The sequence below is a fragment of the Nostoc sp. genome, assembly GCF_036917935.1.
Taxonomy (GTDB): Bacteria; Cyanobacteriota; Cyanobacteriia; order Cyanobacteriales; family Nostocaceae; genus Nostoc.
Genome location: NZ_JBALEL010000028.1, coordinates 230,686 through 276,946, shown reverse-complemented (window position 1 = coordinate 276,946; position 46,261 = coordinate 230,686). Strand labels below are relative to the sequence as shown.

The following is a 46,261-nucleotide window of genomic DNA, read 5'->3' as shown; positions in this document are numbered from 1 at the left end:
TCCCCCAATTTATCGGGGGATTTAGGGGTATCTAAAACGTTTTGCTACTAAGAAAAGGACTTTTCAAACATCCTCTAAGAGAGCGAGCGCAAGAAGTTGCATAAATAGAACAGTAGTATTCGAGTGATTTTCTATCCGAAAGAATGTAATTTTACGAGAGATGAGTATAAAAATATTAAGACTTATCGCTGGGTTTGCGAAAGCGAAGTTAAATAGTTAACAGCCTGATAGTAAGAAGATATTATGATCCCTGACAACTTCATCGTCCGCAAAATGAACAGGTCGGAAATTGATTTGGCGATTACTTGGGCAGCAAGCGAAGGTTGGAATCCAGGAAGGTATGATGCTGAATCTTTTTATCAAACTGACAAGAACAGTTTTTTATTGGGCGAGTTGAATGGTGAGCCAGTCGGGTGCATTTCTGCTGTTGCTTACGATCAACACTTCGCCATTCTAGGTTTTTACATTGTGAAACCCCAGTTTCGTGGGCAGGGGTTGGGTATGAAAATTTGGAAGACAGCAATTGACTATCTAGGTGCTGACCGTAACATCGGCTTGGATGGTGTAGTAGCTCAACAAGATAACTACAAAAAGTCTGGCTTCCAAATCGCTTATAACCATATTCGTTATCAAGGGGTGGGTGGCGGTGGCGGTGTTGTGCCTGCTGGTATCATCGAACTGAAAACAGTGCCTTTTGAAGAATTGGTAGCTTACGATTGCCAACTTTTTCCTTCTAAGCGATCGCTATTTCTGCGACATTGGATTGAACAGCCAGAAAGTACTGCTTTCGGGTTTATCAAAAATGGATATCTTGTTGGTTACGGAGTTATCCGGTCTGCTCATACAGGTTTTCGGATTGGGCCACTGTTTGCTAATGACGAACAGATTGCTGAAGCATTATTTCAAGCCTTGCTTGCAGAAAATCCTCATGCTCCAGTGTTTTTTGATGTGCCAGATGCAAATGTACAAGCGATTAACCTAGTTCAACGTTACCAATTGCAGCCAGTCTCTCAAACGGCTCGGATGTACACTAAAGAAATTCCTAATTTACCTATTGATCGCGTCTTTGCTGTGACAAGTTTGGAACTAGGTTAGAAACAGACAAACAATCTGTTTAGACCCCTAATATACAATCACACTGTGAGCGCGTGAGTTTTTCTATTAGTCTATGGTAATAGAACAGTAGTATTTTTGTACCTCACGTTGGCGTAGCCTCTCGTAGAGAAGTTGAAATCTGCTGTATATACAAACAAAGTCCGCGTAGGCGGACTTTAAAATAGTTATTTCCAGAATTGCCATAGCTGTTTTAATTAGCTGAAACGACTTCTGTCTTATCTTTCGATTCATTTCTAATGTTAAAGTAGTAATAAAGATTAGCAACAGTTAGGTCTGATGCCTGTTGTAAATTAGATGCAACTAATGTTTTATGACCAGTAATTACAGCTTGCTCACTAATATAAAATTCGTATTCTCGACGTAGTTCAGGCTCGAATATAAATAACAACTGGTCACGAAGCGAATAGAAATGAGACTTTTCGGTTAAACTCTCATATACTAATTGTTCTGGCGGTTCTGCTAAATTGATTGCGGAGTGATGAGCATCTGCATTAGTAGTGAGTTGTGAACTATTAAAATCAGTACTACTTAAAAGTTTCAATTCTGATGAAGGAAGCGATCGCATCCAATCAACATGATTTTGCCACGATTCCAATACTGCTAAATCATGATTTTTAATGCGGATAATTTCAGGAAAGAGAAAATCAAGCTCATCATGTGATTCACAGCGATTAATCACAGTGAGAGCATCTTTACAGATTTTATCTTGGAGATGAGACAGGCGATCGCTCACTGCTGAAACCTCATTCTGCACTTGATAAGTTGCAACAATCACCTGTTCAATTGCCCAAGCACATTCGAGTCTACGTAATTGGCCAGCTGCACAGGTTTCTTCGAGTAGATGCGGATTGCTGTAATCTGCTAAAGCCGTAAATAACATTCCCCTCACACCATCAATTTCGGCGTTTCTCCGGCTAAAATCTTGCACTTGCATCGCTGAACGGAAGCGGTTCATCGCCTGGATAAACACCCCATACGCCCTCACTAAAACTGTACGGTGTTGTTCAAATTTGATATCTTGGGCTACTTGCTCGATTATTTGCCTAATTTCTACTCCTTGGTCTTTTAAGGCTTGTTTTAAGTCAATAAAGCCGTTTTTGACTTCCAGCCTCATTTGCTCTACTTCTTTTCTTAATTTCAGTGTCTGGTGCAGGTTTACTGCTGTCAGTGCTACACCTGCTACTGTTCCCACCCCAATTAAGGCTGTAGTTGCTTGTAGCACACCCAAGCTAGTCTGTATAGTTTGCAAGCCATTTAATACAGATGTAAAGCCTTGCTGAGTTTGATACATCTGCGCTCCACTCATCACTAGATTAGAAGCTACTATCAGTGGAGATAAAGGGCTGTTGTTCACAGTAGCACCAATAGCATGGGCAATAAACTGCCCGCTAACTGCATCTCTAGCCATACTTAAAGGTACTCCATCGCTGAAGACCTGTAGATATTTACCAGCATCAATAGCAGCTTGAATTGCAGGCGCAAATTGGAACAGCATATTTTTAGGTTGCTAAAAGCTAATTCTCTTGAGCCTAACTGGTATAAAAAAGTAAAGATAACCGTATTTATTCGGTATATTAATTAATTTTGTCTAAATATGGGCATACTAAGCTTGAAAAACTCTATCACCTCACAATTTTTATGGATACTTCGCTCAAAATAACTAAACCGCACAGAAATGTATCTTACGGAGAATTGAGAAAATTCCAAGAATATCGTAAACAATTAGACAATTGTTGTTATCAGCTATTTCAGATAATTCAAGACTGTACGAATCGTGGCTTCTTCCCTCACAATTTGATAGAAGAGGTAAAGGAAATATCTCAAAAAATACAATCCGAGCGCTTTCGGATATCAGTTTTAGGCGAATTTAGTCAAGGTAAATCAACCTTACTTAATGCCTTACTAGGTGAAGAAATTCAACCTGTAAGAGAGATTCCTTGTACTGGTATGGTAACAGTTTTAAAATATGGAACCGAAAAGCGGGTTATCTGTCGTTATAAAGATGGACGGGAAGAAGAAATTCCTTTTGAGCAATATCAACTAAAAGTAACAATTTCAGAAGATGCAGCACTTGGATGTCTGAGTGATGAATTAGTAGATGATGAAATTGATGAAATTATTTTTGAGCATCCTGATTTAGAGTTATGCAATAGTGGAGTAGAAATTGTAGATTCTCCAGGATTAAACGAACACCCTAACCGCACCGCCATTACTCAAAAACTGCTGAAGAATACGGATGCAGTGATATTCCTAACTAATGCCTCACATCCTCTAACTCAGGTAGAACGGGGCTTACTCCAGGATGTGAAAACTCAATTAAATCATGGTAAAGAAAATGAACCTGCTACCAATCTTTTTGTAGTAGGAAATTTTATAGATTTAGTGCGTAGCAAAAAAGGACGTGAGCTAGTGCAACGGAGGATCAAAATAATTGTACAAGGTCAAAATCCTATAGTTGCAGGTGAAAACCGCGTTCATTTTATTTCTGCTCAAGCTGCGCTGGATGCAATTTTACAGGGAACTGAAGATGACTATTTGAAAGCCTTCCAACATTTTACCCAGTCTCTTGAGAAGTTTTTGACATTTGATAGTGGAAGAATAAAAATTAAGCACTCTATTAGTCAAATAAATAGAGTTATCGAAAAAGGTTTAGATGGGCTATATCAACCAGTGGATACTTTAGATGGAAAAATTAAAATTTATGAAATAGAAAAGTATAACCTATTAGAACAAATTGGTGAAGCAAGCGGTTATGATATAAAAATTAGACATATAGCAAATAACTTAAAGAAAGAAGCAAGTGTTCCAGCTAAAAATACCTATAATGAGTGGCGTAAAACATTGCATATCTCCATGAAAGAAAAAAGTGAGAAATGGTTTTCTAAACACAGCCCTGTTTTTAATCAAGAGAAACTCATACAAGATTATGTGAATCAATTTAGTATAGATTTATCGCAAGAGATAGATGACCAGGTAAACAAGACACTGACATCAGGTATTTTAAAGGAATATATTGAGAAATTAGATTCGGAGATTGCTAGAATATTAAAAGTAATAGAAGCTAAATTTAATAAGCTTAATCAGCAAATACCAACTCATTGGAGTGACCCGCTATACTTAGCAATTAGTGGAATAAAAAATAATTTTATTGGTGATCGAGCTTTGTGGGGTGGCATTGGGATAGGTGGTGCTACAGCTATTGCATTAATAGTATTTGCTGGACTTGGTTTAACTCCTGTTGTAATTTTAGCAGCATTAGCTGCTGGTATGGTTGGAGAAATTGGTTCTGGGATGATAGGATTTAATGGAATTAATGACCAAATAAAACGCAAAGTTTGTGAGATAGGAATACAAAATTTAGATAACTTAAAAATTGACCAGGAATTAGATGAAATTGTTGGCTTAGTCTTTAATAGCCGAGTTGAATCAGCCAGTCGAGTCATAGCAGAAGCGATCGCACTTTACGAAAACCTCCTAGAACAGCAGGAAAAGGCTCACAGTGAAACTCTGGAACAACGTGAGGCTGAAAAGACGTGGATTTACCAAAAGCGTGAAGAACTTGAACAGGTACAGAATGGGTTGGAAGTCATTCTCAGTAAATGCACGATTGTTTAATCACATTCCTTTTGTAGCTAATCTCGCCTCATAATAAAGAAAGATTAAGCAGATTCTCAGAAAACTCTCAATGAGCCAAACTAGCCTAAATTTAGTTGCAATATCTATCTTTCTCATGACCCTATCGGTACTGCTCGGGCCATTCTTAAACTTATCGCCCGCAGTACCAGCGATCGCTACTTTCACCATTTTAGGCATAGCTACGTTAGATAGTTTTAGCTTGCAAGGCAAGGGTGGTACTATCTTTGTAGATTGGATTGCTGGTTTTTCAAAAGAACACCGCGATCGCATCGTCCACCACGAAGCAGGACATTTCTTGATTGCTTACCTGTTGGGTATTCCTGTTACTGGCTACACACTCAGCGCTTGGGAAGCCTGGAAACAGGGGCAACCTGGACAAGGCGGCGTTAGCTTTGATGATGGCGAATTAGCATCTCAACTAGAAGCAGGTAAAATCAGCGCCCAAATGCTAGACCGTTACTGCACTGTTTGGATGGCGGGTATTGCTGCTGAAACCCTGGTTTTTAATAATGCTGAGGGTGGAACTGATGATAAAAGCAAGCTGATAGGAGTCTTGACAATGTTAGGCTTTTCTGAGTCAGTTTATCAGCAAAAACTGCGTTTTCATGCTCTCCAAGCAAAAACTCTACTACAAGAAAATTGGTCTAGCTACGAGGCTTTAGTTAGTGCCATGCGACAACGTACTTCGGTAGAAGATTGTCATACTGAGTTAGGAGTAGGGAGTGGGAAGTAAGAAGTTATATTAAGTTAGTATTGAGAGTTTGTAGTAAGCACTTTAGTGCTTAAAAAATAAGGACTAAAGTCCTTACTACGAACTCATTAATATGAGCTTAAACAGAAAAGTTATTCAGCTCTGGCGCGGAGTGCGGGAGATGGAAAGAGAGTTTCAAATCCAGCTTGTCGCTCGTTTAAAGATTCTAGGGCATCGTTCCAAAGACTTTCATAATAAAAGAAGGTGACGCCTAAACCGCGTTCTTGGGCAGCCCGCACCTGAGACTTAATTTGCTGCATAGGAACTGGGTTATTTCGTAACCCTGTCATAATGCCAATTCCAGTTGGAATTATTTGTTGCGCTTCTTGAATTTCTGGGCGGGAAATATTTGCCACAAAACTTTGCAGATCCGGACGATAAATTTGCACAATTAACTCGTCCACAATATTTTGTCGCATCCAACCTAGCCAATCTTGCAGGTGAAACTTGTAAGCAAAATCATAGTAATTAGGAGCAACGGAGAAAATCGCCTGGGGTTTTCTCTGCTTTACCGCTTGGTTAAGTTGTACCATGAACGCCGTAATTTTATCTGCCCGCCACTTTACCCATGCCTGATCTTGGGGATTAGTTGGGGGAGCATTTTTAGTTTCTTTGGTATACAAGGCAACTGTATATTGATCGTAGCCAAATTCGTAGGGCAAACTCGTATGATCGTCAAACTGAATGCCATCGGCATCATATTGGGTAATAGTTTCCAGCACTAGATTGGTGATGAACTGTTGCACTTGTGGATGGAACGGATTGAGCCACATCACCTCACCAGCCGCACTGTTTGAAGTTTGGCTACCATCCCGCTTTTGTGTGAACCAATCCGGGTAATTTAGTGCCAATTCTGAGGTTGGGGGAGCCATGAAACCAAACTCAAACCAGGGAATTACTAGCAATCCTTTGCGATGGGCTTGAGTAATGAGGTCTGTAAGAATATCATGTCCATCTGAACCTTTGTAAACAAAAGGTTGAATACCTGCGCGTTGTGCTAGGGCACTGGGATACATCACATATCCAGAATTCCACACCACAGGATAGATTGTGTTGAAGTTCATCCGTTGCAGTTGACTCACTGCATCCTGCACTTTGTCCCGATTCTTGAGGGTGTCAAAATCATTCGTGGTCATCCAAACCCCCCGAATTTCCTGACGGGGTATCTGTGCGATCGCACTGAAGCGCCCACCTTCAACGATCGCAGGGATGAAACTGTCTACCAGTAATACCGTAACAAAGGATATTAAAATGAGAATCGGAAAAAGATATTTGAGCGATGTCTGACGACAAGCTGCTGTGCATCTACGCCGCCAACTTTGAACAATAAAAGGTGATTTCATAGATTTAAATGATGCATTATCTACCCACACACGCCATTACTAGTTTTTATAATTGAATCTACTAACCATATAGTTTACAAGTATTTATGCTTACTACAGGATTAATGAGTTGGTAGTTGTTCGTTCCCTGCTTATAGAACTTTTGCACCAGAAAAACTAAAGCAGAACTAGCATAAGTTATAAAGTGCTTGACGCAGCTAGTAGCCATTAGTGCCGCCCAGTAGACATTGGGCATTGGGCATTGGGCACAAGAGACAGAGGTGCAAAGGGGCAGAGGGGAAAAACTTACTGCAACTTCTCCCCTGCTCCCCTGCTTCTCCTCCTTTCTCATTCCCCCCACGCCCTACCTGTGTCACAATAAATAACTGTAATAAGAAAAATATTGTTAAGGTAATTTAGTGAGTCCAACTGCTCAATCCACGGCAAGTGCGCGTCGCGTAGTATTTCCTTTTACGGCAATTGTGGGCCAAGAAGAAATGAAACTGGCGCTGCTATTGAACGTGATTGACCCCAAAATTGGGGGTGTAATGATTATGGGCGATCGCGGCACCGGAAAATCCACAACTATCCGGGCGCTGGCGGATCTGCTGCCAGAAATTTCTGTGGTTGCTAATGACCCCTTCAGTAGTGATCCGAGCGACCCCGACTTAATGAGCGATGAAGTCCGCCAACTGTTAGAACAAGGGGCGGAAATTCCTGTAGCTCAGAAAAAAGTCCAAATGGTAGACCTGCCGCTAGGAGCTACAGAAGACCGAGTTTGTGGCACAATCGACATCGAGAAAGCTTTATCTGAAGGTGTCAAAGCTTTTGAACCAGGACTGCTGGCAAAGGCTAACCGAGGCATTCTTTATGTGGATGAAGTCAACTTACTAGATGACCACCTCGTAGACGTATTACTCGACTCCGCTGCCAGTGGATGGAACACTGTAGAACGGGAAGGTATTTCTATCCGTCACCCAGCGCGTTTTGTGCTTGTGGGTTCTGGAAACCCAGAAGAAGGCGAACTACGCCCCCAATTACTCGATCGCTTTGGGATGCACGCAGAAATTCACACAGTCAAAGAACCAGCCTTGCGGGTGCAAATCGTGGAACAACGGGCGGATTTTGACCAAAATCCGCCAGTATTTCTCGAAAACTACAAACCCCAGCAAGAAGCATTGCAAGAGCAAATTGTCAATGCTCAACAGCTTTTGCCAGAAGTGAAAATTGACTATGATTTGCGGGTGAAAATTTCTGAAGTCTGTTCAGAACTGGATGTAGATGGTTTACGGGGTGACATTGTTAGTAACCGCGCCGCCAAAGCCTTAACAGCTTATGAAGGACGCACTGAAGTTACAGTTGATGATATCCATCGCGTAATTACGCTATGCTTGCGTCACAGACTGCGGAAAGACCCCTTAGAATCGATTGATTCTGGCTACAAAGTCGCCAAAGTTTTTAGCCGCATTTTTGGTGTCGAACTACCAGAAAGTGATACTGCACAAAAAAATGGCACAGGTCAAAAGTTAGGGGCTAGGGGTTAATTAATTTTAGATTTTAGATTTTGGATTTTGGATTGAAGAAAAATCCAAAATTCCAAATCTAAAATTGCCAGAGTCTAACTCAGCCCTCTTAACTCAGCACTCAATACTTAACACTGACTATGAGATTTTGGTCTTTTTGGTTCAACAGCTTTGTTTTATCTAGCCAATACAACCCGCCCAGGTTTGTAGAATTATTGATGCTCTTATTAGCGATCGCAATGCTGGCAATAGCCAGTATTTTACCCGACATGCCCTATTTAATCTTAGGCTTGAGCTTAGTCGTTGGAGCATCTATTTCTATCTTAGTGCGGGAAGCGATCGCACCCTCACCCCAGACGCGAATTACCCAACTAACGGCATCCCTATTACTCATCATCAGCCTCTACGGTTTTGCTGACTTAATGCACAGTATTTAATGTGGACTGGGGAGTGAAGAAGGAAATAGGATACAGATTATTCCCTATCACCTGTAACCTATCACCTCTCCCCTAATCCCAATGCCCAATCACCAATTCTGCATTTCCACCAATTCCATACACAACTCATTAATTTGCTCCAAATCAGGTTTCTGAGGTAGCGCAGATTGTTCGCAAACAATTTCCATTTCGGCGACCAAATCTTCCGCCGTTTTCATCACCTGCTCATAAGAATACTCACCTTTTAAAATAGCTTTTAAATCCTCAACATCACCAGCTATTCTCCTATCTACAATCACTTCACCTCGCCGCAATATTTCTACTCCACTGCGTAACAATCTAATGCAGTGCATTCCATGTTTGAGGTCAAAACCCGACTTTCTTTCCATTTCTGCTCTAGCCGGATTTCTATTCTCCTGCCAAGATAAGTAAGCCTTCCATTCTCTTAAAGCTATTTGATAGCTTTGGCTTTTCTGAAGCAGACGGATAAAATCTTTACGGCTATTGGTTAACTTTTGGGTATATTCCAAAGTTTCATCGGGTAAAGTATATTGTTTTAAAACTCCTTTAAAATCAATATCTGCTGTCAGCAATTGATATAATTGTTCTGCTTCTTCCAAAAACTCAATCCGTCCTCTGATTAAGTTATAAAGATACTCCAGAAAAGCATTTAGCTCATCTTTACTTAGGGGTGCTTCGTCTTCTATAGCGAAGTCAGATGGTATCGGTTTTTTTTGCGGTGGCTTTAACAACCACTTACGATGAGTTTCCATCTTTTTGATTTGGGCAAAAGCATAACCAGTGTAAGTATGTTTTACCTTTGTACTTAGAAATAGCTGTTTATGATCGATTAAATGCTGTCCGACTGCGCTTAAAAAAGGATAGTTATTTAACCAGAGCAATTCTAAAACATTGGGATTCGCGCCCGCTAATAACTGGAGGATTTTTCTTAATTCATATATAACTGTGTCTTTATTACCATCCACAAATGGAAATATTCCTGGTTCATCCCAACCAGTATCTTTTTGTTCTATGCGATCAAATCCCAAATAATACCTTTTGGGTGCGATAAATACTCCCCGATAATCAAAGTCAGAATCAGGACGATTTAAACCATAGCCGTAGCTACCTGCCAAACCAATTAAAATAGTTCTTTGCTCAACTTCTATTCTTTTCATATCATCTGATTAAAATATAGTCATCCTAACTCATGAGTTAAGCAGGTGGCGAGATGGAGATTAGAGAAAGGGTTTTTAACTATCTTCAGATATTGCATAAAAAATACTGTCACAGCAGACAGCCGAGGTTCGGTACATAACAGCCCTACTTAATAATTCCCGAACAATAAGATCCCCGACTTCTTAGAGGTTGTTTGAAAAGTGGTTGGCTGTGATGTTAGAGGATGTTTGAAAAGTATTTGGCTGTGATTTTAGGCACTTTGATCCCCCCTAACCCCCCTTATAAAAGGGGGAAACCGGAATCAAAGTCCCCCTTTTTAAGGGGATTTAGGGGGATCTAAAACTATTTGATACCGACAATAGGACTTTTCAAACATCCTCTTAGGCACTAACTGATCCCCCCTAGCCCCCATTAAAAAGCAGGGTGGTTTCATACCAAAAAAGAAAAATACATAAGCCTTGATTTCTTGTTTTGTAGCATGGCTTTTTACCCCTCTCCAAAGCTCTCTCCATTTCGGGGAGAGGCTTTGAAACTCAGTTTGAGTTTTTTTTCTCTGGTTGTATGAAACCACCCTGCCTAGCCCCCCTTAAAAAGGGGGGAACCGGAATCAAAGTCCCCCAATTTATCGGGGGATTTAGGGGGATCTAGAACGTTTTGTTACCGAGAAGAAAACTTTTCAAACATCCTCTTAGAGAAGTCAGGGATCTTAGCCTTGCGTTTAACAGAAATGCCCCTAAAGGAGATGATGCAACGGTATCCCCTAGAGGAGCAAAACTTGTCAATTCAGTTGTTTTTATACTTTCGGTTTCCTAGAACAAGAATTATCTAGGATAAATGTGGCGTCTAGTCCCCCATCCTGGATTGACAATAGCGGCTAAATCTTCTTCAGATAATTTGCTAATCTCACTATCCAGTTCTCTAGCGGTGAAATCATAGCCACGCTCTTGAGCAATTTTGATGAAGGCTTCTGGATCATCTGTTGCTTTGAGTCTTTCCTGTAATGCTTGATCTTGTTTTACGGCTTGAAAAAGTCGGGCAGCATTTTGCTGTGTCATGACAATCAATCTCCTGTTTGAAATATCAGGTTTGAATGTGATAGTTTAACTCTTGAGGATTCACTAACTTTTGTAAAGGATTTATAGATGAGACACCTTATATTTCATCTTAAAACAAAGAAGAAAAATGTGTTGATTTTGATAAAAAAATATAACTTTTAAGCTAATATTAACTAATGTTAATTTTTGATAGATTCAGCCCTAAGATAGTAGCAATTTTTATCTAAAAAGTATTTTTTCTGACTTCTTGTAAATACAATTTACATTCGTGCGGGTGGGCGATGTCTACGACGGACTACACCTACGCCCATGACGACTGTTGACTAATTTCCTCCCCACTCTTAGAAAATGAGCGATCGCACAGAGTAATTAGCTGATTTTTCATCTTCAGGTTGACCAGACAGCAATGCCAAACCCAAAAATCCTATTAGAGCTTGACTTGACGCCTATTAATAAAATAGTATGTTAGATTGTCTGTCTAATTCCTGCTCGGATCAGGTAGACATATTACAAAGGCTGGCAAAAGCATCTCTACAGGAGATAAAAACCAGCTACCTGTACGGCAACCTCAAGGACAATTCCATGACCTACGCGATTATTGAAACTGGCGGCAAACAAATACGAGTAGAGCCAGGGCGGTTTTACGACATTGAACTGCTTGCGATCGAACCAGATGAAAAAGTTACAATAGATGCCGTATTGCTCGTGCAGCACGATGGTGAAGTCACCATTGGACAGCCATTAGTGACAGGTGCGACTGTAGAAGGGACTGTACTGCGACATTACAGAGGTCGTAAAGTCCTGGTATACAAAATGAAGCCGAAAAAGAAAACCCGCAAAAAACGGGGGCATCGTCAGGAAATTACCAGACTTATGATTGACTCCATCACCCTTAACGGTGCAGTGTTTGCTGTCCAAGGAGAACCGGAGAAAGAAACCCCCGCTGTAGATGAGACTCCTGCCGAAGAAGTTGAAACCGCTGCTGAATAATAAAAAGAAGTAGATACAAAAGAGGAAATCATGGCTCATAAGAAAGGAACAGGTAGTACACGTAACGGTCGTGATTCTAATGCCCAACGTCTGGGTGTTAAGCGTTATGGTGGTCAAGTTGTACGTGCAGGAAACATTCTCGTGCGTCAGCGTGGCACCAAATTCCACCCTGGAAACAATGTCGGTATTGGTAGCGATGACACTCTGTTTGCCTTAATCGACGGTGTTGTAATGTTTGAGAGAAAGGGCAAAACCCGTAAAAAAGTTAGTGTTTATTTACCCATAACTGCTGTTGAGGCAGCCCCTGCTGAGGCAGTAGCAAGTTAGGGTGTGAGGGTGGGCATATTCCCACCCTACTCGCTAGTTGAGCGTTGATGTGATCATCAGATTTGCATAAATATTCCCAGCAGTTGCTCAAAAGTCGCTTTGTTCCAGAAGTATTAAAGCGCAAAGGTTATTCATTAATAGAAATATTACACAAAGAAATTGGATTGCATAGTTTGCAGTCGTAGGCATCGCATATCAAGTCTTAGGCGTCAATTTATGCTAAGTTGCGTTCATTCACTTCAGAATGAGGTTTAGCTGAAAGAATACTTACAGCTATTTTCAGGTAAATAAACCACGCGGTAGGGGCACAGCATTGCTCATTGGTGTCAACTTAAGCTTAAACTCCTTTAAAACCTCGTTTCCAGCCAGAGGCTGGAAATGCTGCTCCTGGTGGCTCTGCCGCCAGCAAGGGAGGCAGAGCCTCTAGGACGGCATTCCCAGCCTCTGGCTGGGAACGAGACAATATCTAAAAGCTGGTTCTAGGCTGGCTTTCACGTTAAGTTGACACCAATGAGCATTGCTGTGCCCTTACGACAGATGTGGTTCAAATACATGAAAATTGCTGTAAATTAGGCTGTGGCTTTGATATAGCGGTTCTCGCTTGAGTGAGATACAAGAACCCCACCCCCAACCCCCTAAGAGCAAGCGATGAGGGGACTATAATGTACCTTATATGATTAGGAAACGCTATATACCATGAATAACTGAGAAAATGCTGAGAATTAACTAAGTTTTTTCAAGGGACAAATTTATGAAAATCATGGCTTCGTTTCAGATACGCTTCAGTCATAACAGAGATACTTTGGATGTTCGGGATAACTCAAACATCAGGAGTCATAAATTAAACTAGCCCCCTACTCATAAGTTTTACCTTGGTTCGTGGAGTACTTATAACTTAAGATTGCTGTCTATCGCCTTGTTTGTCTTGTTGAATATTCCCAAAGCTTTTGCTCATAAATGCTTTGACTTCCGCCATACCATAGGCTTGAGTATCAAAAATAACGGTTAACAAGAGTTGCGATCGCTTTTACTACTATTATTCTAAGTTATCTTAGAACCGAAAGCGTTATTTGATTGCAACGTAGATGCGATGCCTACGGCGGCAAGATACGCAGTAGCAAGAGTCTGATGGAATCCTCTACAAGAAGGCATCTTCTTTACCCCAATAGCCTTTATGAATCTGCTTGTAGCTTAGTTTGCTCTGATCAATACAAAAATAACTATCAAAGGACGAAAGAAGACTATGAACTGGAAAACACTTTCTTTAATAGCTGGTCTGATTTTAACTACCAGTCTCACTGCTTGCTCTAGCAGTCCTGCAAGTAATAATCAAATTGCTCCTGAAGCCTCTCCTGCTATGAGCAAAGACAAAGCCGGCGATGCAATGGGCAAAGATGCGATGGGTAAAGACAAAGCCGGCGGTGCAATGGGCAAAGATGCGATGGGTAAAGACAAAGCCGGTGGTGCAATGGGCAAAGATGCGATGGGTAAAGACAAAGCCGGTGGTGCAATGGGCAAAGATGCGATGGGTAAAGACAAAGCCGGCGGTGCGATGGGCAAAGATGCGATGGGTAAAGATAAAGCCGGTGATGCGATGAAGCAATCGCCTGCTTCCACCAAGCCCTAGCCACAACTAGCTTTGCATCTCACTTTTCTTGTACTGGGTACTAGGGACTGGTTAACCAGGAAAATCCTGATTCCAATTCCTATACTTTGGTGTTTTGGCCTCAACAGGAGAAATTCTGATGAATCACAACCTGCTTCGCCGGCGTCAGTTACTTTTTTATCTGGGGTTAGGGGTTGTTGGAATCGGTGCAGCTGCAACATTTTCCAACTTCAGAAAAGTGAATGCCCCTTCTATCTCTCCTGCTAATCGTAACAATACACAAGACTCGGAAACTATTGCAGTGAAACCTCCAGCAAGCAATAGTTTGCCAGAGTTTCAGGGTATTAGTCAGTGGCTTAATTCTACACCTTTGTCAATAGCTGACCTCAAAGGCAGTGTTGTTCTGATACAGTTTTGGACTTTTGCTTGTATTAACTGCCAGCGTACCCTGCCCTACATCACCAGATGGCATCGACAGTATGAGTCGCAGGGTCTTAAAGTAATTGGCATCCATACACCAGAGTTTGCCTTTGAGCGAGACGCGAACAATATAAAAAAGGCGCTACGACAACACCAGATTACCTATCCGGTTCCAGTTGATAACGAATATAAAACTTGGAACGCTTACGAAAATCAGTATTGGCCCCATCTATTTTTGGCTGACCGTCAGGGTTTGTTGCAGTATGACCATATTGGTGAAGGGGTATACGAAAAAATAGAGCAAACTATCGGTCAGCTATTGGGGTAGAAGGAATTATGACGACTTCTACTCTATCAATTGGTCTGGCGTTACTGGGGGGAGTTCTGAATGTGCTTTCACCCTGTGTTTTACCGATTTTGCCTGTGCTGTTGGGGCGATCGCTAACGACAAGTCACTCCACATCTACGCCCCAATCCCATACCTACGGCCCAGTAGCACTGGTAGGGGGATTAGTCGCTGGTTTTGCCCTAGCAGGTAGTTTATTAGGTATAACAGCAAGCTGGTTTACAGGCTTGGTTAATTTATTACGCAATGGAGCGATCGCACTCCTCTTATTTCTGGGATTACTGGCAATTTTCCCCACTTGGAGTTACCGAATATTTAGTTATATTCCAGTTGGCAAGTGGGTTAAAAAACCTGTACGAATGGGACTCATGGGAGAGTTTTGGCTAGGGACTCAGTTGGGACTTTTGTGGACTCCCTGTGCTGGGCCAGTTTTGGGCGGAATTTTAGTACTAGCAGCAGTTAATCATCAAGTCACCAGTGCATTTTGGCTACTAGTTGCTTATGGAATCGGAGCCGGTTTGCCTCTGTTGGCGATCGCTTATAGTGGGCGAGTACTCAGCCAAAAAATTCTCAATATCCGCTCCCATAGTGCAGCGTTGCAACGGATTGGTGGCGTAGCGATCGTGACCACAGCAATTGCTATTCTTCTGGGTTGGGATATCCAGATACAACTTTGGCTGGCTCCGTTTTTTCCGACTCAATCTTTGTGAAACGTGCCAATTTTAGACTTTCCTGCGGAACGCTACGCGTAGCTTGCTTCCCCCGAGGGGTAAGGCGATCGCTCAGTCGAACGATTTTGGATTAGAAGACCCAATCCGAAAGTCTAACTGGGAACAATCTAAAAATCCAAAATCCAAAATCCAAAATCCAAAATTGGTATGACCTCATCTAAACGTAAAGTTCGCTCAACACCAAGTCAGACTTTTTTATCAAAGACCTTTCACTGGATTAATATCATCAGTCTTGTTTTGATGATCGCTAGTGGACTGCAAATCTATAATGCCAATCCGGTATTTGGAGGGCGTGCAGGTTGGCGTTTTCCTGATTTTCTGTTGCTAGGAGGTTGGCTAGGAGGTGCTAGACACTGGCATTTTGCTGCTATGTGGCTATTTTCGCTGAACTTACTTTGGTATGGATTTTATATATTTATAACTCGTCGTTGGCAGCGTCGCTTTGCCGATCGCGGTGACTTAAAAGCGTTACAAGTCAGCCAGAACCCCAAGCGCAAGAATTACGCATGGCATCGGTTAGTTTATACTGCTATCATTCCAGTGCTACTGCTGGCAATTTTGAGTGGTCTGGCGATGTACAAACCTGCTCAACTGTATTGGCTTTCCGGGCTGTTTGGTAGTTGGCAGACTCTACGCACTGTTCACTTTATCACTGTTCCTACTGTCATACTGTTTACAATTGCTCATTCCTTACTTGCCCTGAAGGTAGGAAGCATCCGTTTAGTGAAATCTATGTTTCTGTAGAGGTTTTATGAGTCTGATTCTTCCCAAACGTACCCTATCTCGTCGCCGGTTACTGCAAGTATCTGGACTTTCAGGGGTAGGCTTTCTTCTAGGTGGCTGTGGAACAAATTTGTTCTCAGATAATCTCCGGCAAATATCTGAGCCACTAAACCAAAGTCTTGAAGCACTTCTGCTAACTCAAAAATCTATACCTGAATTTCCTGTCAGTGCCATAGAAACAGATAAATTGCTAGTTAATACCTTTGACTTCACCCCGCAAATTGATCCGGCACAGTTTCGCTTAATAATTGATGGTGAGGTCAATAATGCGATGCAATTGAGCATGGCAGATATTCAAAAACTTCCCTTGACTTCAATGGTGATTCGCCATGTCTGCGTTGAAGGCTGGGCTGCGATCGTTCAATGGGGAGGTGTGCGATTACGAGATTTAGTAGCGCTGGTACAGCCTAAGTCAAACGTCCGCTATGTCTACTTCAAATCTGCTGATGGCTACTATGAAAGCTGGGATCTTGCTTCTGCTATACATCCCCAAACTCTCATGGCTTATCAAAAGAATGGACAACCCTTATCAGTTGATAATGGTGCGCCCATGCGCCTAGCATCCCCAATCAAACTGGGCTACAAGCAAAGCAAGTGGGTAACTCAAATTACATTCGTCAGCAATTTGTTACCTACTAAAGGCTATTGGGAAGATCAGGGCTATGAGTGGTTTGCAGGGCTATAAAAGAGGCAAAAAGCTAATCTATATCGGGTTCAACGCCTAGCGATCGCAATTGTGCAATCAACCGTTCAGCCCGTTGTCTTTCTTGTTCAGCCCGTTGTCTTTCTTGTTCAGCCCGTTGTCTTTCTTGTTCTGTAGAAGTTAATACCCAATTGAGAGTGCCATCATACCATCGTAACCAGGGCTGTTCTACATCTTGATAGCGTCCCTGCCAGACACCCAAGCCTAATTCTAATTCTGGTATCCAGAAGCGTGACTCTGACAGTGCTATCTCAGCATAACGACCACCGTTTAACTTAAACACTCTTAATTTATATTTGTACCGATCAAATACTACATAATAAGGCACACGCAGAATCTGTTCATACACTTCCCATTTTCCCGGTGGTTGCTTAATATCCCGCAATGTCTGCCCCAAGTCTTCCTTTTCAGTGCCTGGGGACAGCAATTCTATCACAATAAAAGGATGAACTCCCTCTTGCCAAACGACATAACTTAAGCGTAAATCCTGTTGTTCGTAGAGACGGGAAACACCTAAAACAGCAAACCAATCTGGTCGCTTATACCACAGTGGATAGCGGGGGTCATAATAAAGATTCAGATCGCTAGCAACAAATATCTCGTCGCTAGGATAATTTGGTGGACGAAAGGTTTCGTCTAACAAACGAGGTTGCAATAAATGAAACTGATCGGGCAAACCAGGCTCCTCAGGATCTTCACTGGGAAGATCATACATGGTTGGCAGCACATCTTTTGGCGATCGCGGCGGGTCAGTTTGATACATCTTTTGGCAATCCTGATGATGAAACTCTCAGTTCTATTATGATTCAATTGTTTTTGAGTAACTCAACACCTTGCAGAACGCGGTAGCATAAATTTATTGGACATATCTGCGTTTAACCCAATATTTCTCAAGCCTGAGTCTCTTCAAATAAGACTAAGCCATACTTCTCGCCAGTAGGCAAAAAGCCAATTCCTCGATAAACTGCTTGGGCTGGTTTGTTATTATCACCTGTAAACAGGATGGCACGTTTTACTCCCTGCGATCGCTAACCTCAACTAAAGCAATCCTATCTGATTGAAAGGGACACAGTTATGTTATCTGTGTCCCTAAATTAAACTACTCAAGATGCTAGGACTGCCGATAGCAGGCAAACTCCATTGAAAAAGTAGCCATACCAGAAGTAAGCGATCGCAATTCTGTAGAATACCCAAACATTCGCGCCAGCCGTACTTCCGCTCGAATCACTGTGTATCCCTGCATTGTCTGGGAACCCAACAACAAACCCCGACGGGAGGATAAGTCACCTTGAACCCTTCCCATAAACTCGTGGGGTGTTTCCACCTCTACAAGCATAATCGGTTCGAGGATGTAGGGTTTTGCTTTAGCGATCGCCCCCTCAATTGCTTGATGGGATGCTGACCGGAAAGCCAATTCTGAAGAGTCAATTGGGTGATATGAACCACCATCCAGAACGACTTTCACCCCAGTTACGGGATAGCCTTCCAGCTTTCCTGATTGCATCGCCTCACGGAAACCTTTCTCACACGCCGGGATATATTCTTTAGGAATCGCACCCCCAACTACCCGATTCTCAAAGATAAACGGTTCGTCTGTGGGTTCAATCCACCCAGTAATATGGGCGTACTGGCCGGGGCCGCCTGACTGTTTCTTGAATCGGTAGTCAAAGGTAGCTTGTTGTCCAATGGTTTCCCGGTAGGCCACGGCGGGAGTACCGACGTAAACATCGGCATTATATTCCCGTTGGATGCGTTCCAGGTAGATTTCTAAGTGGAGTTCACCCATCCCAGAAATCAGAGTTGCGCCTGATTCGGGGTCGATACTCAACCGAAAGGTGGGATCTTCCTTTTGAAAGCGATTGAGTGCCTTGGAAAGGCGATCGCTATCTTCTTGTTTCTTGGGCGTAATTGCCAGCGTAATCACTGGTTCCGGTACGAACATCTTTTCTAGAGATACCAGTGGTTCCCCTGTACAGAATGTATCACCAGAAGCACAATCCACACCCAACAGAGCCACAATATCCCCTGCCACGGCAACTTGTACCTCTTCTCGCTTATTGGCGTGCATTCTCACCAAGCGACCGATTTGTACCCGCTGTTCAGTCCGTGAATTGTAAACGGTATCACCCGGCTTCAATGTCCCAGAGTAAATCCGAGTATAGGTCAACTGCCCAAAAGACTCAAGGGCGAGTTTAAATGCCAATGCCACCAAGGAAGCATCGGGATTGGGGTAAACACTTACCGACTCTACGGTTTTGACCACTTCTCTATCTATCGGAGATGGTAGATAGAGCGTAACTGCATCCAATAAGTTTTGCACTCCTTTATTTTTGAATGCCGAACCCAGCAGTACAGGGGTGAATTCTAGGCTCAAGGTTGCTTGTCGGATGGTTTGCCAAATTAATTCTTTGGGAATCTCCTCACCCGCCAGTAGCATCTCGGTCATCGGTTCTGAAAACAGCGATAAAGTATCTAGCAGTTTGTCGCGTGCCTGTTGTGCCTCATCCCTAAGAGATTCGGAAATTGCCTTTTTTACCCAGTTTTCCCCGTTCTCCCCCTCAAAGTAGTCGGCGGTCATTTCTACTAGGTCAATCACTCCCTGGAATTGGTCTTCACTGCCGATAGGATACTGGAGCAATATCGCATTTAGTTGCAAGCGATCGCGTATTCCCTGTACTACACGCAATGGATCTGCACCCGTCCGATCCATTTTGTTGATGAACGCCAAACGCGGCACACGATAGCGCTTCATTTGCCGATCCACTGTAATGGACTGGGACTGCACACCCGCTACAGCAGACAGCACCATCACTGCCCCATCCAATACTCGCAGGGCGCGTTCCACTTCAATGGTGAAATCTACGTGTCCAGGTGTATCAATCAGGTTAATTTGAGTATCGTGCCATTGACAGGTAGTAGCAGCGGAAGTGATGGTTATACCATGTAGTTTTTCCTCTGGCATAAAGTCCATCGTTGCACCCTTACCGCCTCCCCGCACCTCCTCTATAGCGTGAATTCTGCCCGTGTAGAAGAGAATTCGCTCTGATAGCGTAGTTTTACCAGAGTCGATGTGGGCAGAGATACCAATATTACGGATGCGTGTTCGGGGAATCATAAAATTTCCTTTTGTTCAAGCGACAAACAGTCACCATGTAAAGAGTAACATATTTTGTATTACATATATAATACAAAATATGTTCTGAACTTTTCCCGCTATCTGGAAAACCTCACTTCTATTTCTCTCTCCTAAAAGGAGAGAGACTTTGAATTTTCCCCCCGCCCGACGCGGGAAGGGGGTTAGGTTTTTCGTAGACCTTTCTAGATGACGTGAAAAGTCAGAAAAGCCGTTGATGCTTTAAAATAGGTATTCAAGCGGAGGAAATGAAAGCTTGAAACTGATATTGGTAGCTCCCGACACTTTGTTGTGTGCAGCCTTTCAACAGCGTTTTAATTACTTACCCAATGTCGAAATAGTGAATAACTATTTCGAGTGGTTGCCAGATTTTGATTGTATGGTCAGCCCTGCTAACTCTTTTGGAATGATGGATGGTGGCATAGATGCGGCAATTATCCGTTTTTTCGGTAATTCCTTAATGGCAAGAGTCCAGCAGCGCATTCTTGAGGATTATTTGGGTGAACAGCCTGTGGGAACATCAATGATTGTGGAAACAGGCCATTATAAGCATCCTTTTTTGGCTCATACACCCACTATGCGAGTTCCCATGATTATTGCTGGGACAGATATTCCTTATATCGCGATGTGGGCGATGCTGCTGGCAGTTCGACACCATAATCAACACGCTAGGCAAAAAATTAACACCATTGCCTGTCCTGGATTGGGTACAGGAATAGGACAAGTGCCATATACTGAAGCTGCTAGACAGATGGCATTAGCTTACGATCATTTTCTGTATCCACCCAAGCATCTCAATTGCATAGTTGCAGCCCAAAGACAACTTCAGATATGGGAAGGAGGAGATTTGCTCTAGGAAAATAAAAATCGCCCTAGCATAGTATTGTGTTAGGGCGATCGCTACTCTCAACTCTATGACTAGTAAACGCTTTTATCACATTGGCTTTGGGCAAGACGATTTAGGTTCATCGCCTCCCAGCATTGCTCTATTATCTGGCGATCCAGAGCGATCGCGTCTAATTGCCCAAACTTATTTACAAGATGTACGCGTGTTGTCAGAAAATCGCGGACTCAATAGCTATCTAGGATACTTACCCAATGGTCGCCCCATCTTATCAGCTACAAGTGGTATGGGTGCGCCTTCGTTAAGTATTGTTGTCAATGAGTTAGTACAAGTAGGAATCCGGCAAATTATTCGCATTGGAACTTGTGGTTCCATTCAATCCCATATACCAGTCGGTAGCGTTGTCATTAGTAGTGCAGCATTGTGTCGCCAAGGTGCAGCTAATGACATTGCACCTGTGGAGTATCCAGCCGCAGCCGATCCTTTTCTGACAGTCGCTTTAGTTAAAGCCGCACGAGAATTAGAGGTTGAACATTACATCGGAATTACGGCATCAGTTGATACTTTTTACGAAGGACAAGAACGCACTGATTCAGCCAATCCAAATTTAATGCGATCGCTGCATGGCATTACAGAAGAATATCGGCGCTTGAATATCTTGAATTACGAGATGGAATGCGGCACACTATTCAAAATGGCAGGAGTGTATAATTTTGCAGCCGCAGCTATTTGCGGTGTAGTTGCTGGGCGTACAGTTGGTGAAAATATCATCTTAGAACAAAGAGATGTTGCTGTTAAAAATGCGATCGCAACTGCTGTAAATGCAGCAGCAAGCTTTGAGTAAGCTAATAACTTTCTCTTATCCAACTTCTTAGTATGCCAGATTTAATCTGCTCTAAGAGGATGTTTTAAAAGTTCTCTGGTCGGTAGCAAAACGTTTTAGATCCCCCTAAATCCCCCGATAAATTGGGGGACTTTGATTCCGGTTCCCCCCTTAAAAAGGGGGGTTAGGGGGGATCTATAAGTGCCTAAAATTACAGCCGAACACTTTTCAAACATCCTCTAAGTGGTTTTATCATGTCTTTACCTAATCTTTAATTTATCAATCAGTAATTCTAGGTAAGATGTATTGGGTAAGATGCAATTTCATCTTTATTGAGACACATATATAGCAGGGAACAGGGAATAGGGAACTCTTAACAGGCTTAAAAGTCTCTTGGTGTCAGTGTTTTCTGATTAGCTGATGTCAACCGCTACCTGACAACTGCTATATAAAAAACTTCATCAGTTAACTGGAAATTCTAAAATTTGGGTGGACAAATTATCAAAAATATATAAATTTAAACAGAAAATGTTTGATTATTTTTTATTTATTGCTTAATAAATACTGCGTTTTTATATTAATATTCTGTGCTTTTAACACTATGTTTTACAGCCATTATGATGAGTTTAGTTATTAAGATCCATCAGACAAATTGGAGAGCAATATAACATGAAGAATGCTTGGAGGCGTTGGATTACGACCGTTAATCTAGCTGCAATTGCACTAATGCCGACGCTGATATTTTTAGCATTCTCTCATCGGGCAACAGCAGACGATCCCGGAGCGTGTTATATGATAACCTCCTCTGGTAAAACCGTTGGATTAGGAAGGATTTGTGGGAATATAATAGCCGCACCTTCAGATAACAGAGTTTTTCGAGTCTCAATCAAACGCCGCTTTGGTGGAACTCCTGTGATTGATGTCACTTTCAACGACAAAAAAACCTTTGAAATGATTGTAGATACAGGTGCTAGTGGAACCATTATCACTCAAGATATGGCGAATACACTTAAACTCCAGGCTACAGGTACAATGCAAGCCCAAATTGCCGATGGAAGTGAAGTAGAATTCCCAACCAGTAAGGTAAAATCTATTGCAGTAGGTGGAGTTACAGCCAATAATCTTCAGGTAGCGATCGCACCAAAAGCAAACATCGGCTTACTAGGGCACGATTTCTTTGGCAACTATGATATTAAAATTCTGGAAACAGAAGTTGAATTTCATCGCCGTTAAGTTGTAATACCATCCAGACAGATGTTTGCGACTTGTAAAGATTTTACTTGCGGCATAAAAGATTTCCAAAAACAGCCGATATGACATTGTAGCTAGCCAAGTATTTTTACATACAAGGACAGACAACCTATGTCAGTTGAAGGTATTGACGTTTCTGATTACAGCAAGCATCTGGTGTAACTTGCTACTACTGGTGGCCAAAAACAAGGACAGCTTAATTATAAGTGTTCATCCGAACTTGATATTACTGAATGTTCTTGCTAACTTCCTGACGAACTGGAATGCGGATTTGAAACTCCGCTCCTTCGCCGGGTTCTGAAGTGCAAGAGAGTGAACCACCATGTTTTTCGGTGACGATTTGGTAGCTAATCGACAAGCCCATACCTGTCCCTTTGCCCACAGGTTTTGTGGTGAAGAAAGGATCAAACAGGCGTCGCCGAATAGACTCTGGTATACTTAGACCATTGTCTGCAATCCGAATTTCGATTTGATCAGCATCAATTTGTTCAGTCTGAATAGTAATGGTTGGAGTTGTTATTTGTCCTTGATTGTCAATTAATGACTCTTCCAAAGCATCGATCGCATTACTCAACACATTCATAAACACTTGATTGAGCTGCCCTGCATAGCATTCGACTTGGGGCAGGTTGCCGTAATATTTCACAAGCTCAATACCGATACGATCTGACTTTGCTTTGAAGCGATGTTGCAGAATCATTATGGTACTGTCAATGCCCTCATGAATATTAACGGCTTTAATTTCGGCTTCGTCCATGCGTGAGAAAGTTCGCAGGGAAGCGACAATTTGGCGAATTCGGTCTGCGCCAACCCGCATGGAGGAAAGCAGCTTGGGTAAGTCTTCTAGCAAGAATTCCAAATCAATTGCCAGAGCTTCTTCCTGAATCTCTGGATGGGGCGATGGGTAATGTTTCTGGTAAAGTTCCAGAAGTCCCAGCACATCTTGGCTGTAGTTGTTGGCATGAGTTAGGTTGCCAAAGATAAAATTGACCGGATTGTTGATTTCGTGGGCAACGCCTGCCACCAATTGCCCTAAGCTTGACATTTTCTCGGTCTGCACAAGTTGAGCCTGGGTTTGTTGTAGTTTGTGCAGCGATTGTGCAAGTTCTTCAGCTTTTTCTCGCTCTCGTGTTTCGGATGCTTGGAAAGCTTCGTTTTTAGCTTCGAGTTCTTGTGATTTCACTTCCAGTTGTTGCGAGTAGGTTTGCAGATTGGTGTAGAGACGGGCGTTGTCGATCGCAATTGAAATTTGTGCTATCAACAGACTCAGCACATTCAGCCGTTCTGGGGTAAAAGCACCAGGAATGAGATTATTTTCCAGGTAAATAATCCCAGTAAATTTGCCAGAGTGAATCAGTGGTAGACACAAAATCGATTTAGATTGATAAGTGGTGATATAAGCATCAGCCGCAAAGCGGGAGTCTTTAACAGCATCGTCTAAAACCAAGTTCTCTCTAGTTCTTTCTACATAGTTGAGTAGAGCAACTGGGAGGAAAGCTGAATCAATTTCATCTTTCGAGTTAACAATAGCAGTAGATACACTAACATCCTGACCTTCAACAATTCCGGCTGCTTCTAGCAGCCACTGATTATCGTGTTTGGCAATAAAGTAACCTTGTTGAGCGCCAGCATTTTCGATGACAATCTTCATCAATTTTTGGAGCAGGTGAGTTAGCTCCATTTCTTCTGACAGTACTTGTGAAGCTTTCATCACTGTCATGAAGTCGAGAATGTGAGCGCTTCCAGTAGTCGTAGAGCTTGTTTGAATAGTTTGCAGGTAATTACTTTCGAGTTTTTCTGTATTTGATTGCACAATCAATTGTGGATAGCGTGCTTCTAAATGCTTGACTTTAGCAACAGCCCCCCAACGACTATAGGCGTAGTAGGCATTTGTCATGTAGGTTTTAGCAATCGTTTCTTTACCCCATGACAGATAAAATTTGGCCGCGAGTTCATGAGCGATCGCTTCTTCATTGATGTATTCGTTTTCTTGAGCAAGTGCGATCGCCTGATCGTACATCTCGATCGCTGCGATTTTTTCGCCGAAAACACGATGCCGTTCTGCCTCTACTAGATAGAATTTGTGTAAATAATTCATTGGGGCATGATCCGCCCATTTTTGCATTTTTTCTTGATTAGCTTGGACGCGATCGCTAATTTCCTGTTGCTCTGACTGTGGGCGATCGCCATACACCGCTAGCCGTACTAAAGAATCGTAAAAATGAAATAGAGGAACAAGGGGCAATCCTACCACTGCCTCCAAATACTTCTCTGCCATAGCGATATTCTCAATCGCTTCTGAGTAATTTTCAAACCAGTAATTAAGTAAAAATTTGTTCCAATATATGTAGTAAAGTCCCGTTTTGTCGTTCGCTTGCAGGTGTAATGGCAACCTGATTTGCTCATCGCAGCCTTCACCCTTTAGAAGGCAGGGATTTTCACTCTTTCCGAGCAGATTTAAGATAGCTTGCCAATAGATTTCTATATAATAAAGCGCTGTTTTTTGCTTCATTTTATGAATAACATCTCTGTAGGCTGCTATCTCTCTTTCAAGGACAGTCAGTTCTTTGCCGCTAAAGTAAGCGAAATAAGAGTACATTAATAGATTAAAGGCAGCAAATTCTAAATCACCTGTGTCCATGCCGATAGAGTAAGCTGACACTAAAGGTTCTAAGGTTTCTCTGAGATGCTCTTTCCAATGTCGAGTAAATATATTTACTATCAGGATTGTCTTGGCTTTGATTTCTTGAGCATTTAACTTTGACAATAGAGTTAAAGCCAATTGACCGAACTCATAACCGGAATCAATATCTCCGACAATGCCACAAAGAATAAGACCATAATTTGCATAACCAAAGGGAGAAATGGAAGCATTGCCATATTGGACGGATAAATCTACTTGTTTGCACAACGTCAAGAGCAACAGTTCTGGGGCTGCAATATATGCAGGGGCAAACAGACTTGATAATATTCTGATGGCTGCTAGTTTATAGCGATCGCTCATTTGAGGCAGATCAATTAAATCCTCAATTTGCATTCCATTCAAAATTGCCGCAGTTTCCCCTAGTGCTTGCCCAATATCTGACGAGTTTGGCTCTTGGGGAAACTCTACCCCCAATAGCTTTAAAACTTGTAGCCCCGTATTAACGGCTTCTAGCAGCCTATTCTGCCCGATGTAAGCTTGCATCTGGACTTCATAGACTTTAATTTTGTCCAGCAACGTTTTAGCGCAGTTTTGGACTATCTCAACAAATCTCTGCATTCCTTCAAAATCACCGCTCAAAAAAGCTGCTTCTGCTGCTTCTGAATGCAGTACTAATGTCAGTTGATATTGATTGTCCCAACTATCAGATGCTAACAGTCCCAAACCAACTTGCAAATATTTGATCGCGGAATCGTGCGCTGTAGCTGCTTTAGCTCTCTGACCGGCGATGAGATTGAGTTCTGCAAGTTCAGATTTTTCTGTTTGAGATGTTAATAAATCAGTCCCGTAATTGAGTTGATTAACTAAAGCAAATACATTTTCTTTGCGTTCTTCTGGTGTAGTATTTTGCAGCAGTAATTGACCAATTTTCAGATGCGTTGCTTTCTTATCTTCATCGGGAATCAGAGAATAGGCCGCTTGCTGTACTCGGTCATGTAAAAATTTGTAATCAACCTTGATATCTGTTAAGGTAACACCGCCAGATTCCTCCTGATTAAATACTAAAGGAATCTTGTAATCCTGATTTAACGGCAAAATTAATCCAGCTTGCAGTGCTGACCACAATTGCGCCGCAGTCGTCAGAGAAGATGCTTGATTAACGATCGCCAATACATCTAAGTTAAAAGTATTACCAATACAAGCAGCCAGTTTCAGGACTTTTTGTGTTTCTAATGTGAGTTTCCGAATATTTCTCGCCGTTAATTCAACAACATTCAGGTCGCTAATACCGATCGCTTGAATATGTTGGATATTCCATTGCCACACCCCAGACTCAAAGTTATATGTTAACAAGTCTTCTTGATGCAGGGTTTTCAGCAGTTGCGTTAAGAAGAAGGGATTGCCACCGGTTTTGGAAAATAGTAATTCTGCTAGTGGCTGACTTTGTTCTATGTGATTCAACGTATCGCCAATTAACGCTTCCACATCCGTTAACTGCAACGGTGCCAAGAGGATGTTATCCACCACCGCACCAGAGGATTGAATCTTGGACAAACTCATCATCAGTGGATGGGTGGGCGACACTTCATTATCGCGGTATGCCCCAATTAATAATAAATATTTGCGATCGCTATCCGTCATCAATAGCTCAATTAAGTTCAGCGATGCCGAATCTGCCCACTGTAAATCATCGAGAAACACAACTAAAGGATGGTCTTGGTTCGTGAATACGCCAATGAATTGCCCAAAGACGCGATTAAATCGATTTTGAGATTCTGTCGCTCCCAATTGTGTCACCGGTGGCTGAACACCAATAATTAGCTCGACTTCAGGAATCACATCAATAATGACTTGCCCATTTTCCCCCAACGCGCTTAACAGTTTCTCTTTCCACCCTTGGATTTGGGCAACGCTTTCGGTGAGTAATTGCTGAATTAAAGATTGGAACGCCTGAATCAACGACGTGTATGGAATATTGCGCTTGAACTGGTCAAACTTGCCTGCAATGAAATAACCCCTTGCACCCACAATCGGTTTATGAACTTCATTAACAACACTCGTTTTACCAATCCCTGAATAACCAGAAACTAGCATGAGTTCTACCCCCTTGAGTCCCCCCTTACCAAGGGGAGCCAGTGCGTTGGGCGGCGAGCCACTCTTGTTGCATCTGGCGTGGGATTCAGGGGGGTTAGCCACACGCTCAAATGCAGCCATCAATGTTGCTACTTCTGCTTCACGTCCGTATAGCTTTTGCGGAATCAAAAAATGCCCTGATTTGTCCTGTCTTCCTGGTACAAAGTTTTCAATCTTGCCAGTCACTTGAAGGTGAAACAAGCATTCCTCTAAATCCGCTTTCAGTCCCCAAGCGCTTTGATATCGCTCCTCTGCTGTTTTCGCTAACAGCTTCAAAATAATTGCACTAATCGCCTCTGGCACATCTTCCAGAACGCGACACACAGTTTCTTGACAGGGTACGGCTGGCATTTTGGCGATGTGACAGTGGATCAACTCCATCGGGTCAACAGCTTGAAACGGCAGCGTACCTGTCAACATTTCATACAAGGTGACACCCAACGAATAAAAGTCGGTGCGATAGTCGCACACCCGGTTCATTCTGCCTGTTTGCTCAGGTGACATATAGGCAAGGGTGCCTTCAAGCAAATTGGGATTGCTCAAGGTGGCATTTTCTTGATCAAGGCGCGAGGAGATACTGAAGTCAATCAGTTTGACTTCAAAAGATTCGGGATTAATTAGAATATTGTGCGGCTTAATATCTTTATGTATAATTTTTTGGGCGTGCAGTTCTCCTAAAATCTGTGCCAGATTAATCCCCACCTTCAGGAAAGCAATCAGGGTGGTTGTTTGAGTTGCAATCAGTTCTTTGAGCAAGCAACCCGGAATATCTTCCAAAACTAAAGCCAGACTATGTTGATAATTCTTTAACTCGTAGGCTTTAACAATGCCAGGAATTCGCAGCGGCTCAATGATTTGATATTCGTGGCGTAATCGAGCAATGTCTTCTAGGGGTGGATGTTCGCACAGGAGAGTTTTGACAATGACGGAGGCGTTATCAGTTTCTCGCCGTCCACGATAAATGACGGTTTTACTACCGGAGTGAAGCGTTTCGAGGAGTTGATAACCGGATAAAGTAGCTGTCATTATTTTTTCTTGCAATATAAGCATTCTTAATATGCCCATGCAAGGTTAGCTTTGTAACATTTGAGGCAAAAATAAGTATATTTTTACGAGATGTTACGATTATTAATTCCCTAAAAATGTGTATATTGATACTTTGTCGTTTCAGCTTTTACGTGCGATCGCTCTCTAGTGAAGGTAACGTTTATCTTATTATGGATGACTTTCTAGAGCAAATCCATGCCACTTTTTCGTTGTGGACTGAAGTTAGGAACGAAATAAGATCGGGAATCGCAAAACACCGTTTTCAGTATAAAATAAATCGAATGAAAAAACTAATCCTTAAATTTATGACCTGTATCATAGTTCAAAAGTCCAAAGCATAAATCGCGTTTTGCTTCTGCTTTTTTGTTACGCCCAAATAACGCTCTAAAGCTGCCAAAGTCCCATATCCTGATATTTCTAAATGTGGAACAACAGTATGCCGACATCGCTCATCCTGGTTAACGCAGTCCTCCTGAAACTGTGGGTACTAACGCCCTTAGCTTCCCTGAGATGGGGCGGCATTCGGCAGCAGGAAAGGCAATAGATTGCTTAGGAAACGCTACATATAGGATAGGTCAAGATGCAAAAGATGAGTATAAAAAGTTTTTAAAAGACAAATTTTGGGATACAACTTTAATACAAGTACTTACTAACAGTTTATCTGCTGTATGCCTACTGCGTAATTTCCATGAATATCTCCTTTTGGGAGTAACATAGTGAAACAGCAGCGCTGATTTGTACTACTTTAGTTAGTCAAGTTTTGTTTCACACGTTTTAGGAATATGAGTAAACTAATTCCAGCCATCAGAGTCAAAAACTTCAGCTTCTATTACGACACTCAAAAGATAGTTGAAGGCGTGTCGATGGATATTTACCAAAACCAAGTCACGGCAATTATTGGTTCTAGTGGTTGTGGGAAGTCTACTTTTCTTAAATCGTTAAATCGCATGAGTGAATTAGAAGCAGAAGTAAGGGTTGAAGGAAGAGTAGAATTTTTTGGGCAGAGTATTTATGAGCGTCGTGTCAACATCAATCGCTTACGTCGCCAAGTTAGTATGGTTTTTCCCAAACCAAATCTTTTTCCCATGAGTGTTTACGATAACGTTGCTTATGGGGTGAAATTAATTGGATGGCATCCGAAAGTAGAATTAGATGGGATTGTTGAATCTGCCATCAAAGCTGCGGAACTTTGGGATGAAGTAAAAAATAAGCTGCACAAATCTGCTTTAGAGCTTTCTGGTGGTCAACAACAAAGATTATGTATTGCCCGTGCTTTAGCAGTCAAACCGAATGTTCTTTTGATGGATGAGCCTTGTTCAGGTCTTGATCCTGTCGGGAGTACGAAAATCGAGAATTTGATCCATAACTTGCGTTCTGAGTTGACAATTGTGATTGTTACTCACAATATGCAGCAAGTTACTCGCCTATCTGATTTTACAGCTTTCTTTTGTAGTAATGAAAATCGTATTACTCAAATGATTGAATTTGGTACTACAAATAAAATCTTTACTAATCCCGTGGATTCTCGCACCCGCGACTACGTTTTTGCCCGCGTCAGTTGAAGTGTTTCTTAAATTCTAGCTATTCAAAGGGTTACTAGATAGTGCAAGCGGAAATTAGGGGTTAGATTTAATTTCCGCTGGCTTTGAGTTTTTCTTATGTTAGGCAATACGATCTGACGTTGACAGTAATTTTTTATACTATATACTTAAATAAAGGTATCTGCTATAGACCACCTAAATCACAAGATGAAATGTCCCCGGTGCGAATCTACTTCATATCGTAAAAACGGTTGTCGGAATGATAAGCAGAATTACCTCTGCAAAAATTGTGGTAAACAATTCCTTGAGCCTGCATTCCCTCATTCCTTGGAAAGTGACTTGCTTGCTAACAGCAACGGGCACAGTAAAGTATCTATACCTGAAGCTAGAGAACTTTTTTTAGTCAAAAACCTATCTGAAGAAAAAGTTACAGAGAAAAGTCTTAGCTCTTTTAGTTTTATATTAGCTGAAGAACTGCTACAAACTATATTATCACCTGATTGGCTAGAATCTGCTGTCTTCAGCCAATTTATCCAAAAATTGCAACAAAAAACTGAAATTAAACATCAATTAGAAACAGGAATCTCACTTCTGCTTTTGGATGCAGAAAACTTAAAGTTAGATGTTAATTCAGAATTATTTTTAGGCAGTGTCTGCAAGTATCCCCTCCAATTTAAAATGGCATTTGCTAACTGGAGAAATCCAAGTATTGGGAAGCTAGATATTGAACTATATAACCGTGGCTATCAACTTGTTCATGTGCCGGAGGGTAAGAATAGTGCTGATGCAAAAATGATCGCATTTGGTGCTTGTATTTTACGCTCTTATCCAACAGTTAAAGAAATCTTGGTCTGTTCTAGCGATGGAATTTTAATTCACCTCTGTAACGAACTCCAAAACCAGGGATTGATTGTCTATTGGGTACGTAGACAAGGGCAAACTTTACATATAGAAAACCGAAATACTGGCAAATTAACTCATTATTCCTTAGCAATGGCAACAGAAGTTCCATCCTTGGAAAAAGTGGTTGATACAATTCAAGATTTAATTAAAACTGAACAGGAATCAATCAATGCTCGACTAGACAGTTTAGTAGCTGTTGCAACTTTATTTCAAGAAAGATGCGAGATCAATATTAAAGATAATCCCAAAAAAACAGAAGCTGAGAAAATAATCCCTATTTTAAATAACTCATTTACAGAATCTATTCAAGAAGAAGAAAAAAAAGAAGATTCAGCGGAAAATCCTAATGGAAAAACATTAGATGAATTACTATTAAAAATTATTCAAGATATCCAAACCCAGTCTCCTAAAACTAAATTATCTGTGTCCCAATTAGGTACAGAGATACGGAAAATCACCGGAGAATCACCCAATTCAATTATTCAAGAATTAAACTTAGGTTCTAGTTTTCTTAAATATCTAAAATCGTCTCCCACATTTACATTAAAGGCAAATGGCAAGGAATATGAGGTAACAGCGCTACCCTGCGAGTAAATACTTTCTGGATATTTACGTACAACCTGAGCCTGTAATTCAGTATTATGTAAAAAGATGTAAATAAATGTAAATAAGTACAATGCACGATAAAGTCGTTGTTGTTGTCGGTGCGACTGGTGGTATTGGTTCAGCTTTGACACAGAAACTTGCGCCTACCGGAGTCAGATTGGTACTGGCTGCCAGAGATGCGGTTCGTTTAACAACACTGGCAAATGATTTACCAGGGGAAGTTTTGAGCGTTCCCACCGATATTACTGACCCCCAACAGGTAGATATTTTGATCGAAAAGACCATCGCTGAGTTTGGTCAAATCGATATTTTAGTGAATGCAGCTGGTGCTGGTATACTCAAGCCCTACAACAGCCTGGAACCCGCTGATTTAGACAAGATGTTAGATGTCAACTTAAAAGGCAGCTTCTACACCACTCAGGCGGCTGCTGAAGAGATGCAAAAGCGTAAGTCTGGTCACATATGTAATGTGGTTGGAATTCTGGGCAAGCATTCGATGGCGATGGCGGCGGCTTATTCGGCTTCTAAGTTTGGTGTTGTCGGTTTCAGCAAGTGCATGGCAGAGGAACTCAAGCGTTTTGGTATCAAGTTCACGCTATTCTACTTTGGTGGGGTAGATTCTCCTTTCTGGGATAACGTCAACCTAAAAGTAGACCGGAAAAAAATGCTCAGTCCTGAAACTGCTGCCAATGCGATTTTCTTTGCCCTTTCTGCCGAACCGCAAGCTGTGCCAATGGAAATTAATATTCAACCTGATAGTCATCTGTTCTTTTAAAGTGAGAGTACGCTTACATAATTCTTGCTTAGGAAAGACGTGAAAATCTAGCAAAAAAGGCAAAATTTACAGATATATAAACTGCTATGCTGGATTTTCAGTATTTATGAAAATTGATCACGTTCATTTCTATGTAGAAGACGCCAAAGTGTGGCAGGATTGGTTTGTACACCATCTTGGTTTTCAAGCAGTAACCGATCGCATCAGTTCATTTCACACTTGTACAGAAGTGGTAAAAAGTGGTGATGTCTGCTTTTTTCTGTCTTCACCACTGTTGCCTACAAGTCCAGTAGCCGAGTTTCTGCGTCAATATCCACCTGGTGTGGCAGATGTCGCTTTTGCTGTCGAAGATGTCGAAGACGCGATCGCACTAGCTCAAAAACACGGTGCTACAATCCTACAACCCACCCAGGAACGCCAGATAGGTACGGCATTCCTCAAATGTGGCAAAATTGCCGCCTGGGGTGGACTAACTCATACGTTGATAGAAAGGTCATTTGTAACTAACACAAATGACAACGGACAAATGACAAATGACAACACTATTACCGCCATAGATCACGTAGTGCTGAACGTGGCAGTTGGTGAATTAGAGCGTGCTGTCGCTTGGTATGAAAATATCTTAGATTTTCAGCCCCAGCAAGCATTTAAAATTAAAACCAATCGCTCTGCTTTACACAGTCAGGTGATGGTTTCGCGCAACGGTAGCGTCCAATTGCCAATTAATGAACCGGCTTCTATGAATTCTCAAATTCAGGAGTTTCTTGATGTCAATCGGGGGCCAGGAATTCAACATATTGCCTTGCGGACGACTAATCTTGTGAGTGCGATCGCTAAATTTCGTGCCAGTGGTTTATCCTTACTCTCGGTTCCCCAAAGCTACTACTCGCAGCTAAAACAGCGACCAGGACTTAGCTTATCACCTCTAGAACTGGAAGCGATCGCTCAACAAGAAATTCTGGTGGACTGGCAAGAATATACTTCCGTAGAGGCACAACAAACCGCGCCCCTACTACTGCAAATTTTCACCCAGCCCATTTTTGAACAACCGACATTTTTCTTTGAGTTTATTGAACGCCGTTTTCAAGCTCAAGGTTTTGGCGAAGGTAACTTTCGCGCCTTATTTGAAGCCATTGAAAGCGAACAAATCAAACGCGGTACCCTGCAATAAAATGCTGATACTAGATTTATCTCTCGAAAAATAGCCATACATCTGAGATAATTGTAATAAAAATTAACTTTTCCGCCGATGCTAAGACTGATTACTGACTTCGACGGCCCAATCATTGATGTTTCCGAAAGATATTACCGTGTTTATCAATTCTGCTTAGAGAAAACCCGTCGCCCAAGCCAAGTAGTGCAAGAACTTCCGAAAGCGGAATTTTGGCAGTTAAAGCGATCGCGCGTTCCCGAAAAACAAATCGCCTTAAATTCCGGGTTAGACGAAACCCAAGCCCAAGAATTCGCCCAATTACGGCGGCAAACTGTGCATACAGAACATTATTTCAACTATGACACCCTCGCGCCTGGTGCTGTGGATGCGCTGTTAAAAATTCAACAAGCTGGAATTGATTTAGCAGTTATGACCATGCGCCGAGTTCGAGAACTAGATTATGCCTTTAAAAAATACGATTTAGGGAGATTTTTCCCGGAAAATCGTTGTTATTGTCTGAGTAATGACTACGTTAAAACCCGTGATATTGAAGATAAGCCTTTGTTGATGGCTAGGGCATTAAAAGAACTGCCCCCGGCTGCTGATACCTGGATGGTGGGAGATACGGAAGCCGATATTACTGCTGCGAAAAATTATGGTATCAAGGTGATGGCTGTAGAATCTGGCATCCGCGATCGCACCCAATTGGAACTTTACCAGCCCGACTTAATCGTTAAAGATTTTAGCACTGCTGTAGATTTAGTCCTAGAACCTAAACGCCTTGTCTAGAAAGGCTCTGTAGGCTGCAACAGCTTGAATATAATATCTATATCCAGATAATTAGCGCTCTCCTTAATCCCCTCCTGGCTTGCTCTTAGGGGAGACAAAGCGTAGCTTTGGCGGGGTGGGGTTCTTGGGGTTTAATCAGTAATCAAGCGTAGTAGGTTATCAATAGGTATATGTTTATTGTCTTTTAATATACTGACATACTTACGGTAGGGGCACACAGATATGCACCCTTACCGCGTGTTACATCTAAATAAATAACACACATCAATCACGTCTTCTTTTTAGAAGCTTCTTTACGGCTATCGATTTAGCGTAAAAAGCTACTAACCAACCACAAAAATATAAACGTCAGTACACTAGAGAACTGATTCGATGACAAATTGAGGAATGGTATTTGTGGTAAAAGCCAGATAGCAACTAGTCCCCCAGCGATTAAGCCAATTATTAAACTGACTAGGGTGAACAAAACTGCTCGGCCAAATTTGCCTTCCTTGCGATTGAGAAAGTAAATACTAGTGCCTACCCCAACCACCAATGCTAACTGCAAAACCTGATCGCCTCCCTCTGGATAGAACAGGCTAATAGAACTCAAACCGAGAAACCAAGCTCCTGGTAAGAGTATATCCGCAGGGGTTGGCTGATCCAGCATCCGTTGCAGCCATGCAGGTGACTGCTCGCGAGGGGTTGGGCTTTCTTTAGGAGGCGATTGCACTCGCAACTCTGGAAACCGGATGCGCTCAGGGACTTTGATTTTACCTTCCTGGCGCATCCGTAAGCGATCCATTAAAATCGCATCGTAAGCTGCTTCAATTACTTCTAAATGCTTGGCATCGCCATTATGCTGCTCGAATAGGCGATTACGAGCATCCTGAATTTCATCGAAGCTAGCCTCTTCTGATACCCCAAGTTTTTCGTAGGGATTTTGATCGCTCATGGGAGTTTGTTACTTCAGCCTCAGTCAGCGGCAGTCTTTTGTCAAAGAAAAAACAGCTTTAGGTTTTATTTTGATCGAAACTAAAATCTCGACCTATTTCATGCCCTACCAGGATAGTAGCACGGGTTAGTTTGATCGACTTTGTAATTTCAACTATAGTCACTTTAACATATCCCTATAACTCCGTGTATACCCTCATGTCGTTGTCTATATTCTGGCTCTAATCTAGAATTTGAACGGAGAGTACCTAAAATGCATAATTTTTATGAAAAAATCAACTTTACTCTTTCAAATTTGGCAACTTACAGTGCCGTAATAGAGTTTTTTTAATTATACTGAATAATCGCTTGTGGTATATATCCGCATATCGATTTAAAATTGAAACGTTTTAAGTTACCACCTAACTGGGATCAAGAAGGTGTGTTGGTGTCAAGAACGGTTGCGGTTAAAGTCAGAGCGCTTATATACTGTGGCTAACAACCATCCTGATTAGAATATTTATTTTTGAACGATCAGGATTCTTACACCGTAGCCATGTAGATTCTTAGTTAGCCCCAAAGTGGCAACTGCGTTTTTACGCAACTCTCTTGTTAATCTTACGAATTTTTGTGCAAAGTAATGGTCATGGCTCCTGCCAAGATTCTTGTAGTAGACGACGACCCTGCGGTTCGGAATTTAATCCAACGCTTTTTGATTAAGCAGAACTATCAGGTGGAGGCTGCCGAAGATGGAAAGACAGCCTTAACTCTATTTGAGCAATTTAACCCTGATTTGGTGATTCTAGATGTGAATCTACCAGATGTCACAGGGTTTAACCTCTGCCAAGAGATGCAAAGTCGTAATGGTGTTTTTGTTTTGATGTTGACTAGCCGTGCTGACGAAGCTGACAAAATTCGTGGCTTTGCTAAAGGTGCTGACGACTATCTCACCAAGCCTTTTGGTCTGGGAGAGCTAGAAGTCAGAGTCGGAGCTATTTTGAGGCGTCAGCGAGTGATAACTACGGCCGAGCAGAAACGCTTGGTATTTGAAAAACTTATGATTGATCCGGTGCGACGGGAGGTAGCACTTAATAACCAAGCAGTACCCTTAACTGCTCTGGAATTTGACTTGTTGCATTTTTTAGCTAGTCATCCAGGCCGAGTTTGGCGGCGGGCAGAACTAATCCAAGAGGTGTGGGATTATGAATATGTCGGCGACCAGCGGGTTGTAGATGTACATATCGGCCAAATTCGCAAGAAGATTGAAATTGATGCTAGTCAGCCAGCATTAATTCAAACTGTACGTGGCGTAGGCTATAAGTTTGAATCTCCTGCTCACCCCCAGCATTTGGAAGCCAAATCCTAAGTTTATAGTCTAGAGTTTTTTAACTCTTGACTGTTAACTCTTGGGGGAGGGATTAGTGAATTTGTAAGGATTCAGTAAAAGACAAATTTAGATAATCAAAATAGGTAGATATTCCTCAAATACACACCAGACAGTTATTTGAGATATTTCTTTATCTATTTAAGACAGTGGACAGGGGAGAGAGTCCAGTGGAAAATATTTCTTTGTCTGTGACCGTTTTGGTAGATATGGCGGTGCTTAGGTTGGAGTTCGTAAGGATACATAGCTGTGCATTGGTATCAACTGAAGCTAAAATCCCTTTAAAACCTCATTTCTAGTCTCTGGCTGAAAAAGCTGCTCATTGGGCTGCTGCAAGTCATTGAGGCGGCAGCCCAAAAATAGGCATTCCTAGTCTGAGACTGGGAACAAAGGTAAATCTTGCCCTATTACCAACTAGTTTTGGCAACAAGAGAAACTATTAGAACCTTTTGACGGATCAGAATCTACTGATCTTTTTTATTGTAATATTGCCGATCGCTATTAGCTTAAAATCTCCTTAATGGGGCACGGAAAACCGTGCCCCATCAATAGGGCATGAGCCACAATAACGCCCTTCATACCAGTACCTATGGGGTGTCTAGTAAATTAGCTGTTGCTGGTGAGTCGGTACAGGGCATTTCTACTGTGGAGTGGTGAAACAAAGTTTCCAGATAGACTCGCGCAGCACGGCGATCGCTATCTCCATTTTGGAGTAAAAACAATGATAGCGCCGCCGTCAATACTCTGTTTTCATCCCAATCGGGATGGGTTTCTAAGTAGCTTTTTAAGGATTCGTGGAGTGTTTCGGGAATTTCTGTAAAGATGCGAACCGTTGCTTTCATGAGATTTTCCTCCTATGAGGATAATCAAGAGGGACAAGTTGCTTGCGCTAAAGCGGTTTAAGACTTCACACGCTCTTTCGCTATCCCGACAATCTACGCGTACATTTGATGGTAATTTATTTTACACATCTAATGCCAACGGTTGAACGGATTACAAAAGCAAGCCGCATCATTGTGCGCCAAGAGGGGGTGGGTTTGTCAATGCTGCGAAATGTTAAAAACGATTGTATAAAAAATAAATGCGAACGAAAGAATCGGGCTTAAAGGCGATTTTTTGTGACTTTACTTCACAAAAACTCAGTCCTTAAACTTCTTTGCTACTTATTATCAACAATCCCCAGTAAGACAGCAAGAAGCCTATTAGCTCGTATAGCACCTGTGGAAAACTGCTAAAATCCCTGTGGAAACCCTGTGGAATGAGTGAGGAAAATAGTAGCCAATGATAAGAATTACCAAAATGTCAGTAAACTATGACATTTAAGCTCATGAAATTAGCTTCTCAATCTCAGTTATCATCGTGGTTGCCCTCGATACATCCCCAAGTCTGGATTTTCGCAATTGGTAGATTTTTCTCGGAAGTTGGTACTGGCTTTACCCTGTTTTACGCCCCCATCTTTTTTGTCAATCAACTTGGTTTATCTGCAACCAGTGTTGGGGTAGCCTTGGGTAGCGCCTCGATTTCCGGCATCGTCGGGCGGATTACGGGTGGTTCTTTGGCTGATTCTGGAGATTGGGGACGCCGCCGCACTTTGTTGCTAGCCACGGCGATTTCAGCAATTGCTTCTCTAGTTTTAGCTACAACCAATAATTTCACTACTTTGGTAATCGGTAGCTTGATTAGCGGTTTAGGGATAGGTTTTTATTGGCCGGCGGCTGAGGCTGTGGTTGCTGACGCTAGCCAAATTGACAATCGCCGGGAAACTTTTGCGATCGCTCGACTGGCTGATAATCTGGGGTTAGCGATCGGAATTGTGCTAGGAGGGTTTTTGATCGCGATAATTGGGAGTTATCGCTGGCTATTTGTGATTGATGCCATCTCTTTTATGGTATTTTTTGGAGTAGTCTATGTAGGAATTCGTGAAACTGAACAACAGCAGACAGAGGAATCTGAAAAAACAGAACATTTTGCTGCTTGGATGGCAGTATTAAGCGATCGCCGTTTTCTAGTCTACATAGCAGTTAATATATTCTTTACAATCTATATTTCTCAAATCCACAGCACCCTACCGCTTTACTTCAAAAACTTTGTCTTTGTAGAAAGTACTGCCAAGGGATTTGCTGAAACTAACATTAGCGGACTCTTTGCTTGGCATCTGGTGTTTGCAATTATTTGTCAATTGCCTGTCACCAGCATCTTAAAACGCTGTTCTCACACACTCGCACTCACTGTTTCTGCTATTTTCTGGGCAATTGGTTTTGGCCTGATTTGGGTAAGCGGGACAGCCCCATCTGATCATCTGGTTTGGGTAATATTGGCATTGGGAGTATTTGCTGTGGCGATTGTTTCTTATACCCCATCTGCTGCCTCTTTAGTGACTGAGTTAGCCCCGGAAAATCAACGCGGCGTTTATTTTTCCATCAACGCTTTGTGCTGGGCTGTTGGCTCTTTTATTGGTCATCCCTTGGGTGGATGGGCATTAGATCAACCGCGAGTTATTACTGATAGTTTCTGGCTAGGTTTTTCTTTGAGTGTAGCGATCGCTCTGGCAATTTTACAGTACCTGAATCGAATTTTGGCTGATTAAGATAATCCCTATGGTCAGGCGATCTGTTTTTTTGATCTATTGACGACGTTCTTGCAACTTCCGATACACCGATTTCAAATCAACTTGATGGTGAGCTAAGGCAACCAAAGTATGATATAGCAAATCAGCCACTTCACCGGCGATCGCATCTGCTTGATCATCTTTAAAAGCCATCACTACCTCAGCGGTTTCCTCACCAATCTTTTTCAAAATTTTGTTATCGCCACCTGCGAATAGTTTACAGGTATAAGAATCTTCAGTAGGATTATCGCGGCGATCGCATATTATTTCAAACAATTGTGACAATGTATCCCCTGGTGGTGGGGCAATTTTCCCTTCTATTTGGTGAAAACAACTGCGCTCTCCAGTATGACAGGCAATATCTCCTAATTGTTCTACCCCGATAAGCAGTGCATCACTATCACAGTCATAACGGATACTTTGCACTTTTTGGATATGCCCAGAAGTTGCTCCCTTGTGCCACAATTCTTGTCGAGAACGGCTCCAAAACCAAGTTTCTTCAGTTTCTAAAGTCTTTTGTAACGACTCCTGATTCATCCACGCCATCATCAGGACAGTACCATCCAGATAGTCTTGGACAATTGCAGGTACTAGACCCCGTTCATCGTAGCGAATTTTATCAACCGGGATGGTGTAGTGCAGCGATCGCGAATCGTTAGAAGACATACCAGCTAGTTTGCTCTAATGAGAATAATTTATGGATTCACGATACCATTCACAATAGGGCAACTGGTATGTTTTTTGGAATTAAATATCTCAAGTCAAGTCTTCATTGGACTTGCCTAACATCTTGTTATTTTTTTGGTTCAGCTAATTTTATCGGATAGAAATTCTAAGCAGTGTTTGATCCTATCCTAAGATAGAGCTTTTTATTGCCCACTGTTAGGAGAGAACTTTGGTAAATACCACAATTAAAACAACAAAATCACAAGAAGTCTTCGCCGCTGCTCAAAACCTCATGCCCGGAGGAGTCAGTTCTCCAGTTCGTGCCTTTAAATCTGTGGGCGGACAACCCATCGTTTTTGATCGTGTTAAAGGCGCGTATATTTGGGATATAGATGGCAATAAATACATAGACTATGTAGGCACATGGGGCCCAGCTATTTGCGGTCATGCTCATCCAGAAGTAATTGCAGCCTTGCATGAAGCTTTAGAAAAAGGCACCAGTTTCGGCGCTCCCTCAGTCCTAGAAAATGTTTTGGCAGAAATGGTCATCGATGCCGTTCCTAGCATCGAAATGGTCAGATTTGTTAATTCTGGAACTGAAGCTTGTATGGGAGTTTTGCGGCTGATGCGGGCTTTCACCAACCGGGAGAAAATCATCAAGTTTGAAGGTTGCTACCACGGACACGCCGATGCGTTTCTAGTAAAGGCGGGTTCTGGTGTTGCTACACTTGGTTTGCCAGACTCACCCGGAGTACCTAAATTAGCAACTAGCACCACTCTAACTGCGCCTTTCAATGACTTAGAAGCCGTTAAAGCCTTGTTTGAAGAAAACCGCGACGAGATTGCTGGCGTTATTCTTGAGCCAGTCGTTGGCAATGCTGGATTTATTGCGCCTGACGCTGGCTTCTTAGAAGGATTACGGGAACTGACTCACGAGTATGGAGCGTTATTGGTATTTGACGAAGTGATGACAGGCTTCCGCATTGCTTACGGTGGCGCTCAAGAAAAATTTGGTGTTACTCCCGATTTAACAACATTGGGCAAAGTGATTGGTGGTGGTTTGCCAGTAGGGGCTTATGGTGGTCGCCGAGATATTATGTCAATGGTTGCGCCCGCCGGCCCCGTGTATCAAGCTGGAACACTTTCTGGTAATCCCTTGGCGATGACTGCTGGTATTAAGACTTTAGAATTGCTGCAAAAGCCAGGTACTTACGAGTCTCTTGAGCGGATTACTAAAAAGCTAGCAGATGGTTTGCTGCAAATTGCCAAAGAAACTGGTCATGCAGCTTGCGGGGGTCAAATCAGCGCCATGTTCGGCTTATTCTTTACCTCTGGCCCAGTTCATAACTACGAAGATGCGAAAAAGTCTGATACAGCTAAATTCGGACGCTTCCATCGCGGGATGTTAGAGCGTGGTGTTTACTTGGCACCCTCTCAATTTGAAGCTGGGTTTACGTCTTTTGCTCACACTGAAGAAGATATTGAGCAGACTTTAGCAGTTGCACGGGATGTAATATCTAGTCTGTAATCGCGAACCTAGTCAAAGTAGGGAAACCACTGCGTTGCGGTGAGTCTAGCGCTGTCGGCGGGTTTCCCTCCGTAAGCAACTGCCCTCATCCCTCAACCCCTTCTCCCAAATTTGGGAGAAGGGAAGCCAGAATTTCAAACTCATCCCCCAAATCTGGAAGAGGGATTTAGGGTGAGGGCGACAACTACGGTTCTCAACTTAGATAAGGTTTAGTTGCCAATTTCCAACAATAGTTATGACAAAAACCGTCCAAAATTACCATTTGAACGGAATTTTTTCCTATTAATACTTAATGTCAACCTAGTCTACTACGGGTGTACTGGTATCTCAAAACTACAAGTCAGGAGGCAAAATAACCTGATCAATTGCGTGGATTACACCGTTGCTACCTGTGATATCTGCTTGTGTCACTTTAGCATCATTGACAGTTACACCGGTAGCAGGATCAACTTTAACGTTGATTGTGCCGCCTTCAAGGCTTTTAACTTCGCCAGACTTCAAATCAGCTGATAATACCTTACCAGGTACAACATGGTAAGTTAAGATTTTGATCAATACTTCTTTGTTGCTTGGTTTTAACAATTCTTCCAAAGCATCTGGTGGCAACTTAGCAAAAGCTGCATCAGTGGGTGCGAAAATAGTTAAGTTATCTTTGCCTTGCAAAGCTCCGGTCAATCCTGCTGCTTTCAAAGCCTTGGTTAAGGTGGTAAAGGAAGCGTTTGACTCTGCCAACGTTAACAAGTTTTTGCTTTGATTGTCGCTTGCCCCTGGGCCTGGTGGAGTTGTAGTAGGTGTATCAGTAGATGGTGTGGTAGGTTGAGTTTCCGGGGTAGTACTTGGAGTTAAGGGTGTCGGTTCACTAGGTGTAGCACTACCACCACCACGGTTATAGGGAGGCTCGTTGAAAATACTTGGTTTGGGATTTACCGTTCCACCACTTTTCTGTGCTACTGGTTTGGGTTTGGTATTGCCCTTTTCTGTTTGGGAAACGGCCTCAGCCGGTGTGTATTGAGTGTTTGCTTGAAGGCGTTGACCTCGGTTATAGGGGGCTTCGTTGAAAATACTGGGGTTAGGATTTAGTGCCTCTTTCGCATCAGATGGTAAAGTAATGAGGACGCTGAAACTAGTAAATCCTGCTATGCCTGCCAATGTGGTCAGCAATTTGCTGTAATTTGTCTTCATAAATTTTGTTTGTCTTTTTGTCCACACATTACATAAAGATTTATAACATTTTGTTATGCACAAAATCTAACCGAAAAGGGAAGTAAGATTTTTCTTTAGAAGAGTTTGTGCTGGTGAGGTAAAATATCCAACCTCGACTTACGCTGACAAGTATGAAATATATCTACCATATATTTCATGTAAATTGAGCAAATTTTCTCCATCACACCAAAATAAGTTAAAAAGTCCCATTCGGTGTAACGTAAATTCTCCGAAAGTGTGAAAATCTCACATCTATAAAATAAGCTTAGGACAAAAATTATACTTAAAAGCCAGTTTGTATCCAAACTTGTACGTAAATTAATAGTTGATTCATAAATCCTTAATTACATAGGGAAGAAGGCTATATCTCAGAATTAACCATTGATTCTTCAGCAAAAGCACAGAAATTAATTACCGAAATATTTTAACGTATGCTACCGGTGACAGAAATTAAAGCAACTGCTAAAGACTCAGAGGTTATTTATAAAGTAAAAATAAAATTATTGTCGGGAGTGTTAGGCGCATATTTTGATCTAGTTTGTCACGAAAAGCACGAACTGAGCGCCTAACGCACCCTACTTAAGGGACTGACAAAAAAAATATCCCAAAACTGACGCAAAAATCCTCTCTATTTCTCTTCTCTGTGTGTTCTCTGCGTCTGGAGTGGTAGCCGGCGGCAAGCCGCTTCTCTGCGAGAGGCTTCGCCAATGCGTCTACGTTTCTTTGGATAATTTATAGCAGATTGCGACTTAGTGAGGTACAGATAATCGTAGGGGCACAACATGTTGTGCCCCTACCCGTGTACTTCATTTACCTGAAATACGCTGTATTTCTTGGAAGTCCCTAAGAAAATGGTCTCTGATGACTGAGGGGTTAAGTTTATTTATATAGACTTAATTAAATTACTTAGTTATTTGATATTTTAATCAATCAGAAAACAATATTTTTTGAACTCGATAATTTTGCCAAAAATCAGGCATCGGTTAAACCCTAATATCAATTCAATAGACAACTAAGCAACTAATACCAATAAAAATTACTTAAACTAAAGATACAATTATAAAGTTAAGAAGTTGACCCGTTTCAATATATAGAACAAATGCTGGAATTATACCAATGGGAACTCTCTCAATACTCAGAAAAAGTGCGCCTAATTCTAGATTTTAAAGGACTAGATTACCGCAAAATAGAGGTTACGCCTGGGATTGGACAGGTAGAACTATTCCGGCTGACTGGTCAAAGACAAGTCCCGGTATTAAAAGATCGTAATAAATATATTGCGGATTCTACGGAGATAGCTAAGTATTTAGACTTAGAGTATCCCGATCGCCCCATAATACCGCAAGATCCTAAACAACGGGGTTTAACTTTATTAATAGAAGAATGGGCGGATGAGTCCATAGGCATCAAAGGTCGCAAAGCACTATTTGCTGCCATAAGTCAAGATCAAAATTTCCGTAAGTCTTTCTTACCCACCTCAACACCAGATATATTTAAAAGTCTGGTTCAAGGAGTACCTAGTGACTTACTGACACTGTTCGGTTTTGGCGTAGGTTACAGCCCAGATGTGATACAGTCAGCGATCGCATCTTTAAAACAAGACTTGGAAGCCTTGACATTATTATTGGCAGATAGTCCCTATTTAACAGGAGATGAGCCGACTTTAGCTGACTTATCGGTGGCTGGCTTATCGATATTACTCAAGTTCCCCTCTGGCCCCTATCTGGATTTACCAGCTTCTATCAGAGGTAAAGGATTGCCAATCTTTGCCGAGAATATAGATTATGAACCATTCTTTAGCTGGCGCGATCGCCTTTACGCCCAATTCCGCAAACCGTTAATTAGTACCACTCCACCAACGGGAAGTTCGCCAACTTCGATTCAGATTGATTAGATGATTGGGGAAGGTGGGGCCCCCTCTGGGGATAAGGGGTAATGGGGAATGGGGGAAGAAAAACAAATGACAAATGACAAATGACCAATGACTAATCAGATGAATTCGGCACAGCCATTAGGTTCGGTCATTCAAGGTTCTCTAACTGAAGGTTTAGAAGTACGATTGCATCCTGACATTTCTGTAGAAGATATGCGGGTGGGTAAGTTTCTTGTTGTGCAAGGGATGCGATCGCGTTTTTTTTGTATGCTGACAGATGTAGCATTGGGAGCTGCTAATGCCCGAATCATTGCTAATCCCCCCAGTTGGGAAGACACTTTTTTACGAGATGTTTTAGCCGGAAGTGGTACTTACGGTACTATCAACCTCGCGCCGATGTTGATGTTCACTCCCGAATCGGAAGAATCTTTCTCGCCAACAAATGGCAAATCAGCAAATCCCTTCCTGCCATCGATGACGGGTTTGGCTTCATTTGTGCCCCAAACCAGCACGACGATGGAATTGTTGCCTGTTAAAACTATTCCTAGCCACTTTAGTCAAGTTTACGACGCAAGTGTTGAAGATTTTCGCCGGGTATTTGGCTGGGAAGATGACCCCCAAAGACGCAATTTTTCCATCGGCAAACCTTTGGATATGGATGTGCCCGTTTGCATCGATTTAAATCGCTTCGTAGAACGGAGTAATGGGATTTTTGGGAAATCTGGTACTGGTAAATCCTTTCTAACACGGCTAATTTTAGCTGGCGTTATCCGTAAAAAGGCGGCAGTAAATTTGATTTTTGATATGCACTCCGAGTATGGCTGGGAAGCAGTCGCAGAAGGTAAAAATGTCAGTACTGTTAAAGGCTTAAAGCAACTTTTTCCCAGTAAGGTAGAAGTTTATACCCTCGACCCAGAATCGACAAAGCGTCGGGGTGTGCGTGATGCCCAAGAACTTTATTTGAGCTATGAGCAAATAGAAGTTGAAGATATTAAGTTATGTAGCCGAGATTTAGGACTCTCTGACGCAGCCTTAGATAACGCCAATATTCTGTACAGCGAATTTGGCAAGTCTTGGATTGTCCAGTTGCTGAATATGACTAACGAAGAAATCGAGATGTTCTGCGACGAGAAACGCGGACACAAAGGCTCGATTATGGCATTGCAGCGCAAACTCTTGCGGATGGATAGCTTGAAGTATATGCGAGCAGTTTGCCCCCAGAATTACATTAGTAAAATTGTGCAATGCCTGGAATCTGGGAAGAATGTTGTGATAGAATTTGGTTCCCAGTCTAATATGCTCTCTTATATGTTGGTGACGAATATGATCACCCGCCGTATTCACGAGCATTACGTCAAGAAAGCAGATAAATTCCTGCAAAGCAAAAATCCTTGCGATCGCCCAACGCCATTGATGATTACCATTGAAGAGGCGCACCGTTTCCTTGACCCAGGAGTGGTACAAAGTACCATCTTTGGGACTATTGCCCGTGAATTGCGGAAATATTTTGTCACACTTTT

General features: G+C 42.1%; 36 protein-coding genes and 1 pseudogene (1 of these 37 cut by a window edge). 25 read left to right on the top strand and 12 right to left on the bottom strand.

The window, feature by feature from the left end:
* The first annotated feature begins 243 nt into the window (after nt 1-243).
* Nucleotides 244-1,095 carry a GNAT family N-acetyltransferase gene (locus tag V7K62_RS12830; protein WP_334864411.1) on the top strand — a complete coding sequence of 284 codons (852 nt, stop codon included), beginning with the start codon at nt 244-246 and terminating at the stop codon, nt 1,093-1,095.
* Between the two features lie 211 nt (nt 1,096-1,306).
* On the opposite strand, the gene V7K62_RS12825 is transcribed toward V7K62_RS12830, so the two are convergent.
* A complete protein-coding gene (locus V7K62_RS12825) occupies nt 1,307-2,611 on the bottom strand; it encodes a hypothetical protein (RefSeq protein WP_334864409.1) in 1,305 nt (434 codons plus the stop codon).
* Between the two features lie 143 nt (nt 2,612-2,754).
* On the opposite strand from V7K62_RS12825, the gene V7K62_RS12820 reads away from it, so the two are divergent.
* Nucleotides 2,755-4,731 (top strand): dynamin family protein, encoded by a 1,977-nt coding sequence (locus V7K62_RS12820; RefSeq protein WP_334864407.1) that lies wholly within the window; start codon nt 2,755-2,757, stop codon nt 4,729-4,731.
* A 70-nt stretch (nt 4,732-4,801) separates the two neighbouring features.
* On the top strand, nt 4,802-5,485 hold the full coding sequence (locus V7K62_RS12815) for an ATP-dependent Zn protease (RefSeq protein ID WP_334864404.1): 684 nt from the start codon (nt 4,802-4,804) through the stop codon (nt 5,483-5,485).
* 110 nt (nt 5,486-5,595) lie between these two features.
* Here the strand turns inward: V7K62_RS12815 and V7K62_RS12810 are convergent, their stop codons facing one another.
* On the bottom strand, nt 5,596-6,846 hold the full coding sequence (locus tag V7K62_RS12810; protein ID WP_334864401.1) for a glycoside hydrolase family 10 protein: 1,251 nt from the start codon (nt 6,844-6,846) through the stop codon (nt 5,596-5,598).
* A gap of 398 nt (nt 6,847-7,244) precedes the next feature.
* On the opposite strand from V7K62_RS12810, the gene bchI reads away from it, so the two are divergent.
* Complete coding sequence (gene bchI / locus V7K62_RS12805) at nt 7,245-8,369, top strand: magnesium chelatase ATPase subunit I (RefSeq protein ID WP_334864398.1); 1,125 nt, start codon at nt 7,245-7,247, stop codon at nt 8,367-8,369.
* A gap of 119 nt (nt 8,370-8,488) precedes the next feature.
* Nucleotides 8,489-8,785 carry a hypothetical protein gene (locus V7K62_RS12800; RefSeq protein ID WP_334864396.1) on the top strand — a complete coding sequence of 99 codons (297 nt, stop codon included), beginning with the start codon at nt 8,489-8,491 and terminating at the stop codon, nt 8,783-8,785.
* A gap of 89 nt (nt 8,786-8,874) precedes the next feature.
* On the opposite strand, the gene V7K62_RS12795 is transcribed toward V7K62_RS12800, so the two are convergent.
* Nucleotides 8,875-9,963, bottom strand: a complete 1,089-nt coding sequence (locus V7K62_RS12795) for a nucleotidyltransferase domain-containing protein (protein WP_334864393.1) — start codon at nt 9,961-9,963, stop codon at nt 8,875-8,877.
* 822 nt (nt 9,964-10,785) lie between these two features.
* Nucleotides 10,786-11,019, bottom strand: a complete 234-nt coding sequence (locus V7K62_RS12790; RefSeq protein ID WP_334864391.1) for a Nif11-like leader peptide family natural product precursor — start codon at nt 11,017-11,019, stop codon at nt 10,786-10,788.
* A gap of 582 nt (nt 11,020-11,601) precedes the next feature.
* On the opposite strand from V7K62_RS12790, the gene rplU reads away from it, so the two are divergent.
* Together rplU and rpmA are read left to right on the top strand one after the other, a co-directional pair.
* Complete coding sequence (gene rplU, locus V7K62_RS12785) at nt 11,602-12,009, top strand: 50S ribosomal protein L21 (RefSeq protein WP_334864432.1); 408 nt, start codon at nt 11,602-11,604, stop codon at nt 12,007-12,009.
* A gap of 30 nt (nt 12,010-12,039) precedes the next feature.
* Entirely contained in the window at nt 12,040-12,336 is a 297-nt protein-coding gene (gene rpmA, locus V7K62_RS12780; protein WP_069071599.1) for a 50S ribosomal protein L27, read from the top strand.
* Between the two features lie 337 nt (nt 12,337-12,673).
* Here rpmA and V7K62_RS12775 read toward each other — a convergent pair whose 3' ends face one another.
* A complete protein-coding gene (locus V7K62_RS12775) occupies nt 12,674-12,799 on the bottom strand; it encodes a hypothetical protein (protein WP_334864389.1) in 126 nt (41 codons plus the stop codon).
* A gap of 780 nt (nt 12,800-13,579) precedes the next feature.
* Here V7K62_RS12775 and V7K62_RS12770 point away from each other — a divergent pair.
* The 5 genes from V7K62_RS12770 (at nt 13,580) to V7K62_RS12750 (ending at nt 16,907) form a co-directional block, all read left to right on the top strand.
* Nucleotides 13,580-13,963 (top strand): hypothetical protein, encoded by a 384-nt coding sequence (locus tag V7K62_RS12770; RefSeq protein ID WP_334864386.1) that lies wholly within the window; start codon nt 13,580-13,582, stop codon nt 13,961-13,963.
* A gap of 118 nt (nt 13,964-14,081) precedes the next feature.
* Nucleotides 14,082-14,690 carry a thioredoxin family protein gene (locus V7K62_RS12765; protein ID WP_334864384.1) on the top strand — a complete coding sequence of 203 codons (609 nt, stop codon included), beginning with the start codon at nt 14,082-14,084 and terminating at the stop codon, nt 14,688-14,690.
* 8 nt (nt 14,691-14,698) lie between these two features.
* Entirely contained in the window at nt 14,699-15,418 is a 720-nt protein-coding gene (locus tag V7K62_RS12760; RefSeq protein ID WP_334864382.1) for a cytochrome c biogenesis CcdA family protein, read from the top strand.
* 168 nt (nt 15,419-15,586) lie between these two features.
* Complete coding sequence (locus V7K62_RS12755; protein ID WP_334864380.1) at nt 15,587-16,183, top strand: cytochrome b/b6 domain-containing protein; 597 nt, start codon at nt 15,587-15,589, stop codon at nt 16,181-16,183.
* Nucleotides 16,184-16,190: 7 nt separating this feature from the next.
* Entirely contained in the window at nt 16,191-16,907 is a 717-nt protein-coding gene (locus V7K62_RS12750) for a molybdopterin-dependent oxidoreductase (RefSeq protein ID WP_334864377.1), read from the top strand.
* Between the two features lie 13 nt (nt 16,908-16,920).
* On the opposite strand, the gene V7K62_RS12745 is transcribed toward V7K62_RS12750, so the two are convergent.
* Both V7K62_RS12745 and fusA read right to left on the bottom strand, forming a co-directional pair.
* Entirely contained in the window at nt 16,921-17,688 is a 768-nt protein-coding gene (locus V7K62_RS12745; protein WP_334864375.1) for a Uma2 family endonuclease, read from the bottom strand.
* Between the two features lie 348 nt (nt 17,689-18,036).
* Nucleotides 18,037-20,040 carry an elongation factor G gene (fusA, locus tag V7K62_RS12740; RefSeq protein WP_334864373.1) on the bottom strand — a complete coding sequence of 668 codons (2,004 nt, stop codon included), beginning with the start codon at nt 20,038-20,040 and terminating at the stop codon, nt 18,037-18,039.
* Between the two features lie 274 nt (nt 20,041-20,314).
* Between fusA and V7K62_RS12735 the strand changes: the two genes are divergently transcribed.
* The 3 genes from V7K62_RS12735 to V7K62_RS12725 all read left to right on the top strand — a co-directional run bounded on the left by V7K62_RS12735 (nt 20,315) and on the right by V7K62_RS12725 (nt 22,958).
* Nucleotides 20,315-20,914: a macro domain-containing protein gene (locus V7K62_RS12735; RefSeq protein WP_334864371.1), complete on the top strand. Its 600-nt coding sequence runs from the start codon at nt 20,315-20,317 to the stop codon at nt 20,912-20,914.
* Between the two features lie 58 nt (nt 20,915-20,972).
* The gene (locus V7K62_RS12730; RefSeq protein ID WP_334864369.1) at nt 20,973-21,746 is read left to right on the top strand and encodes a nucleoside phosphorylase; all 774 of its coding nucleotides are present in this window, start codon (nt 20,973-20,975) and stop codon (nt 21,744-21,746) included.
* Between the two features lie 648 nt (nt 21,747-22,394).
* On the top strand, nt 22,395-22,958 hold the full coding sequence (locus V7K62_RS12725; RefSeq protein ID WP_334864367.1) for a retropepsin-like aspartic protease family protein: 564 nt from the start codon (nt 22,395-22,397) through the stop codon (nt 22,956-22,958).
* A gap of 244 nt (nt 22,959-23,202) precedes the next feature.
* On the opposite strand, the gene V7K62_RS12720 is transcribed toward V7K62_RS12725, so the two are convergent.
* Nucleotides 23,203-28,779 (bottom strand): trifunctional serine/threonine-protein kinase/ATP-binding protein/sensor histidine kinase, encoded by a 5,577-nt coding sequence (locus V7K62_RS12720; protein WP_334864364.1) that lies wholly within the window; start codon nt 28,777-28,779, stop codon nt 23,203-23,205.
* A gap of 803 nt (nt 28,780-29,582) precedes the next feature.
* Between V7K62_RS12720 and pstB the strand changes: the two genes are divergently transcribed.
* From pstB to V7K62_RS12695, 5 genes are all read left to right on the top strand, one after another.
* The gene (gene pstB, locus V7K62_RS12715; protein ID WP_334864361.1) at nt 29,583-30,362 is read left to right on the top strand and encodes a phosphate ABC transporter ATP-binding protein PstB; all 780 of its coding nucleotides are present in this window, start codon (nt 29,583-29,585) and stop codon (nt 30,360-30,362) included.
* A gap of 186 nt (nt 30,363-30,548) precedes the next feature.
* Nucleotides 30,549-31,838 carry an IS1/IS1595 family N-terminal zinc-binding domain-containing protein gene (locus V7K62_RS12710; RefSeq protein ID WP_442937266.1) on the top strand — a complete coding sequence of 430 codons (1,290 nt, stop codon included), beginning with the start codon at nt 30,549-30,551 and terminating at the stop codon, nt 31,836-31,838.
* 82 nt (nt 31,839-31,920) lie between these two features.
* Entirely contained in the window at nt 31,921-32,625 is a 705-nt protein-coding gene (locus tag V7K62_RS12705) for an SDR family oxidoreductase (protein ID WP_334864355.1), read from the top strand.
* Nucleotides 32,626-32,731: 106 nt separating this feature from the next.
* On the top strand, nt 32,732-33,796 hold the full coding sequence (hppD, locus tag V7K62_RS12700; protein ID WP_334864353.1) for a 4-hydroxyphenylpyruvate dioxygenase: 1,065 nt from the start codon (nt 32,732-32,734) through the stop codon (nt 33,794-33,796).
* A 78-nt stretch (nt 33,797-33,874) separates the two neighbouring features.
* A complete protein-coding gene (locus V7K62_RS12695) occupies nt 33,875-34,567 on the top strand; it encodes an HAD family hydrolase (RefSeq protein ID WP_334864350.1) in 693 nt (230 codons plus the stop codon).
* Between the two features lie 307 nt (nt 34,568-34,874).
* On the opposite strand, the gene V7K62_RS12690 is transcribed toward V7K62_RS12695, so the two are convergent.
* Nucleotides 34,875-35,501: a CPP1-like family protein gene (locus V7K62_RS12690; protein WP_334864347.1), complete on the bottom strand. Its 627-nt coding sequence runs from the start codon at nt 35,499-35,501 to the stop codon at nt 34,875-34,877.
* Nucleotides 35,502-36,125: 624 nt separating this feature from the next.
* On the opposite strand from V7K62_RS12690, the gene V7K62_RS12685 reads away from it, so the two are divergent.
* Nucleotides 36,126-36,845 (top strand): response regulator transcription factor, encoded by a 720-nt coding sequence (locus V7K62_RS12685; RefSeq protein WP_069071980.1) that lies wholly within the window; start codon nt 36,126-36,128, stop codon nt 36,843-36,845.
* Nucleotides 36,846-37,513: 668 nt separating this feature from the next.
* Here the strand turns inward: V7K62_RS12685 and V7K62_RS12680 are convergent.
* Nucleotides 37,514-37,705, bottom strand: a pseudogene (locus V7K62_RS12680) (DUF2811 domain-containing protein); the annotation flags it as partial.
* A gap of 470 nt (nt 37,706-38,175) precedes the next feature.
* On the opposite strand from V7K62_RS12680, the gene V7K62_RS12675 reads away from it, so the two are divergent.
* A complete protein-coding gene (locus V7K62_RS12675) occupies nt 38,176-39,450 on the top strand; it encodes an MDR family MFS transporter (protein ID WP_334864344.1) in 1,275 nt (424 codons plus the stop codon).
* Between the two features lie 36 nt (nt 39,451-39,486).
* Here the strand turns inward: V7K62_RS12675 and hisIE are convergent, their stop codons facing one another.
* Nucleotides 39,487-40,137, bottom strand: a complete 651-nt coding sequence (gene hisIE, locus V7K62_RS12670; RefSeq protein ID WP_334864342.1) for a bifunctional phosphoribosyl-AMP cyclohydrolase/phosphoribosyl-ATP diphosphatase HisIE — start codon at nt 40,135-40,137, stop codon at nt 39,487-39,489.
* 229 nt (nt 40,138-40,366) lie between these two features.
* Here hisIE and hemL point away from each other — a divergent pair, with 229 nt between their 5' ends.
* Nucleotides 40,367-41,665 (top strand): glutamate-1-semialdehyde 2,1-aminomutase, encoded by a 1,299-nt coding sequence (gene hemL, locus V7K62_RS12665; protein ID WP_334864340.1) that lies wholly within the window; start codon nt 40,367-40,369, stop codon nt 41,663-41,665.
* Nucleotides 41,666-41,998: 333 nt separating this feature from the next.
* Here the strand turns inward: hemL and V7K62_RS12660 are convergent, their stop codons facing one another.
* Nucleotides 41,999-42,847 (bottom strand): fasciclin domain-containing protein, encoded by an 849-nt coding sequence (locus V7K62_RS12660; RefSeq protein WP_334864339.1) that lies wholly within the window; start codon nt 42,845-42,847, stop codon nt 41,999-42,001.
* 1,120 nt (nt 42,848-43,967) lie between these two features.
* Between V7K62_RS12660 and V7K62_RS12655 the strand changes: the two genes are divergently transcribed.
* Both V7K62_RS12655 and V7K62_RS12650 read left to right on the top strand, forming a co-directional pair.
* Entirely contained in the window at nt 43,968-44,762 is a 795-nt protein-coding gene (locus V7K62_RS12655) for a glutathione S-transferase family protein (protein ID WP_334864337.1), read from the top strand.
* 99 nt (nt 44,763-44,861) lie between these two features.
* On the top strand, nt 44,862-46,261 hold the 5' portion of the coding sequence (locus tag V7K62_RS12650; RefSeq protein WP_334864430.1) for an ATP-binding protein. Its footprint extends 331 nt past the window's final position; the window shows 1,400 of its 1,731 coding nt (coding positions 1-1,400); the start codon lies at nt 44,862-44,864; its stop codon lies beyond the right edge, outside the window.

What these genes read in the sequence shown, in the direction of transcription:
- V7K62_RS12830 (WP_334864411.1), top strand. Translation starts at nt 244, where the DNA reads ATGATCCCTGACAACTTCATCGTCCGCAAAATGAACAGGTCGGAAATT.
- V7K62_RS12825 (WP_334864409.1), bottom strand. Translation starts at nt 2,611, where the DNA reads ATGCTGTTCCAATTTGCGCCTGCAATTCAAGCTGCTATTGATGCTGGT.
- V7K62_RS12820 (WP_334864407.1), top strand. Translation starts at nt 2,755, where the DNA reads ATGGATACTTCGCTCAAAATAACTAAACCGCACAGAAATGTATCTTAC.
- V7K62_RS12815 (WP_334864404.1), top strand. Translation starts at nt 4,802, where the DNA reads ATGAGCCAAACTAGCCTAAATTTAGTTGCAATATCTATCTTTCTCATG.
- V7K62_RS12810 (WP_334864401.1), bottom strand. Translation starts at nt 6,846, where the DNA reads ATGAAATCACCTTTTATTGTTCAAAGTTGGCGGCGTAGATGCACAGCA.
- V7K62_RS12800 (WP_334864396.1), top strand. Translation starts at nt 8,489, where the DNA reads ATGAGATTTTGGTCTTTTTGGTTCAACAGCTTTGTTTTATCTAGCCAA.
- V7K62_RS12795 (WP_334864393.1), bottom strand. Translation starts at nt 9,963, where the DNA reads ATGAAAAGAATAGAAGTTGAGCAAAGAACTATTTTAATTGGTTTGGCA.
- V7K62_RS12790 (WP_334864391.1), bottom strand. Translation starts at nt 11,019, where the DNA reads ATGACACAGCAAAATGCTGCCCGACTTTTTCAAGCCGTAAAACAAGAT.
- rplU (WP_334864432.1), top strand. Translation starts at nt 11,602, where the DNA reads ATGACCTACGCGATTATTGAAACTGGCGGCAAACAAATACGAGTAGAG.
- rpmA (WP_069071599.1), top strand. Translation starts at nt 12,040, where the DNA reads ATGGCTCATAAGAAAGGAACAGGTAGTACACGTAACGGTCGTGATTCT.
- V7K62_RS12770 (WP_334864386.1), top strand. Translation starts at nt 13,580, where the DNA reads ATGAACTGGAAAACACTTTCTTTAATAGCTGGTCTGATTTTAACTACC.
- V7K62_RS12765 (WP_334864384.1), top strand. Translation starts at nt 14,082, where the DNA reads ATGAATCACAACCTGCTTCGCCGGCGTCAGTTACTTTTTTATCTGGGG.
- V7K62_RS12760 (WP_334864382.1), top strand. Translation starts at nt 14,699, where the DNA reads ATGACGACTTCTACTCTATCAATTGGTCTGGCGTTACTGGGGGGAGTT.
- V7K62_RS12755 (WP_334864380.1), top strand. Translation starts at nt 15,587, where the DNA reads ATGACCTCATCTAAACGTAAAGTTCGCTCAACACCAAGTCAGACTTTT.
- V7K62_RS12750 (WP_334864377.1), top strand. Translation starts at nt 16,191, where the DNA reads ATGAGTCTGATTCTTCCCAAACGTACCCTATCTCGTCGCCGGTTACTG.
- V7K62_RS12745 (WP_334864375.1), bottom strand. Translation starts at nt 17,688, where the DNA reads ATGTATCAAACTGACCCGCCGCGATCGCCAAAAGATGTGCTGCCAACC.
- fusA (WP_334864373.1), bottom strand. Translation starts at nt 20,040, where the DNA reads ATGATTCCCCGAACACGCATCCGTAATATTGGTATCTCTGCCCACATC.
- V7K62_RS12730 (WP_334864369.1), top strand. Translation starts at nt 20,973, where the DNA reads ATGACTAGTAAACGCTTTTATCACATTGGCTTTGGGCAAGACGATTTA.
- V7K62_RS12725 (WP_334864367.1), top strand. Translation starts at nt 22,395, where the DNA reads ATGAAGAATGCTTGGAGGCGTTGGATTACGACCGTTAATCTAGCTGCA.
- V7K62_RS12720 (WP_334864364.1), bottom strand. Translation starts at nt 28,779, where the DNA reads ATGACAGCTACTTTATCCGGTTATCAACTCCTCGAAACGCTTCACTCC.
- pstB (WP_334864361.1), top strand. Translation starts at nt 29,583, where the DNA reads ATGAGTAAACTAATTCCAGCCATCAGAGTCAAAAACTTCAGCTTCTAT.
- V7K62_RS12710 (WP_442937266.1), top strand. Translation starts at nt 30,549, where the DNA reads ATGAAATGTCCCCGGTGCGAATCTACTTCATATCGTAAAAACGGTTGT.
- V7K62_RS12705 (WP_334864355.1), top strand. Translation starts at nt 31,921, where the DNA reads ATGCACGATAAAGTCGTTGTTGTTGTCGGTGCGACTGGTGGTATTGGT.
- hppD (WP_334864353.1), top strand. Translation starts at nt 32,732, where the DNA reads ATGAAAATTGATCACGTTCATTTCTATGTAGAAGACGCCAAAGTGTGG.
- V7K62_RS12695 (WP_334864350.1), top strand. Translation starts at nt 33,875, where the DNA reads ATGCTAAGACTGATTACTGACTTCGACGGCCCAATCATTGATGTTTCC.
- V7K62_RS12690 (WP_334864347.1), bottom strand. Translation starts at nt 35,501, where the DNA reads ATGAGCGATCAAAATCCCTACGAAAAACTTGGGGTATCAGAAGAGGCT.
- V7K62_RS12685 (WP_069071980.1), top strand. Translation starts at nt 36,126, where the DNA reads ATGGCTCCTGCCAAGATTCTTGTAGTAGACGACGACCCTGCGGTTCGG.
- V7K62_RS12675 (WP_334864344.1), top strand. Translation starts at nt 38,176, where the DNA reads ATGACATTTAAGCTCATGAAATTAGCTTCTCAATCTCAGTTATCATCG.
- hisIE (WP_334864342.1), bottom strand. Translation starts at nt 40,137, where the DNA reads ATGTCTTCTAACGATTCGCGATCGCTGCACTACACCATCCCGGTTGAT.
- V7K62_RS12660 (WP_334864339.1), bottom strand. Translation starts at nt 42,847, where the DNA reads ATGAAGACAAATTACAGCAAATTGCTGACCACATTGGCAGGCATAGCA.
- V7K62_RS12655 (WP_334864337.1), top strand. Translation starts at nt 43,968, where the DNA reads ATGCTGGAATTATACCAATGGGAACTCTCTCAATACTCAGAAAAAGTG.